51 protein-coding genes and 1 tRNA gene (2 of these 52 cut by a window edge) are annotated in these 57482 nt (G+C 71.5%); 28 read left to right on the top strand and 24 right to left on the bottom strand.

Going from position 1 to position 57482, the window contains the following annotated elements; all coding sequences use genetic code 11:
- The 5 genes from KBX21_RS14235 to KBX21_RS14215 form a co-directional block, all read right to left on the bottom strand.
- Positions 1 to 146, bottom strand: partial view of a ribonucleotide-diphosphate reductase subunit beta gene (locus tag KBX21_RS14235; protein ID WP_017544419.1) — the 5' end (the start) only. It extends 937 nt beyond the left edge of the window; the window shows 146 of its 1083 coding nt (coding positions 1-146); the start codon lies at positions 144 to 146; its stop codon lies off the left edge, out of view.
- Between the two features lie 112 nt (positions 147 to 258).
- Complete coding sequence (locus KBX21_RS14230) at positions 259 to 2814, bottom strand: ribonucleoside-diphosphate reductase subunit alpha (protein WP_049579724.1); 2556 nt, start codon at positions 2812 to 2814, stop codon at positions 259 to 261.
- Positions 2815 to 3599: 785 nt separating this feature from the next.
- The gene (locus KBX21_RS14225; protein ID WP_210842186.1) at positions 3600 to 4169 is read right to left on the bottom strand and encodes a hypothetical protein; all 570 of its coding nucleotides are present in this window, start codon (positions 4167 to 4169) and stop codon (positions 3600 to 3602) included.
- A gap of 26 nt (positions 4170 to 4195) precedes the next feature.
- The gene (locus KBX21_RS14220; protein WP_049579729.1) at positions 4196 to 5938 is read right to left on the bottom strand and encodes an NYN domain-containing protein; all 1743 of its coding nucleotides are present in this window, start codon (positions 5936 to 5938) and stop codon (positions 4196 to 4198) included.
- Between the two features lie 210 nt (positions 5939 to 6148).
- Entirely contained in the window at positions 6149 to 9037 is a 2889-nt protein-coding gene (locus tag KBX21_RS14215) for a sigma-70 family RNA polymerase sigma factor (RefSeq protein ID WP_210842185.1), read from the bottom strand.
- A 231-nt stretch (positions 9038 to 9268) separates the two neighbouring features.
- On the opposite strand from KBX21_RS14215, the gene KBX21_RS14210 reads away from it, so the two are divergent.
- Positions 9269 to 10024, top strand: coding sequence for a hypothetical protein (locus tag KBX21_RS14210; RefSeq protein ID WP_049572111.1), 756 nt, complete (start codon positions 9269 to 9271; stop codon positions 10022 to 10024).
- Positions 10025 to 10267: 243 nt separating this feature from the next.
- Here KBX21_RS14210 and KBX21_RS14205 read toward each other — a convergent pair whose 3' ends face one another.
- The 6 genes from KBX21_RS14205 to KBX21_RS14180 all read right to left on the bottom strand — a co-directional run bounded on the left by KBX21_RS14205 (position 10268) and on the right by KBX21_RS14180 (position 16398).
- Positions 10268 to 10456, bottom strand: coding sequence for a hypothetical protein (locus KBX21_RS14205; protein WP_210842184.1), 189 nt, complete (start codon positions 10454 to 10456; stop codon positions 10268 to 10270).
- Positions 10457 to 12378: 1922 nt separating this feature from the next.
- Positions 12379 to 13266, bottom strand: coding sequence for an ATPase (locus KBX21_RS14200; protein ID WP_210842183.1), 888 nt, complete (start codon positions 13264 to 13266; stop codon positions 12379 to 12381).
- Between the two features lie 13 nt (positions 13267 to 13279).
- Positions 13280 to 14605: a type VII secretion integral membrane protein EccD gene (gene eccD / locus KBX21_RS14195; protein ID WP_210842182.1), complete on the bottom strand. Its 1326-nt coding sequence runs from the start codon at positions 14603 to 14605 to the stop codon at positions 13280 to 13282.
- Between the two features lie 40 nt (positions 14606 to 14645).
- Positions 14646 to 15623: a TNT domain-containing protein gene (locus KBX21_RS14190; protein ID WP_210842181.1), complete on the bottom strand. Its 978-nt coding sequence runs from the start codon at positions 15621 to 15623 to the stop codon at positions 14646 to 14648.
- Positions 15624 to 15666: 43 nt separating this feature from the next.
- Positions 15667 to 15966, bottom strand: coding sequence for a hypothetical protein (locus KBX21_RS14185; protein WP_110050641.1), 300 nt, complete (start codon positions 15964 to 15966; stop codon positions 15667 to 15669).
- Positions 15967 to 16062: 96 nt separating this feature from the next.
- Complete coding sequence (locus KBX21_RS14180; protein WP_110050639.1) at positions 16063 to 16398, bottom strand: hypothetical protein; 336 nt, start codon at positions 16396 to 16398, stop codon at positions 16063 to 16065.
- A gap of 480 nt (positions 16399 to 16878) precedes the next feature.
- Here KBX21_RS14180 and eccCa point away from each other — a divergent pair, with 480 nt between their 5' ends.
- The 4 genes from eccCa to KBX21_RS14165 all read left to right on the top strand — a co-directional run bounded on the left by eccCa (position 16879) and on the right by KBX21_RS14165 (position 22458).
- The gene (gene eccCa, locus KBX21_RS14175; RefSeq protein ID WP_210842180.1) at positions 16879 to 20859 is read left to right on the top strand and encodes a type VII secretion protein EccCa; all 3981 of its coding nucleotides are present in this window, start codon (positions 16879 to 16881) and stop codon (positions 20857 to 20859) included.
- Between the two features lie 255 nt (positions 20860 to 21114).
- Entirely contained in the window at positions 21115 to 21462 is a 348-nt protein-coding gene (locus KBX21_RS27220; RefSeq protein WP_374225725.1) for a DUF6177 family protein, read from the top strand.
- A 26-nt stretch (positions 21463 to 21488) separates the two neighbouring features.
- Positions 21489 to 21740, top strand: a complete 252-nt coding sequence (locus KBX21_RS14170) for a DUF6177 family protein (RefSeq protein ID WP_210842179.1) — start codon at positions 21489 to 21491, stop codon at positions 21738 to 21740.
- 175 nt (positions 21741 to 21915) lie between these two features.
- Positions 21916 to 22458 carry a hypothetical protein gene (locus KBX21_RS14165; RefSeq protein ID WP_210842178.1) on the top strand — a complete coding sequence of 181 codons (543 nt, stop codon included), beginning with the start codon at positions 21916 to 21918 and terminating at the stop codon, positions 22456 to 22458.
- Position 22459: 1 nt separating this feature from the next.
- Here the strand turns inward: KBX21_RS14165 and KBX21_RS14160 are convergent, their stop codons facing one another.
- The 3 genes from KBX21_RS14160 to cutA are packed head-to-tail and all read right to left on the bottom strand — an operon-like array spanning position 22460 to position 24063.
- The gene (locus KBX21_RS14160; RefSeq protein ID WP_210842177.1) at positions 22460 to 23116 is read right to left on the bottom strand and encodes a GNAT family N-acetyltransferase; all 657 of its coding nucleotides are present in this window, start codon (positions 23114 to 23116) and stop codon (positions 22460 to 22462) included.
- Between the two features lie 42 nt (positions 23117 to 23158).
- A complete protein-coding gene (locus KBX21_RS14155; RefSeq protein ID WP_210842176.1) occupies positions 23159 to 23725 on the bottom strand; it encodes a hypothetical protein in 567 nt (188 codons plus the stop codon).
- Entirely contained in the window at positions 23722 to 24063 is a 342-nt protein-coding gene (cutA, locus tag KBX21_RS14150) for a divalent-cation tolerance protein CutA (RefSeq protein WP_210842175.1), read from the bottom strand. The genes KBX21_RS14155 and cutA overlap by 4 nt, the downstream gene beginning before the upstream one ends.
- 69 nt (positions 24064 to 24132) lie before the next feature.
- Between cutA and pyrE the strand changes: the two genes are divergently transcribed.
- Positions 24133 to 24666, top strand: coding sequence for an orotate phosphoribosyltransferase (gene pyrE, locus KBX21_RS14145; protein WP_049572096.1), 534 nt, complete (start codon positions 24133 to 24135; stop codon positions 24664 to 24666).
- 48 nt (positions 24667 to 24714) lie between these two features.
- On the opposite strand, the gene KBX21_RS14140 is transcribed toward pyrE, so the two are convergent.
- Positions 24715 to 25098, bottom strand: coding sequence for a RodZ domain-containing protein (locus KBX21_RS14140; protein ID WP_017544405.1), 384 nt, complete (start codon positions 25096 to 25098; stop codon positions 24715 to 24717).
- Positions 25099 to 25519: 421 nt separating this feature from the next.
- Here KBX21_RS14140 and fbaA point away from each other — a divergent pair, with 421 nt between their 5' ends.
- The 7 genes from fbaA to KBX21_RS14105 all read left to right on the top strand — a co-directional run bounded on the left by fbaA (position 25520) and on the right by KBX21_RS14105 (position 34915).
- The gene (gene fbaA / locus KBX21_RS14135) at positions 25520 to 26542 is read left to right on the top strand and encodes a class II fructose-bisphosphate aldolase (RefSeq protein WP_017544404.1); all 1023 of its coding nucleotides are present in this window, start codon (positions 25520 to 25522) and stop codon (positions 26540 to 26542) included.
- A 414-nt stretch (positions 26543 to 26956) separates the two neighbouring features.
- Positions 26957 to 27373, top strand: a complete 417-nt coding sequence (locus KBX21_RS14130; protein ID WP_049572139.1) for a DUF3151 domain-containing protein — start codon at positions 26957 to 26959, stop codon at positions 27371 to 27373.
- A gap of 346 nt (positions 27374 to 27719) precedes the next feature.
- Entirely contained in the window at positions 27720 to 29003 is a 1284-nt protein-coding gene (locus tag KBX21_RS14125; RefSeq protein WP_049572093.1) for an adenylosuccinate synthase, read from the top strand.
- A 47-nt stretch (positions 29004 to 29050) separates the two neighbouring features.
- Complete coding sequence (gene purD, locus KBX21_RS14120; protein ID WP_017544401.1) at positions 29051 to 30301, top strand: phosphoribosylamine--glycine ligase; 1251 nt, start codon at positions 29051 to 29053, stop codon at positions 30299 to 30301.
- Between the two features lie 524 nt (positions 30302 to 30825).
- Positions 30826 to 31731: a phosphoribosylaminoimidazolesuccinocarboxamide synthase gene (locus tag KBX21_RS14115; RefSeq protein ID WP_210842174.1), complete on the top strand. Its 906-nt coding sequence runs from the start codon at positions 30826 to 30828 to the stop codon at positions 31729 to 31731.
- 372 nt (positions 31732 to 32103) lie between these two features.
- A complete protein-coding gene (gene murA, locus KBX21_RS14110) occupies positions 32104 to 33399 on the top strand; it encodes a UDP-N-acetylglucosamine 1-carboxyvinyltransferase (protein WP_017544399.1) in 1296 nt (431 codons plus the stop codon).
- A gap of 250 nt (positions 33400 to 33649) precedes the next feature.
- On the top strand, positions 33650 to 34915 hold the full coding sequence (locus tag KBX21_RS14105; RefSeq protein WP_017544398.1) for a hypothetical protein: 1266 nt from the start codon (positions 33650 to 33652) through the stop codon (positions 34913 to 34915).
- A 114-nt stretch (positions 34916 to 35029) separates the two neighbouring features.
- Here the strand turns inward: KBX21_RS14105 and hisC are convergent, their stop codons facing one another.
- Positions 35030 to 36112, bottom strand: coding sequence for a histidinol-phosphate transaminase (gene hisC / locus KBX21_RS14100; RefSeq protein WP_049572087.1), 1083 nt, complete (start codon positions 36110 to 36112; stop codon positions 35030 to 35032).
- A 108-nt stretch (positions 36113 to 36220) separates the two neighbouring features.
- Between hisC and KBX21_RS14095 the strand changes: the two genes are divergently transcribed.
- Complete coding sequence (locus KBX21_RS14095; RefSeq protein WP_374225724.1) at positions 36221 to 36940, top strand: hypothetical protein; 720 nt, start codon at positions 36221 to 36223, stop codon at positions 36938 to 36940.
- Here the strand turns inward: KBX21_RS14095 and KBX21_RS14090 are convergent.
- The gene (locus KBX21_RS14090; RefSeq protein ID WP_210842173.1) at positions 36915 to 37904 is read right to left on the bottom strand and encodes a MauE/DoxX family redox-associated membrane protein; all 990 of its coding nucleotides are present in this window, start codon (positions 37902 to 37904) and stop codon (positions 36915 to 36917) included. The two genes, KBX21_RS14095 and KBX21_RS14090, sit on opposite strands and share 26 nt — an antisense overlap.
- A 3-nt stretch (positions 37905 to 37907) precedes the next feature.
- Complete coding sequence (locus KBX21_RS14085; RefSeq protein WP_210842172.1) at positions 37908 to 38870, bottom strand: hypothetical protein; 963 nt, start codon at positions 38868 to 38870, stop codon at positions 37908 to 37910.
- A 457-nt stretch (positions 38871 to 39327) separates the two neighbouring features.
- On the opposite strand from KBX21_RS14085, the gene KBX21_RS14080 reads away from it, so the two are divergent.
- From KBX21_RS14080 to KBX21_RS14040, 9 genes are all read left to right on the top strand, one after another.
- Complete coding sequence (locus KBX21_RS14080; protein WP_156208063.1) at positions 39328 to 39855, top strand: SigE family RNA polymerase sigma factor; 528 nt, start codon at positions 39328 to 39330, stop codon at positions 39853 to 39855.
- 264 nt (positions 39856 to 40119) lie between these two features.
- A complete protein-coding gene (locus KBX21_RS14075) occupies positions 40120 to 40275 on the top strand; it encodes a hypothetical protein (RefSeq protein ID WP_374225723.1) in 156 nt (51 codons plus the stop codon).
- A gap of 95 nt (positions 40276 to 40370) precedes the next feature.
- A tRNA-Ser gene (locus KBX21_RS14070) sits at positions 40371 to 40457 on the top strand.
- 291 nt (positions 40458 to 40748) lie between these two features.
- Positions 40749 to 42635: a S9 family peptidase gene (locus tag KBX21_RS14065; protein ID WP_210842171.1), complete on the top strand. Its 1887-nt coding sequence runs from the start codon at positions 40749 to 40751 to the stop codon at positions 42633 to 42635.
- Positions 42636 to 42692: 57 nt separating this feature from the next.
- Complete coding sequence (locus KBX21_RS14060) at positions 42693 to 43397, top strand: GPP34 family phosphoprotein (RefSeq protein ID WP_210842170.1); 705 nt, start codon at positions 42693 to 42695, stop codon at positions 43395 to 43397.
- A gap of 138 nt (positions 43398 to 43535) precedes the next feature.
- Positions 43536 to 44609, top strand: coding sequence for an NAD(P)-dependent oxidoreductase (locus tag KBX21_RS14055; protein ID WP_210842169.1), 1074 nt, complete (start codon positions 43536 to 43538; stop codon positions 44607 to 44609).
- Between the two features lie 70 nt (positions 44610 to 44679).
- Positions 44680 to 45447: a glycosyltransferase family 2 protein gene (locus KBX21_RS14050; RefSeq protein ID WP_049572063.1), complete on the top strand. Its 768-nt coding sequence runs from the start codon at positions 44680 to 44682 to the stop codon at positions 45445 to 45447.
- Positions 45444 to 46115 (top strand): DUF2064 domain-containing protein, encoded by a 672-nt coding sequence (locus KBX21_RS14045; protein WP_210842168.1) that lies wholly within the window; start codon positions 45444 to 45446, stop codon positions 46113 to 46115. The genes KBX21_RS14050 and KBX21_RS14045 overlap by 4 nt, the downstream gene beginning before the upstream one ends.
- Positions 46112 to 46783, top strand: a complete 672-nt coding sequence (locus tag KBX21_RS14040) for a bifunctional 2-polyprenyl-6-hydroxyphenol methylase/3-demethylubiquinol 3-O-methyltransferase UbiG (protein ID WP_210842167.1) — start codon at positions 46112 to 46114, stop codon at positions 46781 to 46783. The genes KBX21_RS14045 and KBX21_RS14040 overlap by 4 nt, the downstream gene beginning before the upstream one ends.
- A 51-nt stretch (positions 46784 to 46834) precedes the next feature.
- On the opposite strand, the gene KBX21_RS14035 is transcribed toward KBX21_RS14040, so the two are convergent.
- Together KBX21_RS14035 and KBX21_RS27125 are read right to left on the bottom strand one after the other, a co-directional pair.
- Entirely contained in the window at positions 46835 to 47335 is a 501-nt protein-coding gene (locus KBX21_RS14035; protein ID WP_199776557.1) for a hypothetical protein, read from the bottom strand.
- Positions 47332 to 48717, bottom strand: a complete 1386-nt coding sequence (locus KBX21_RS27125; RefSeq protein ID WP_210842166.1) for a molybdopterin-dependent oxidoreductase — start codon at positions 48715 to 48717, stop codon at positions 47332 to 47334. Before KBX21_RS27125 ends, KBX21_RS14035 begins: the two co-directional genes overlap by 4 nt.
- A 189-nt stretch (positions 48718 to 48906) precedes the next feature.
- Between KBX21_RS27125 and KBX21_RS14025 the strand changes: the two genes are divergently transcribed.
- The 4 genes from KBX21_RS14025 to KBX21_RS14010 all read left to right on the top strand — a co-directional run bounded on the left by KBX21_RS14025 (position 48907) and on the right by KBX21_RS14010 (position 53666).
- On the top strand, positions 48907 to 50301 hold the full coding sequence (locus KBX21_RS14025) for a hypothetical protein (RefSeq protein ID WP_049572050.1): 1395 nt from the start codon (positions 48907 to 48909) through the stop codon (positions 50299 to 50301).
- A 108-nt stretch (positions 50302 to 50409) separates the two neighbouring features.
- A complete protein-coding gene (locus KBX21_RS14020; protein ID WP_017544378.1) occupies positions 50410 to 50799 on the top strand; it encodes a DUF2267 domain-containing protein in 390 nt (129 codons plus the stop codon).
- A 172-nt stretch (positions 50800 to 50971) separates the two neighbouring features.
- On the top strand, positions 50972 to 52354 hold the full coding sequence (locus KBX21_RS14015) for an NAD-dependent succinate-semialdehyde dehydrogenase (RefSeq protein WP_210842165.1): 1383 nt from the start codon (positions 50972 to 50974) through the stop codon (positions 52352 to 52354).
- A 253-nt stretch (positions 52355 to 52607) separates the two neighbouring features.
- Positions 52608 to 53666 (top strand): methyltransferase, encoded by a 1059-nt coding sequence (locus KBX21_RS14010; protein WP_374225727.1) that lies wholly within the window; start codon positions 52608 to 52610, stop codon positions 53664 to 53666.
- A gap of 34 nt (positions 53667 to 53700) precedes the next feature.
- Here KBX21_RS14010 and KBX21_RS14005 read toward each other — a convergent pair whose 3' ends face one another.
- The 3 genes from KBX21_RS14005 to KBX21_RS13995 are packed head-to-tail and all read right to left on the bottom strand — an operon-like array spanning position 53701 to position 55268.
- Entirely contained in the window at positions 53701 to 54429 is a 729-nt protein-coding gene (locus KBX21_RS14005; RefSeq protein WP_307869212.1) for a tRNA-dependent cyclodipeptide synthase, read from the bottom strand.
- Complete coding sequence (locus tag KBX21_RS14000) at positions 54413 to 54730, bottom strand: DUF6092 family protein (RefSeq protein WP_049572043.1); 318 nt, start codon at positions 54728 to 54730, stop codon at positions 54413 to 54415. The genes KBX21_RS14005 and KBX21_RS14000 overlap by 17 nt, the downstream gene beginning before the upstream one ends.
- A complete protein-coding gene (locus KBX21_RS13995; RefSeq protein WP_210842164.1) occupies positions 54711 to 55268 on the bottom strand; it encodes a nitroreductase family protein in 558 nt (185 codons plus the stop codon). The genes KBX21_RS14000 and KBX21_RS13995 overlap by 20 nt, the downstream gene beginning before the upstream one ends.
- A gap of 124 nt (positions 55269 to 55392) precedes the next feature.
- Between KBX21_RS13995 and KBX21_RS13990 the strand changes: the two genes are divergently transcribed.
- Positions 55393 to 56442 (top strand): methyltransferase, encoded by a 1050-nt coding sequence (locus tag KBX21_RS13990; protein ID WP_307869211.1) that lies wholly within the window; start codon positions 55393 to 55395, stop codon positions 56440 to 56442.
- A 356-nt stretch (positions 56443 to 56798) separates the two neighbouring features.
- Here KBX21_RS13990 and KBX21_RS13985 read toward each other — a convergent pair whose 3' ends face one another.
- Positions 56799 to 57482, bottom strand: the 3' portion of a protein-coding gene (locus KBX21_RS13985; protein WP_049572035.1) for a right-handed parallel beta-helix repeat-containing protein. The gene runs 2601 nt beyond the window's last position; the window shows 684 of its 3285 coding nt (coding positions 2602-3285); its start codon lies off the right edge, out of view — the gene reads right to left on this strand; its stop codon occupies positions 56799 to 56801.

Genomic DNA, 57482 nt, shown 5'->3' with positions numbered 1-57482 from the left:
CACGTGTACTTGAGGGGCAGCAGCTGGTTCACGTCGGCGCGGGCGTTGATCATCGACTTGTCGTCGACGTTGACGCGCTCGGCGTCGCGCTCGATCTCGCCGAGGCCGCTGGTGGCCGCTGCGCTGTTCTCGGAAACCGCGGTCATGCTCGAACTTGTCCGTTCTCCGGTCGGGCCGGGGTCGTCTTCGGGGAGTGGAGGGGTGCCACGAGGGGGGCGGGGGCGCCCGCGGGTGTCGCGGGCGCCCCGGGGTCCCTCGCTACTGGCAGGCCTCGCACTCGGGGTCCTCGATGCCGCACGCCTGGCCGTCGACGATCTCGAACTCGTCCTCGGGCTCGGGCGCCACCGGCTCGGCCACCGGGGCCGGGCTGGGAGCCGGGCTCTCGACGGGGCTGGGAGCCGGGGCCGCCACGGGGGCGGCCGGGGTGGAGGCGACCGCGTTGAGACGGCCGTCCGTGCCCTTGAGCGTGCTCTTCTCCACGTGGGTGGCGCTCTGCGAACGCAGGTAGTAGGTGGTCTTGAGACCGGAGCGCCAGGCGCGGCGGTACAGGGCGTCCAGCTTCCTGCCGCTGGGGGCGCCCATGTACAGGTTGAGCGACTGGGCCTGGTCGATCCACTTCTGGCGGCGCGAACCGGCGTCCACCAGCCAGTTGGGGTCGACCTCGAACGCCGTGGCGTACAGGGCCTTGAGGTCGTCCGGCACGCGGTCGATGTCGCCGAGGCTGCCGTCGTGCATCTTGAGCGCCGACACCATGTCCTCGTCCCAGAGACCGCGCTCCTTGAGGTCGCGGACCAGGTAGTCGTTGACGACGGTGAAGTCGCCGGACATGTTCGACTTGACGAACAGGTTCCGGTAGACCGGCTCGATCGACTGGCTGACGCCGGTGATGTTGGCGATGGTCGCGGTGGGCGCGATCGCCATGACGTTGGAGTTGCGCATCCCGGTGGTCTTCACGCGCTCACGCAGGGAGTCCCAGTCCAGGGTCTCGCCACGGTCCATGTCGAGGTCGCCGCCGCGGGAGTCGGCGAGCAGGCGCAGGGAGTCGATGGGCAGGACGCCCTTGCTCCACAGCGAGCCGTCGAAGCTCTCGTACGCGCCGCGCTCCTTGGCCAGCTCCATGGACGCCTCGATGGCGTAGTAGCTGATCAGCTCCATGCTCTCGTCCGCGAAGGTCACCGCGCCCTCGGAGGCGAACGGCGTGCGGATCTTGAACAGCGCGTCCTGGAAGCCCATGAGGCCCAGGCCGACCGGGCGGTGGCGCATGTTCGCGCGGCGCGCCTCGGGGATCGTGTAGAAGTTCACGTCGATGACGTTGTCGAGCATGCGCACGGCGGTGCGGACGGTGCGGCGCAGACGCTCGACGTCCATGCCGTTCGGGCCCACGTGCTGCGGCAGGTTCACCGAGCCGAGGTTGCAGACCGCGACCTCGTCCTTGCTGGTGTTCAGCGTGATCTCGGTGCACAGGTTGGAGGAGTGCACCACGCCGTTGTGCTGCTGCGGCGAACGCAGGTTCGACGGGTCCTTGAAGGTGATCCACGGGTGGCCGGTCTCGAACAGCATGGTGAGCATGCGGCGCCACAGGTCCACGGCGGGCATCTTCTTGGAGACCTTGATGCGGCCGGCCTCGGCCTCGGCCTCGTACTTCTCGTAGGCCTCGACGAAGTCCTGGCCGTACTTGTCGTGCAGGTCGGGGACCTCGTCCGGGGAGAACAGGGTCCAGGTGCCCTGCTCCTCCACGCGCTTCATGAACAGGTCCGGAACCCAGTTCGCGGTGTTCATGTCGTGGGTGCGGCGGCGCTCGTCACCGGTGTTCTTCCGGAGGTCGAGGAACTCCTCGATGTCGATGTGCCAGGTCTCCAGGTAGGCGCAGACCGCGCCCTTGCGCTTGCCGCCCTGGTTGACCGCGACCGCGGTGTCGTTGGCGATCTTCAGGAACGGGACGACGCCCTGGCTCTTGCCGTTGGTGCCCTTGATGTGGGAGCCGAGGCCGCGGACCGGGGTCCAGTCGTTGCCCAGACCGCCCGAGTACTTGGACAGCATCGCGTTGTTGCTGATGCCGTGGAAGATGTCGTGCAGGTCGTCGCCGACCGTGGTGAGGAAGCAGGACGACAGCTGCGCGCGGACCGTGCCCGAGTTGAACAGGGTGGGCGTGGAGGCCATGAAGTCGAACGAGCTCAGCAGCTCGTAGAACTCGATGGCGCGGGCCTCGCGGTCGTCCTCGTTGAGCGCCAGACCCATCGCGACGCGCATGAAGAACGCCTGCGGGAGCTCGTAGCGGACGTCGTCGCTGTGCAGGAAGTAGCGGTCGTACAGGGTCTGAAGGCCGAGGAAGGTGAACTGCTCGTCGCGGTCGGCGTGCAGGGCCTTGCCCAGGCGCTCCAGGTCGAACTGGGCCAGCGCCGGGTCCAGCTGACCGAGGTCGATGCCGCGCCCGACGTAGGCGGCCAGGTAGCTGGCGTAGCGGTCGTCCATGTCGGACTGGGTGGCGGTCTCGGCGGCGCCGCTGACGAAGCTGAGGGCCTCGGTGCGGAGCTTGTCGAGCAGCAGGCGGGCGGCCACGTACGAGTAGTTCGGGTCGACCTCGACGTAGCTGCGGGCGGCCATGACCAGGGCCAGCTCGACCTCGGAGTCCGCGATCCCGGGGAAGAAGCCCCGACGCGCCTCGGTGAGGACCTTCGCCGCCGAAACACCGGTGAGCCGCGCACAGGCCTCGGTTACGACGTGCTCGATCCGGTCGATGGCGGCGGGGGCGCCACCTCCGTTGGTCGGCGCGGGCCGAACGGATGCGGGCACGGCCTCGACGTCAAGGGTCATACAGCGGCTCCAACCTCGGTAAAGAAGAGTCCCGGCGGGGAACGGGGTTCACGAGTAGCAGACGCGCGGCTCGCACCGGCGGCCCACCGCACCGGATGCGGATGGACCCGCGACCGGCGGGTCGCGGCGACTCCCCTCGAAGCCCCCTCGTCTGCGTTGCTGATGGCGGGCCCTGGGACCCGCGGGTGACCTACTCAACCTCCGCTTCCCGGGGCCCCGTGGGGCCTCGTCGCGCGTGGCGGTCGTCGTTCCCGTCTGCTCACCAGGGAGGGAACCCCGGTGAACCACCAACGGGTCCCGATACTACATCTAGGGGGTGCCACCTTGGAACACCGCAAGATGATGGCGTGTCGCGGATTTCTCGGATTCTTCGACGGATGTCGAACACACGCCTGGAGCGTGGTATGAGTGCCCCACGGGCGCCCTGTGACAGGGCGTCTCCGGCCGGGTTCGAGGGCCTTCGTGGGGGGGTGGGACCCAGCCTAGAACGTCGGCGGGGCGCACGTGTCCGCCCGACTCCCGGAGATCGGCCACAGGGCCGCGCGGATACGCCGGAGAAGGGTTCGCGCGACCCGGGATCGACGACCGAACCTGGCGTACCCGGTCGGTGTGGCTGCGGGAAACGGACCCTGGGAGTCCGGAGACGGCCGATCACGCCCCCGGCAGGGGCCGGGTCGGGGGCGCGTCAGAAAGCTCACTTCCCGGGGGTGTCGTCGGCGGCCGCACGGCTCGCCGTACCCCGGGTCGGGCACGCACGGGCGCCCGGCCGCGACCGCGTGTGCCGGTCAGAAGTCCAGGAGCATGTCCAGGTCGTCCTCTGCCAGGCCGAGGTCGGTCCGGATCCGGAAGCGAATGCGCAGGAGCTCGTCGAACAGGTCCCGGGCGTAGGGGGACAGGTTGCGGTTGCCGAACCAGCGCGCGCCCGAGGTGGCCCAGCGCTCCGCGCCCTCCAGGTCGTCGTGGGCGTAGAGGACCTCGGCCACGTGGATGTGGGTCTGGAGTCCGGGCTGGACCCCCTTCTCGAGCCGCTTCAGGTGCTTGTAGGCGAGGTCGCGCTCGTCCAGTTGGAGCAGCGCCCCCGCGCTCAGCGCGTGCGCGTCGACCACGGTCGGGCCGCCGTCGTCCATGGCCCGCTGGTAGGCGGCGCAGGCGCGCTCGAACTCCTGGGCGATCTCCCACTGCTCGCCGGCGCGTACGAACAGCTCCGCCCGGGTCACCTCGCTCCCCGCGTCGACCTGGTTGGCCAGGTCCAGCAGCTGGGCGGCGATCCGGCTGTGTTCACCCGACCGGACGGCGTGGAATTCCAACCGGTCGAGTTCTGCCGTCGTCACTTGGGTCAACCGCGTCGCCCCCATCCCCTACTCGCACTCGCGCGCGCCGGTCAGGGCCTGGCACGCTCCAGTGCCTGCCAGAACCCCTGGCGCAGTCCGTCACGGACCTCGTCGCGCAACAGGTGGTCGATCGGGAGCGAGGAACCCTGGAGCAGCCTCGCCTCCAGGTCGGAGGGCATCCTCGGCCTACGAGCCAGGACAGCCTCCACCCACAGGGCGGGCGCCTCACGAGCGATCGACTCCGCGAAGTCGTTCCCTTCCTTGTGCGCGACATGCACCGCGTCATCAACGGTATGCGCGCCGGAGCCCGTCTGTTGGGTATATCCAGGACTAGGGTTGGATTCCTGGTATCCAGCCGTACCGAACCGGCTGTCGTACTCGGGACCAGTAGGTCGCCGTTCCCCGAAACCGGGGGCGGCGCCACCGCGGCGAGCGGTGTCAGTTGCCGTACTGGTCCCATAGGTAGGGTTTGTGTCCGCCCCACCTCCGAAGCCTGCTTCGTCACCGGGACCGAACCTCAGGTCCGGGCCGGGCGGAGGTGAGTTTCTCTGCGGTGGCCCCTGCTGGAAGTCGGCGAACGAGGCCTGCGGACCGGTCCCCGTGTCGAAGGACCGCTGGGGTCCCGTCCCGTTGAAGGACGGCTGCGGCCCGGTCCCGTTGGTGTATCCGGGCTGGGCGCCGGGCATCGGCTGCCCCGGCTGCTGCCCCTGTACCGGTCTGCCCTGGAGGCCGTAACCGCCCTGTTCCATCCCGCGCATGGACGGGTGCCCGCCGGTGCCGGAGGGCGGATATCCGCCCTGGCCGTTGGGGCCGTGCCCGTTCTGGGCCGCGTGGACGTTGGGCGCGGGATGCGACCCGGAGGCACCGGGGTAGGAACCGTTGCCGTTCACCCCGGGCGGGGCCTGTCCGCCTGAGGGGAAGCCGTTCGCGTCGATGCCACCGGAGGAGGGGCTCTCCGAGCCGGGCCCGGCCAGGTGGTCGACGCCGCGCTGCTGCGCTATCGAGCGGCGCATCGCACGCAGCTGCTCCATGGCGCTGCCCTGGGGCACGGGCTGTCCGCCGGTGCCCGCGAACATCGCCTCGAGTCCGCCGGTGGAGGTGTTGACCGGCTCTCCCCGGTTGGAGCTGGTCGGCGACGACGCAGGCTGGCGCGGCTGCGGGGTCTCGGGCTGGCGCGGCGACTCGGGGGCGGACCGGCCGCGGCCGTTGGCGAAGGGGGTGGTCGTCTTGGCGGCGGTCTCCTGTGTGGAGCCGCCACCGGACAGGAGGTTCACGTGGGGGCGCAGGTGCCCGGCGCCGATCTCGATGAGGTCGTCGCTCTCCCGGCGCAGGGCTCGGGAGATGGTCCAGTTGCCCTCCACCGAGATGTGCACGACGGTGACGCGCACACCCATGTCCTGGACGTCGGCGACCACGGGCGCCATGTCCTCGTCGCCGCTGACCAGGACCGCGTCGGAAAGGACACCGGTGCGGGCCAGGGTGGTGAGGTCCCGTTGGACGTAGCTCTCCACGCCTTCACGACGTCCCGGCCGTATCCGTGCGGCCCGGAACTTGACGCCGGGGATGTCGGCGATGCTGTCCTGTTCCTGGGCCCGCCGGTCGTCGGCGACCGCCTCGTACCAGTAGCAGCGCAGGAGCGGCAGCCCCGTCCGGTCCCGAGCCACCTCGTTGAGGAACTGGACGAGACCGGAGTAGTCCCAGGCGACGGAGTCCCGGTTACGGGTTCCGTGCACGGCCATCGCACCGTCGGCGAGAAGGTATCCCGCGTCGACGAACAACGCGCAGCGGTCCACGTGACACCGCCCCCTTCCCTGTCGATCTCTGGGGCCATATCCATGACCGGGGCACAGCCTAGCCAAGTCTGTCTCGTTTTGCGTGCCATCGACGAATACTTACAGTTACTAACCTGCTACGCAAAGGAGGCCCTTCGGCGTCGTGCCCGCTCCCGCGGATGCCCCACCAGGCCCGGAAGGGCCACGCAAGGGGCATCCCGGCCACCGGCCTCAGGTGCGCATCGGCGCGGTGAGGGCGACGACGCCCACCAACACGGCGTCCTGACCGGACGGGATTCGGATATCCGATTCGCGCCCGAGTACCGCGTCGAATCGGACCACGTCGGTCCCGAACGTCATCGGATCGCCCACCGCCCCGCGCGCGGAGCTCACGAAGGCGTTGTCGACGCTCCCGTGTCCGCTGGTCGGTGCGACCGGGGTCCCGCCCACCGTCACCCGGTCACCGGCGAGGTCCGCGTCGCCCTCCCAGGCCACCACGTCGAACCGGGCCGGGACCGACTCCGGCAGAAGACCGGACACCGGGAAGCGCGCCCCCTCGCCGTCCTGGAAGACCGCGGTGGTCTCGTCCAGCACCATCGCCTGGTGGTAGCCCTCCACCGACGGGTCCTCCATGACCACCACGAGACTCCATCCGGCGTGGACGCCCCTGCCCTCGCGTGCGGGGACGTCGCCGACCCACCACTCGCCGCCCCCGCCCGACCGGACCAGCTCGGTGACGTCGGCGAAGGCCTGGTAGGCGCGGTAGCCCGGCAGGTCGGCGGTACGGGTGTCGGTCGCGGTGACGGTGGTGTACGCGGCCATGCCGGGGCCCCTGACCCGCGCGGTGGGGGCGCCCGGCTCCCCCGCGGCCGAGAAGTACAGTCCGGCCCAGCGCACCGTTCCGCCCTCGGGGAGGTCCCAGGTGGCGGAGCTGGAGGAGGTGGTGGTGGGGTCCTGGTCGCGGTCGAGCGGGGCCATCACCCAGTTGTCGTTGTCGAGCCGGTCGCCGATCCGTTGGCGGGCGTCGGCGCAGACCCCGGGGGCCTCCTCCTCTTCCCCCTCATCGGCGTACCCCTCCTCAGGGGGTTCGACGGGGTCCGGGGACTCGGGAGTCTCCTCCGGGGAGCCGTCACCGGACTCTTCCTCGGGCTCGTCCCGTCCCTCGGGTGCGCCCTCCGTGTCGTCGTCGGCCCCCTCCGGGGTGTCGCTCGGGTCACCGCCCTCTTCGAGAAGGTCACCGATTCCCCCGCCGAGTCCGGGAGAGACGGGGGTGACATCGGCGGGCGCGCGGCTGAGGTCCGCGTCGTCGGGTGGGGTGACCACACCTTCCTCCGGCGGGACCACACCTTCCTCCGGCGGGACCACCGCGCCCTCGTCCGGGAGTTCCAACGAGCCGCCTCCCGGCCAACCCCACCAGGGCCAGGGCCATCCGCCCTTCGGGGGGTCCGGCTCGGTGCAGGTCAGGAGGGCGTTCCCGACCGTTTCGGTGCGTACCTGCCCGGCGGTGGCGTAGCGGGCGGCGATCCCGTCCGGGGTCACCCCTCGTTCGCCGACCGCCTCGAATCTGACCTCACCCGAGGAGATCACCACGCTGGCGGGGACGTCCACGTCGGCGTCGGCGGCCACCCGGACGTCGAGGAACTGGGTGCTGTTCTCCCCTTCCGCCATTCCGGTGCGCACGCACTCCCCACCGCCACTGCCGGTCGAGCAGCCCCAGTCCCCGTTCCCGACGGCCATCGGGACCGCGTTCCCGGCGCCACCGGAGGAGATCATCTCCACCCCGGGCGGCAGCGTGATGGCGGCGACCACGTCACCGGCGGTTGCCGCGCCCACGTTGAGCACGTCCAGGACCATGATCCCGTCGCTGCCCGGCACCAGAGCGCCGACGGGGTCGATGCCCGCCGCGAACTCCGGTCCGGGCTCCTCCGGTTCCTCGGGCTCCACCACGGGCGGGGTGTCCTCCGGGGCCTCCGGCTGCGGCGGGGTCCCGGGCGAAGGCTCCGGCGCGGCCGGGACGTCGGCGGGCACCGAGGGCACGGGCAGCGGTGCCGGTTCGGGTTCCGGGTCGGCCGGGTCCGCGGGGTCATCGGGGGCGGCCGGGTCCTGGGCGGGGGGATCGTCGGGGGTCGCGGGCGCCCCGGCCGCCGGGGGGTCCTCCTGGGGCGCGGCCACCGGAGGGGGATCGGTGGGCGGTGCTCCCTCGCCTCCCACCAGGGCCAGCGCGACCGCGACGGCCACACCCGCGGCGGCCGCGGCCCCCGCCGAGACCTGCTGCTGGCGCCGGGACATCCGGTTCCACCAGGCTCCGGTCGCGACACCGCCCGGGGTCGCGGCGAGGTACCCCGTGGCGCCGAAGCCGACGACCAGCGGTAGCACGATCCCGCGCAGGCCGACGTTGACGTCCATGAGCTCCGCGTACACCTCGCGGCAGTCCCCGCAGTCGTCCATGTGCCGGTCGACCTTGGTGGTGTCGCGCTTGGACAGCCCGCCGCGCACGTAGGCGCCGAGCAGCGCCAACGTGGGTCGGCACGCCTCGGCCGCGCCGCCGCCCGCCAGGTGCATCTGCAGGTAGGCCTGGCGCAGGCCCTCGCGCGCCCGGTAGGCCAGGGCGGCCACACCGTTGGCGTTCATCCCGAGGATGGTGGCCGCCTCGGCGGGCTTGACCCCCTCGATCTCCGTGTGCCAGAGCACGGACTGCCAGCGTTCGGGCAGGGAGAGGAAGGCCCGGGCGATCAGCGAACGTTCGAGACCCTCCAGGGCGGGGTCGACGAAGGGTTCGCCGGAGTCGTAGCTCTCCATGTCGTCGGTGACGACCTGGCGTCTGTCCCCTCGCCCCCGGTCGTAGGCGGCGTTGCGGACCGCCGTGAGCAGGTAGGGGCGGAACGCGTCGCTGGGCCCGCCGCCGCGCTGGATGACGCTGAGCACCTTGGTGAACGCCTCGGCGACGGCGTCCTCGACCTCGGCCTCACCGCGCAACAGCTGGCGGGCGAGGCCCCGGGCGGCCCCCGCGTGGCGCTCGTAGAGAGTGCCGTAGGCGGCGTTGTCACCGGCCTTCACCCGCTCGATGATCTCCGCGTCACCGATGAGTGTCTCTGTGTGCTCTCCGTCGGCGTCGGTCACCCAGCGCCCTTTCCCTCGTGGTCCCTTGGCCCCCCGCCGCGAGCCAGATCCGCGGTACGGGAAGCAGGGGTTCGGCGTCGGAGAATCACGTGCACGAAAAAAATATCCCGTATCCGCGTCATAGCCGCTACCGATCTCCGTGATTGGGGTGAGGGCGAACGAGGGGGACCCACCGCGGGGGCGCGGGCCCACCTCCGTTCACCTGGCCAAACAACGACCGGGAGCGATGCCGTGGGCGAGACCGAAGTGGGAGCCGGAACGCGGGGCCGTGTGGTTCAGCGTGCCCGGGAGCTGCGGGCGCCGTGGGGGCGCCGGAGCCGGGAGCGGGGGTGGAACCCGGCCGAGGACTGGTGGACGCCCTCCGTGGACGCCGTCTGCGAGGCGCACACCACCGGAAGCGACCTCACCGAACCCTGCTCGCGGCTCGGGGAGGCCCGGGCCCGTTCGGGGGTGGGGATCGGTCGGGCGCTGGCCGACCTCGACGCCTTCGGCGAGGTCGTGGGCTGGGACCGTCTCCCGCTCGACCTGGTCCGCGCGTTGGCCGACGGCTGGGTCGAGGGGGGCCGGGGCCGGGACACCTGCCAGGACCCGCTCACCGGCCTGGCCAACGAGGCGTACCTGCGCACACGCATCCGCGAGCTGTACCGGAGCGCGGAGGAGACGGTCCCGGCCGCGTTCGACCACCGGCTCGTGGTGCTGGCGCTGGACCCGACCCTCGACCCGTGGCGGCGCGCGGCTCGGCTGATCGTGCTCGGGCACGAGCTGAACCGCTTCTTCACCCGGGGCGAGTCGGTGTGCCTGGTCAGCCGGGCCCGGATCGCGGTGGTGGCCCGGGAGGTGCCCGTTCTGGGGACCGAGATCGAGGAGCTGCGCTCGGGGATCGGCTGGGAGCACGGCGCGGCCGTGTGGTCGGTTCCGTTGCCCGCGACCCACCGTGAGGCGGCCGCCCTGATCGACGGTCTGGGCAGGCCCGTCCGCGACGAATGACCCTCCGACGCCGCTTCGGGCCGCACGCCCTTCCAGAGGGGAGAGGGCCGGGTCCGGAGCGGCCGCCGACCGCCGCGCACGTCTGAGGGGGCGTTCGCGGGGCGGTCGGCCCCGTCCGACGGGCCAGGGTCCTCTGGCCCCCACGAGAGGGCGGCCCGCGAGGCCGTCGGACGGGAGAAGGCGCCGCTCGGCGGCGCCCGGGGGCGCGCTCACACAGGGGAGGTGGGCGCGCCCTCCGTCATGTCAGCGGTCTCTCCCGCCCCCGATCAGTCCGAAGCTGACGCGGAACAGCAGCCTGCCCACCAACGAGGCGGGGACCGGCCTCACCTCGGAGATACGCGCCTCGAACCCTCCCGGCATCGGCCCCGTCCGGTCCACCGCCGTGGTCCATGCCTGGATGCCCGTTCCGGAGAAGGACGAGGGGGCGAACACCGGCAGACCCCCGTCAGCGTGGTTCCGTCCTGACTCGACCGCCGACTCCGGAAGCGGCCTGGCCTGCGGTTGACGAGCGGGAGCCGAGTGGGCGAACGGAGAAGGAGGCATCGTTTCGGGGGCGGGGCCCTGCGGCGGCGCCCAGGTCGTTGATGCGGTCTGCGGCCCCGATTCGGGCCCCCGGACGGGCTGTCGCGCGGGCTCCTCAGGTGTTGTCCTCGGTCCGCGCGGCGGCTGGGGCGCGGGTGGAGCTTGGGGACCAGGCGTGGCGTGGGCCCCCGGCACGGGCCGATTCACGGGTGGTGCGGGCCGTGGTCCGGACGCGAACTCCGATGCGGGTGGAGCGTAGCCTTGGGGGATTTGCGGCCCTGACTCGAACTCGCGCGCGCGTGACGCGTACGGAGGAGGGGGAAACTGGGGCCCGAACGACCCTTGAGCCCCCGAGGGGTGGTGAGTCACGGGCGAAGTCGGGGATCCGGTGTCGACCTGAGACGAGGGCGGGGTCTGCTGCCCTGACGCGGAAGGTGCCTGAGCAGCGCGCCCAGTGGGTGGCGCGGGCGCGGGCTGAGGTCCGGTCCCGGGGCCGGGTGAAAAGTGCGGAGGCACCTGCGGCCCGAGGGCCTCCCAAGGCCCGGAATCAGCCTGAGACACCTGAGGGGCGGGCGGCCCCTGGGACTGGGGTGAGGCCTGAGACGAGGGAGCAGGCGAAGCATACGGAACAGGCGGGAACTGCGGCCCCGACCCTGCTGCGGGTGAGGCGTACGGAAGCACCTGAGGCGCCACGGCTGAGTCCGCCTGAGCCGACGGGGGCGCGGGAGGCGCGGGCGGACCCTGGGACTCGGCTGAGGCAGGCGGTGCGGGCGCTGCGTAGGGAGCAGGCGGGAATTGCGGCCCCGGCCCAGGGCCGGGTGCAACCGGCTCTGATGCCCCACGAGGTTCGGAGTGAGCCTGGGGCGCGGAGGGCTCAGGCACGGCCTGAGGCGCGGCCGTGGGTGCGGGTGTGGGTGTGAGTGAGGCGTACGGAGCAGGCGGGAACTGCGGTCCGGTCCCGGGGCCAGGTGAAAAGTGCGGAGGCACCTGGGGGGCGGGCGGCCCCTCGGACTCCGGCGATACCCGAGACTCGGAAGCGCGCGAAGCATACGGAACAGGCGGGAACTGCGGTCCGGTCCCGGGACCAGGTGAAAAGTGCGGAGGCACCTGAGGCCCGAGGGCCTCCGGAGGCGCGGAGTCGGCCTGAGGCACCTGGGGGGCGGGCGGCCCCTGGGACTGGGGTGAGGCCTGAGACGCGGGAGCGGGCGAAGCGTACGGAGCAGGCGGAAACTGAGGTCCGGACCCGGGACCAGGTGAAAAGTGCGGAGGCACCTGAGGCCCGAGGGCCTCCCAAGGCCCGGAATCAGCCTGAGACACGGGGGACTCGGGCGAGCCCGGCGGGGCGGGAGCGGGCGAAGCATACGGAACAGGCGGAAACTGCGGCCCCGACCCTGCTGCGGGTGAGGCGTACGGAGGCACCTGAGGCGCCCGTGCGGTGTACGGAGCAGGCGGAAACTGGGGTCCGCTCATGGGCGGCCGGGGGTGGTGTGTGGGTGGGGTGGCCTGGTGTGGAGGTGCGCTCCGAGGAGCTGACGGTCCCTGAGGGAAGGGGTTCTGCGGTCCGGACGCGCTTGGCGAGGGCGGACGTGTGGGAGGTGGCTGGGGCCCGGAGGCAGCCGGAGGGTGCTGGGGCCCGGAGGCAGCCGGAGGGTGAGGAGGGGGAGGCAGCGGAACGGGGGAGGCCTCCGGTGCCGGTGAACCGGAGAGGAAGGCCTCGACCACCGAGTCTCCCGCGGGGTCGCTCGATGGGGCGGGTGGCATGCCGAACCACTCCCCCTGCGGACCGGAGGGAGAGTCCTCCCCGGGGTCGGTCGGCCGCCCGTGGTGTCGGTTCATGACTGTTCACCTCTCACTGCCGTTACCGCGTGTAGGGGCCGAGCTTCCACCGCCCTGTTCACCGCCTCGGCCGCGATCCGGAGCACCACCCGGTGGGTGGCGTTGGCGATGCGGCGCGTGTCCACGGCCGTCCCCTGGGCGAGATGGCGGTCGTGCCGCAGCAGGACGGTCTCGGCCCCGCTCTCGGCGATGATCCGCGTGACGCGCGCGGCGTCGAAGCCCGGATCCTCTCGGCGGTCCTGGTCGTAGACAACGATGACACTGCGGTCGACCTCGTCTCGGCGACCGTCCCGTAGGAGTTCGTCGATGCTGCGGCCCACGGTGCGGGCGGCCTCGCGGGTCGCCCTGACCACGCGGATGCGAGCATGCGCGGCCCGATCGACGGCGTCGACGAAGGCACCGCCCGACCCACCCGCCACAAGTGTGACCCCGAAGAACCGGGAGATCGGCAGCAGCCCTGAGGCGTACACTCCCTCGTCGCCCCGCGCGGCCTGGACGGTCCACAGACCGGCGGCCGCCTCGCCGAGGCCCTCCTTGACCAGATCGAAGCTGCCCGACTCGACTCCAGCCCCCAGGGAGTGAGCGACGTGGGTGTTCAGCCGGGTGTCCAGGGACGGGAGCCTGCCAGTGGCGTCCACGGCCAGGACACGGTCGTGACGGTGGTGGGCCAGGACCCGAGCGACCAGGGCGGCCACAACCGCGGTGTCCGCGTCGGTCCCGAGGTCGTCCACGACGATCCGCCTGCCTGTGGCACTGGAGCGTTGGAGACGTTGGCGCACCTCGATGGCGTCGGCGATCTCCGACACCGAACGGAAGGGCGTCAGGGCCGACCGGACGAACCGGCGCGGCCAGGGGTCTCCGTGGACCGTCTTCCTGGGACTCATGGTCCGTCTCCCGTCAGAAGGTCGTGAGCAGTCGTTGGAAGGTCCCGAAGGCACCGACCGCCAGCGGCACCATCACGATCACGGCGATCACCTCGAACCTGCTCGTCACTCCGCGCAGGCGGGCGCGTACGTGCTCGGGCTGCCTGATGGAGAGCACCACCATGGGAATCGCCGCGACACCGGCGGCGATACCCAGCGCGGGCCACACACCCCAGGGCTCGGCCTCCGCCCAGGAGACGAGGAAGGCCAGCAGCGTCACCAGGCTGGCGGCGACGAGCGCCGCCTTCTGCGCGATCAGCGGGAACAGGCGCGAGCGGCTGGCCACCACGATCGCGAGCGCCGCGGACAGTCCGGCCGTCCAGGGTGTGAAGTTCGTGGCCAGTCCCAGGCCCGCGACGGCGGTGACCGCGGCGACGGCCAGGGTGGCGATGACCAGGCTGCGGTGCGCCCGGGCCACCGAGGTCAGCACGTCGGCGCGGGTGACCGACTCACCCGAGGTCCGCCGATCGTCCAGGACCGCGAGGCCGGAGATCATCAGCGCCACTCTCAGGAGGAGGCTCAGGGAGATCACACACACCACGGCCATCACGACGGCCACGAGGTCCGTGGACAGCCCCAGGACGCGGCAGAAGGTCCACACCGCCGTCATCGCCATGCCGACGCCGCCTCCCGCGAGGCCGCCGAGCCCCAGTCCGGAAGTGAGGCCGAGTAGCAGCACCAGCCCCGAGACCAGGGCCGCGCCCCCGCCCCACAGCACCCACTCCGGCCATCCGTAGTGGTCACTGCCGAGCCACAGGGCCAGGGCCCCGGCCGCCGCACCGCTGATCGCCAGCGCGGTCCCCAGGGGTTCCCTCCAGGCAGGACCGACCGCGGCGCCGACAGCCAGGAGCAGGACGGCGATCGCCGTGACCGCGGCCGTCCCCCCGCCACCGGGAGCGTGCCCGTGGACCAGCCAGGCCACACCCAGGGTGAGGGCGACCAGCGCGAACGTCGCGCTCCAGCGGGCGGCCTCCGGTGTCCACCGCCCACCGTGGTCGTCCAGCGCCTTGGAGACCGCCTCGGGCACCTCATGCACCACGGGCGCGGGCACCGGGGCCTCGTCCCGGACCAGACGCAGCACGGCGCCGTCCTGGATCTGCCGTTCCTCCAGGGTGTTCTCACCGGACAGGACCGCTCCGGAGGCCGTCACCAGGTGGCGCAGCCGGGCCGGGTTCTCGGGTTCGTCGCCAAGCAGGTCGAGGACCTCCGGCATGAGCGCGCCGACGGGCTCGTCCGCCGGAAGCACCGCGTCGACCCTGCGCTCCTCGCCGACGAGCGTGACGCGGCTCCAAGCGGTCATGAACTTCCAATCTGTGGTGTTTCCGGGCGTTCCGGAGGCATCAGTCGGGGATGGTGTCGACCGAGACGCGCTCAACGTAGCCCTGACCGATCAGCCAGCGCAGGGTGGGCGCGGGAGGCACCTCGAAGAACCCCGCGGTGTCGAGTGTGAAGCGGACACCGCCACCGGGGTTCGCGCCCTGTGCGGGGGCGGTGGTGGCGGTCACCCGGAACGGGTGCACGACCCGGTAACGGTGGTAGAGGTCCTCGCCCGCGGCGTCGGTCCGAACGTAGTCCGCCAGCCCGCGTTCGGCGAAGGGCATCCCGTCCGGGTAGAGGTGGCGTCCACTCTCGGGGCCGAAGGAGTCGAGCAGATCCCCGGGTTCGAAGGTGTGCAGGTAGGACTCGGCGTTGCGCTCGTCCAGCCCTGCCCGGACCTCCTCGCTCATCTCCCCGGAGGCCTCCTCGGCAGCCGCCTCGTCGGCGCTGCTCAGCGTGCGCGGGTCGCCCTCGGTGGTGGCGAGTTCCTGGTACAGCCAGCGCGAGACCTCGTCCTCGCTGCTGAAGTTCAGGCCGGGGCGGCCCTGATCGAAGTCCATGACGGACACGGACTGGAAGCCCTCCTCGTCCTGGGTGACGAGGTAGTAGCTGCTGACGGTGCCCGGCTCCGGACGCGGTTCGCCGGGCAGGACGTACAGGTCGTCGCGCACGTCGGCACGGTCCAGCTCGTCGACCAACATGGTGAACCCGACCTGCTCACCGACCCAGTCACCGGGGATCGGCGGGATGGCGTTCTCCACTGGGCCGGACTCGGACTGTTCGCGTTCCAGACGCTGTGTGCTGAGGGTGTTGGTGACGAAGGACCAGCCGACCGTCCCGGCGCACGCGACGGCGGCCAGACAGGCGCTGATGGTGATCTTGCCGAAGTTCTCGTCCAGGCGGCGCTTGGTCCGTTGACCACCGAACAGCACCGCCTCGCGCAGGCGCTGCCGACGGACCGCGACGGATTCGAGCAACTGGTTGTCGTAGTCGCGGCCCACCGGTGCTCCTCGTCAGATGTCTCCGTCTCCCTGGGGGGAGGGGTCAGATGCCCTCGACGACGTTCTTCGCGTTGGACATCGTCTCCTGCGCGATCTCGTCGTACTTGGCGAGCGTCTTCTCGACGGACTTGATGATGCCCTGGACCTCAGTGGCGGCCGTGGCCCACTTCTGTTCCTTCTCGGAGTACAGAGCTGTGGCGTCACCGGCGCTGATCGAGGTCATGGCCTTGGCGACGTCGACGCCGCGCTGTTCGATGAGGCCCTCGACGTCTCTGGTGACCTCCGCGAGGGTGCTCTGCACCTGCGCGGAGATCGCGGGGTCGTAGGCTACGCGTCCACTCATCGCCTTACTCCTTCGGGGGTGCCGGGGGATGTCCGGGGGTGTTGGGGGATCTCACGGTCGGGGCGGGGACGGAGGGTCTTCGCGGCGGTCGGGTCCCTAGCGGAACTTGGCGGCGTCGAAGTTGGCCGCGCTCATCTGGGACTGCGCCTCGTCGGCCATGGCCTGGTCACCGGCGAGGATGACCTTGCTGAACTCGTTCTGGCCCTCGTTCATCCGGCCGAGCCCGCTGTTGAGGTCGGCCGCGACCTCGTTGGCCCGCACGTTGAGCGCGTCGAAGTCGGCCTTGGCCTGGCCGGAGAACGACTGCCCCATCGGCTCCGCCGCGGTCATGAGTTTGGTGAGCTGTGCACCGAGCACCTGTAGGGCCTGCTCGGTGGACATCACCAAATCGCTGGCTGAGTCGCCGTCGACGTCAATCGCGTCCTGGGACATCACTTCACCCTTTCTCGTGGGCACTGCCCGGGCTCCCTCGAGCCCTGGCACGGGTTGATCACGGGGCTGCGCCCCGGAAGGGGGCATGCTCCGGGTGGCGCCGCCCTCCATAATCCATCACAGGGGACCGATAGCGACACATTTCTCCGTCCCTGTGGACGGAAGGCGCACACGTGGGACAAAGGACACCCGAATCCCGCGCTGACCTGCCCGAACACGGAGCGGGTCCGAGATGACACGTATTCGCGTACATCTCGGAACCCAGTTCCATGTGACCCGATTCACATCAGCGGACCGGTGGAGTCGGTGTCTCGCCTGGACGGCGGCACCCGCACTCATGACCGTCCGTGCGACGGGGAACCGATTCCACACCCCGCCCATCACACAGAACACCGCACCTGCCCCCGAACGGCACTTCGGTAGGGTTTCTGTCGCTCCCGACCGAATCCCGTGTTTCCCCTTGAGTCGAGAGGAACGCCGATGGCCCTCCGGGTCGTACACCGGCCGACACGCACCACCCACCCGGCCCCCGAACAGGAGCACCGGGAGGTGGAGGCCCCGCCCACCCTCCCTGACGGGAAGTCGCAGGGGAACCCGCTGATGACCGTCCTGCCGATGGTGGGCATGATGGCGTCGCTGACGATCATGATGGTCATGCGCAACCCGGCCTTCATGGCCCTGGGAGCGGTCATGCTCTGCGTGGCCCTGCTGGGCGCCCTGCTCATGCTGTTCTCCCGGCGCGGCCAGGTGGGTCGGCAGCGGCGCAACCAGCGCGAGCTCTACCTCCAGTACCTGGAGGAGCTGCGCGAGACCCTCAACGACTGGGAGGACGGGACCCGGTCGCACGCGCGGCTGATCGACCCCCCTCCGGAAGCCCTCTACGACGTCCTGCGCGACCCCCGGCGGCTCTGGGAGCGGCGCCGCAGGCACACCGACTTCCTCCGGGTCCGCGTCGGCACCGGCATGGCCCCCGGCCACCCCCTCAACCTGGCCGAGCAGGGCACCGCCCTCACGCCCACCGACCCGTTCATGCAGTCCGAGGCGCAGGCGGTGATCAGGCGCTTCGAGACCATCCCGGACATGCCGTTCACCCTGCCGCTCGACATGACCGGCAACATCAGCGTGGTCGGCGAGCGCGAGGACGTCATGCGCCTGGTCCGGGCGCTGGTCTCCCAGTTCGGAGTGTTCCACGCGCCCGAGGACGCCGGGCTCGCGGTGGCCTACCCGGAGGAACACGCCGACGAGTGGTCCTGGCTGCTCTGGTTCCCGCAGGTGCTGGACCCTCAGCGCCGTGAAGCGGGAGTCGCCGCCCGCCTCATCGCCCCCACCCCCCGCGACCTCGGGATGCTCCTCACCGACGAACTGCGCTCCCGCAGCGACTTCGCGTCCGAGGTCCGCCGGGGCATGGGACGCCGCGAGGCCTACCAGACGCTGCGCCGCCTGCTCGTCATCCACGACACCCATGGGGAGGTCGCCACGGAGTTGGTCCGCCCGGACCACACTGTCGACCCCTCCGACCTGGGCGTCACCGTCCTGCACCTGGTGTCCCGCCAGATCGACGAGCCCAGCGACGTGAACGTGCGCGTCACCGTCAAGGGCGACGAGGTCATCGTCGAGGACCTCCGGCCCACCACGCCCGAGGTCACCTCCGGGTCCCTGGACCTCGTCTCCCCGGCCACCCTCACCGGGCTGGCGCGCATGCTCGCCCCGCTCCGGCTGTCCCCCGAGTCCGTCGAGGAGACCGCGCAGGAGGGCGGGCGCGTCGACTTCCCCGCGATGATGGGCGTCCGGGACCCCGGCAACATGGACGTCCAGCGCCTGTGGGCGCCACGCAGCGAACGCGCCTTCCTGCGGGTACCGATCGGCGTGGACGAGATGGGTCAGCCCCTCGTACTGGACCTCAAGGAGTCCGCGCAGCTCGGCATGGGTCCGCACGGCCTGTGCGTCGGCGCCACGGGGTCCGGCAAGAGCGAGATGCTGCGCACCCTGGTACTGGCCCTGGCCGCCTCCCACCCGCCCGAACGGGTGAGCATGGTCCTGGTCGACTACAAGGGCGGCGCCACCTTCGCTCCGTTCGAGGACATGCCGCACGTGGCCGGGATGATCACCAACCTGGAGGACGACTCAGCGCTGATCGAGCGGGTTCACGCCAGCCTGTCCGGTGAGGTGCAGCGCCGCCAGCAGATGCTGCGCGACGCGGGCAACGTCCCCAACATCGGCGACTACGCCCACAAACGCCAGAACGAGCCCGGGCTGCCTCCGATGCCGCACCTGCTCGTGATCATCGACGAGTTCGGCGAACTCCTCACCGCCCGCCCGGACTTCATCGAACTGTTCCTGTCCATCGGCCGGATCGGGCGCAGCATCGGTGTGCACCTGCTGTTGTCCAGCCAGCGGATCGAGGGCGGCAAGCTCCGCGGTCTGGACACCTACCTGTCCTACCGGCTGGGCCTACGGACCTTCTCCGAGGAGGAGAGCCGGACCGTCCTCAACACGCCTGACGCCTTCCACCTGCCCTCGCTGCCCGGTTTCGGGTACCTGAAGGTGGACACCACCGTCTACCAGCGGTTCAAGGCCGGATACGTGTCCGGCGCCTACCGGGGGCCCGTGGTCGAGGATGACGAGGACGAGGACAGGGCCCCCTCCCCCCGCCTGTACACCGCCTACAACCCGCCACCCGAGGACGACGACGTGGCCGCGCCCGAAGAGGGCTCCTCCATGCCGTCCCGGACCAACGGACCCACCCTTCTGGACGTCCTGGTCAACCAGCTCGGCCGCCACGGCGACCCCACACGGGCGATCTGGCTGCCTCCGTTGCCCGCGGCCACCACCCTCGACGCGATCGCGGGCGCCCCTGAGGAGACCGAGCACGGCCTTCGCCTGCCCGGCGAACGCCCCGCGCTGCACGTACCGATCGGCCTGCTGGACGACGCCACCCGGCAGTGGCAGGGCGAGTGGCTGCTGGACCTCACCGCCTCCGGCGGACACGTGGCCGTCATCGGCGGCCCGCAGAGCGGCAAGACCACCCTCCTGCGCACCCTGGTGCTCTCCCTCGCCCTCACCCACACCCCCGAGCAGGTGTCCGTGTACTGCCTGGACCTGCTCGGCGGCGGGCTCCAGTCACTCTCGGGACTCCCGCATGTGGGCGGGGTGGCGGTGCGCACCGACCTCGAACGCGTGCGGCGCACCATCGAGGAGGTCCGAGGGATGCTGGGACACCGCGAGGAGGTGTTCCGTGAGCGCGGCATCGACTCGATGGAGCAGCTCAGGCGCATGCACGCGCGTGGCGAGGTCCCAGAGCTGGCCAGCGCCGACATCGTGCTCTGCGTGGACGGCTACGGGTCCCTTCGCAAGGACTTCGAGGAGATCGAGCCGATCGTCAGCGACCTGCTGCAACGCGGCGGCGGGTACGGCATCCACGTCGTGGGGGCGATGCTCCGCTGGAACGACGTACGGATGGCGGCACAGTCGAACTTCGGCCAACGCGTGGAGCTGCGCCTCAACACCCCCTCGGACTCCTCCATCGCCCGCAAGCTCGCCGAGACCATCGGCGAGGATTCCTTCGGCCGAGCCCTGACCAGCGCGAAGCTGTTCGCGCAGACCTCCCTGCCCCGGTTCGACGGGACACCCTCCACCGAGGACATCAGTGAGGTCGTCGAGCACGCCGTGCGCGCCGTCGACAGGGCCTGGAAGGGAGCCCGGGCCCCCCAGGTCCGGGTGCTGCCGCACCTTCTCTCGGTGCGTGCCCTGCCGAGCAGGGAGGAGGCAGCCAAGACCGTGCCGATCGGCCTGGACGAGCGGGCCCTGCGCCCGGTCGAGCTGGACCTGTTCGGGAAGGACCACAACCTCCTGGTCATCGGCGACAGCGAGTGCGGCAAGTCCAACCTGCTGCGGGTGATCGCGGAGGGGTTGGTGGAGCGCTACTCGTCCAAGGAGCTCGTGTTCGCGATCATGGACCCGAGGCGCAGCCTGCGCGACCTCGTACCGAAGGACTACGTGGGCGGCTACGCCACCAACCCGCGCGTGTGCGGCGGACTGTCCAAGGGTGTGGCCCAGGAGCTGGAGAACCGCATCCCACAGGACGGCGACGCCGAGTCCCTCGAACCCGGTGCGTTCTCGGGTCCGCGCGTCGTCGTCATCGCCGACGACTACGACGTCCTGACCACCGCCGGCCAGAAGCCGCTGGCCCCGTTCGTGCCCTACGTGTCGAACGGGAGCGACATCGGTCTGCACTTCGTGATCGCCCGACGCGCCGCCGGTGCCAGCAGGGGCATGTACGACCCCCTGCTCCAGTCCATGCGCGAGGTGGGCAGCAGCACCCTGCTGATGTCCGGGGACCGTGGAGAGGGCCAGATCCTCCCGCGCGTGTACGCCTCGCCCCTGCCGCCCGGCCGGGGTCGGTGGATGCCCCGCGGCGGCGCCGTCCACCTCGTCCAGACCGCCCTGCGGGACCAACCCTGACCCAGGGAATTCGAACCAACAACTCCTCGCGGCAGATGGTGAACCCCTGGGAGCCACTCATGCGCGGTCCGCAGATAGTCAACCTGGACCGGATCAACCAGCAGCAGATCTCGGAGACGCACCGGAATCCGGGGCCGCCTCATCTACGAATACAAGACGGTTGAGACCCCCTACTGGTGGAGGCAACCGTCGACGTGACCAGGATTCTCGGCCCCGAAGCAGTCGAGAGGACCACCCACAACACCTGGTGGGTGGATGTTCGGGCACCGGCGGACAACCCCCGTGCGGCCGAGGCGGCACACCGGCTCGCGGAGACCCTGGTCGAGCACCACGCTGGAAGCGTCTGGCCCTCAGGTCCTCGACCGCAACTGGGCGCTGGACCTCCCGAGCGGTGGAGCCGAACATCCGTCCGCGTTGGTCGAGACACCGAAGGCCCGGGGCATCGCCGTCGACGCCCCTGTGGTCACGTTGTCGGCGGCGGTCACGGACGCACTCGCGGCCAGCGGACGTGACTCGCGGGCACTCCAGGTCCTCACGCCCGCCACGTCCCGGATCACGCACGCACTACGCGGTGTCCTTTCCCCCCTGAGTCCCGTTGGGTGACGGAGGGCCCGGACGGGGACCACCGTGTGCCAGGTGCGGGTGACACCCACTACCGGCCCGTGCTCGGCGGCGCCGCCACCCCCGTCGGCCTGGCCCTCGGGCCCGGCCCCGTCTCGGAGATCGGTCTCGCACACGCCCGGAGCGGCCCGGTCACACCGGAGGTGATCGGACCCCGTTGGTCACCGACGCTCTGGTACCCGCTGGGCGAGGACACTCCCCCACGGCTCTGGCAGCGGTTCCGAGCCCTCATGTCCCATCTCGGACGCATGCGGAACTGAGTCGACGAAAAACGATCACTCCCGAGAAAGGGGAGCTCATTTCTTTGTGACTCTGGCGGTCAGAGTGCTCACGAAACGTGGCGGAGGGAAAACGCGAAGCGACGCCGTGGTCACCAGGTGTCATAGGCGACTGGGAATATCCATGGAACGCACAGACCCCTGGTATTTTCCGTGAATGCTCCCACGGTTTTCCGGGTTTTTCGTCGGTGCCTTCTTCGGCCTGGTCTTTGTACTGGTCAACAGCGGTCCGCCGCTTCCCGCGCCGATCGCCCTCACTGTGCGCGCCCTGGCTGTGGGAGTGGCCGTCGCGATCGTCGTCCTGGCCGTGCTCGCCATGCGGAAGGCCTCCCCGGGTGAGGGCGAACCCTCCTCCCGCCCGCGTTTCGGGGCCTTCTTCGGTGTGGTCACCATGGTCGAGGTCGCGCTGATCATCGGCGGCGCGATGACCATCAGCCGACTCGACGGGGTTCCGGACCAGGCCGGTGTGGCCTGGGTGGCCCTGATCGTCGGCCTGCACTTCCTCCCGTTGGCCTGGCACTGGAGACAGCGGGAGATCCTCGTCGTGGCCGGGTACACCACCGCCCTGGGGGTGGTCGGCCTGGTCATGGCCCTGACCGGGCACCCGGAGTGGGTGCCGCTGGTCAGCGGCGTCGTCACCGGTGCGGGCATGCTGCTCGGCAGTCTCGCCGGCGTGGTGTGGGTGGCGCGCGGCCGGTGACTCAGTCGGGCAGTCCGCCCAGGCCGAAGTACGGCAGGCACGGTTCCAGTCCCCCGACCTCGACCGGGACCGTGCGGTGCCTCTCCCAGTCCTCCCGGGTGAGGCGGAACCTGGTCTCCCGGACCTGCTCGCCCCGGACGGCGAGCAGGTTGGTCCCGTCAGGTCGGTAACCGAGCCTGCGTGCCACCCCCCGTGAGGCGGTCGAGGACTCGAAGACCTCCGAGACCGCAGCCTCCGCGCCCAGCTCCGCGAAGGCCAGGTGGAGCACGGCGGCGCGCATCTCCGTGCCGAGACCCCTGCCCTGGTACCGCTGGGTGAGCCACGAACCCGTGCTCACCTGGCGAGCCACGCCGAAGTCCTTCGCCGTCAGGTCCTGGACCCCGATCACGGTGTCCTCGTGCACCACGACCGCGTTGAACGTCCACCGCTCCGGGGTCCACGCCGCCATGGTGGCCCAGTTGTGCTGGATGACCCCGAGCGCCAGGCGGGCGGGCGTCCGGTCCGTCCACGGGGTGAGGAAGGGCATCCGCTCGGGTTCGTGGACACCCGCGACGGCGGCCTCCGCCAGCTGGGAGAGGTCCTGGTCGGAGGGCATCCGCAGTTGGAGGCGCGGTGTGTACAGCCGGAGCCCCGCCGGGGGGAAGTGGTCTGCGATCATGTCCCGATTCTGCGGAAGCCGCCCCGGGTTGTCACCCGGATATCAACGAACCAGGTCCCTGACGAGCGCGGCCAGCTCACCGGCTGCGGACCGGCCCCCGTTGGCCTCGCGGACCGTCCAGCCGCGCATCCCGGCCAGGTGCGCCGGATGCGCGTAGGCGGGGTCGGTGAGCAGGTAGCCGCACGGCGCGTCCGGCCAGTCCGGGACGGTGGGCAGGCGCTCGGTGCGGTAGGCGGCGGGTTCGCCCTCCCGAGCCGGAACCTCGGTGAGCAGCTGGTTCCGTGCGAGGTCGGCGCGGGTCGGGCTGCCCGGCTGCGGCAGGGGGGCGTCGACCAGCACGTAGCCGAGGACCGGGCGGTGCGCGGAGCGCTGGGCCGCCCCGACGGCACCGAGGAGGGGGCCGCCGTCCCCCTCCGCGACCAGTACGACGGGGGTGCGGTCGCCGACCAGTCGGCCGATCTCCAGGCTCGCCCGGGCCACGTAGCGAGCGGCGTGGGGCGCGGTGTCGTCGTCCTGGATCTCGGGGAACACCGGGGAGGGGACGAGGTCGGCGGCGTCGGGAAGGGAGAAGGGGGCGCCGAGGGTGGGGGGAAGGAGGACGGTGATCACTCGGGGTCGTCCGCCCTGGTCTCGTCCCTGACCCAGGCCAGATAGGAAGGGTTTCCGCCGGTCACGGGAGTGGCGATGACCTCGGGGACGTCGTAGGGGTGCGTCTGGACCAGGTGAGCGACGAGGTCGTCCAGGCGGTCCGCCTGGGTCTTGATCACCACCGTCCACTCCTGGTCGGTCTGGACCTCACCCTCCCAGCGGTAGAAGCTGGAGATCGGCCCGCCCACCTGCGCGCAGGCCGCCAGCCGGTGCCCGACGACGGACCGGGCCACCTCCTCCGCGCCCTCGCGACTGTCCACGGTGGTCTCCACCCGGACCGCTCCGGTGTGCTCCTGCATGGTCGTCCCAACTCGGGCGGAGCGGGCCTGGTCCGCGCGGCCCCACCCGGTGTCCTAGGCTCACTGGTCATGAGCGAACGTGATGAACTCCTGCGTCAGATCAACGATAAGGCGGTCGTGCGCGGGAAGGTGACCCTGTCCTCCGGCAAGGAGGCCGACTACTACGTCGACCTGCGCCGGATCACCCTGGACGGGGAGGCGGCGCCGCTGGTCGGTTCGGTCCTGCTGGACACCGTCGAGGACCTGGAGTTCGACGCGGTGGGCGGTCTGACCCTGGGTGCCGACCCGGTGGCCTCCGCGATGCTGCACGCCGCGCACGCGCGCGGCCGCAAGCTGGACGCCTTCGTGGTGCGCAAGGCGGGCAAGGCGCACGGGCTCCAGCGGCGGATCGAGGGTCCGGACGTGAGGGGCCGCCGGGTCCTGGCGCTGGAGGACACCTCCACCACCGGTGGTTCGGTGATGACCGCGGTCGAGGCGCTGCGTGAGGCGGGTGCCGAGGTCGTGGCGGTCGCGCTGATCGTCGACCGTGGCGCGCGCGGGCGGCTGGAGGAGGAGGGCCTGGAGTACCGGCCCGTCTTCGAGGTCTCCGACCTGGACGTGTGACCGCCGGGTCCGTGCGGTGGGGCGTTCGCGTCCCACCACGGGCCGGGTCTACGGCTTGAGGGTGAAGCTGTGTCCCGGGGCGCGGTCGGAGACGTCGCGCTGGACGCCGTTGACGTGCACCTCGACGGCGGTCGGGTCTCCGATGGAGACCTCGAGGCCCTGGTCGTTGTCCGGGTAGGTCACGGAGCTGCCCTGGGCGAGTTCCTGGTCCAGGAGCACGTCCCCGCCGGGGACGCGGACGAACACGTCGCTGGACTGGCCCACCACGCGGATGTGGAGGACACCCATGTCATCGGGGTCCACACTCTCGGCCGCCGCCTCGGACGCGTTGACGCTGACGCTGGAGGCGTTGCTCGGGAGGGACTGGTACAGGAAGTACCCGCCGAGGGCCACCATGGCGACCAAGAGCACGACGGCCCCGACGATGGCCATCACCTGGCCAACGCCGCGCGGATCATTCCTATGCCTTCCCACGGCGACGAATGTAGCGCGTATCACGACAAAAAGCGACAGCGGCCACCCGGAGCAACCGCGGTTTCGGAGCCGGGCGTGAGAAATCGGCCGGGAATCCACCGTCTCTTCCGGGCCCCCTCACCGGGCCCTCCCTTCTCGTCACCGTAAGCTGCGGGTACGTCGCCGATCCCGAGCATTTTGGTCTAGACCTTTCCAACGGCTCCGGGTATTCGGGATACTTGGACGACACCTGGCGGACGCTTCCGGGCGCGAGGCCCACGGGCCGACCCCCGACGGCCCGGAATCCTCCGCCGGGGAAACGCACGTGGGGTGCCGTCGGTACGCGAGGGTTTCGCGTCGGCGGCCGCTCGCTCCAGGCCGAACCAGGGAGAGTCAAGCCATGCCCATCGCCAGTCCCGAGGTCTACACCGAGATGTTGAGCCGCGCGAAGTCCGAGGGCTTCGCCTACCCGGCGATCAACGTGACCTCCAGCCAGACGCTGCACGCCGCCCTGCGCGGCTTCGCCGAGGCCGAAAGCGACGGCATCGTCCAGATTTCCACCGGTGGCGCGGAGTTCCTCTCCGGTGCTTCGGTCAAGGACATGGTCACCGGCTCGGTCGCCTTCGCCGAGTTCGCTCGCGTGGTCGCCGCCAAGTACCCGGTGAACATCGCCCTGCACACCGACCACTGCCCGAAGAACAAGCTCGACGGCTTCGTCCGTCCGCTGCTGGAGATCTCCAAGGAGCGCGTGGCCAAGGGCCAGGAGCCGCTGTTCCAGTCCCACATGTGGGACGGCTCCGCGGTCGAACTGGAGGAGAACCTCCAGATCGCGGACGAGCTGCTCGCCGCCTCGAAGGCTGCCCGCACCATCCTGGAGATCGAGGTCGGTGTCGTCGGCGGCGAGGAGGACGGCATCGTCGGCGAGATCAACGAGAAGCTGTACACCACCCCGGAGGACGCCCTGCGCACCGCCGAGGTGCTGGGCCTGGGCGAGAAGGGCTACTACCTGACCGCCCTGACCTTCGGCAACGTGCACGGCTCGTACAAGCCGGGCTTCGTGAAGCTGCGTCCCGAGGTCCTGAAGGCCGCCCAGGAGGCCGTCGCCGCCAAGCACGGCAAGGCCCGGGCGTTCGACTTCGTGTTCCACGGTGGCTCCGGCTCCACCATGGAGGAGATCCACGAGGCGATCGACTACGGCGTCGTGAAGATGAACATCGACACCGACACCCAGTACGCCTACACGCGTCCGGTCGTCGACCACATCCTGAAGAACTACGACGGCGTGCTGAAGGTCGACGGCGAGATCGGCGACAAGAAGGCCTACGACCCGCGCGCCTACGGCAAGGTCGCCGAGGCCGGCATGGCCGCCCGTGTGGTCGAGGGTGCCCAGCACCTGAAGTCCGCCGGGAACAAGATGAAGTAGGGCTCCCCGGCCCCCTTGCGGTGCCCGTCGGCCTCGGCCGGCGGGCACCGTCGTCCTTTCCTGGCTCTTCACCGGGCACCGGTGACGTCTCGGCACGTGCCGCGCAGCGTCCGGGTTCGTTGTGCGCCACGGCGCCCGCGCTGAACCGGCTGAGCCCGTGCGCGTACGCGGGACCGGACGGCTGGGCGTCCCGGACCCGCTGGCCGGGGCGACGGCACCCGCGTCGGCGGCGGACCGGTGGTCACGCGCGTTGGCGCGCACGCGGTCAAGCACGGCTCCACCCGGGGCCCCGAAGGCGCGGGGCGCGAGCGGGCTGAGCCCGCCCCGGAGCGCCCGAACGTCCCGGAGACCACCGTGACCGCGGATACACCCGGTCTCCCCGGAACCGGTGTGGCCCGGTGGCAGGATGGGGGCATGAACCTGCACCAGAACCTGCTGAACGAGCCGCCCGAGACCCGCCTGGCCGACGACCCCGAGGCACGCGAGGCCCTCGCCCACTCCGACGACCCCACCCCGGTGGCCGGTCGGTTCCCGAGCTACTCCGCCGCGTGGGCCCGGCTGGCCGAGCTGGCCCTGGCCAACGGCCAGCCGGTGACCGCCTACGCGTACGCCCGGACCGGGTACCACCGCGGGCTGGACCAGCTGCGCCGCTCGGGCTGGAAGGGCCACGGCCCGGTCCCGTGGGAGCACGAGCCCAACCAGGGCTTCCTGCGCGCCCTGCACGCCCTGAGCCAGGCCTCGGCGCAGATCGGCGACACCGAGGAGGCGGAGCGCTGCGCGACCTTCCTGCGCGAGTCGAGCGCGGAGGCGGACCAGGTCCTGAACGGCTGAGCCCAGCGCACCTCGTGACGGGCCCGGCCGGAGCCCCCTTCGCTCCGGCCGGGCCCGTCGGCGTACTCGGAAGCCGGGGCGCCAGGAGTCCGCGCCGTGCCCGGACGGTGTGGGAACCCGCACGCCCCCGACGGGAACGGGGCCCGGCGCCCGCGGTCCACCTCGCCGTCGACGGACGGCGCCGGGACGCGGCGACCCGAGTGCCGCAAAGCCCCACTTAACCCGGATGCGCAGGTCGTGTACGCTCAATACGCAACGGCCCCTGTCGCTGCCTTGCGCCAGGGGTTCTTCCATGTTCGGGGTCGGAAAAGCCCCGGTCAGGTGTCGAGCGAAGAGGTAGAGACCAATGCCGGCGATCACGCTCGTGGGTGCCCAGTGGGGCGACGAGGGCAAGGGCAAGGCGACCGACCTGGTCGGTGACCGCGTGGACTACGTGGTCCGTTACCAGGGCGGCAACAACGCCGGGCACACGGTGGTCATCGGCGACCAGAAGTACGCCCTCCACCTGCTGCCGTCCGGCATCCTGTCCCCGAACGTCGTTCCGGTCATCGCCAACGGCGTCGTCATCGACCCGGGCGTGCTGTTCGAGGAGCTGCGCGGCCTCCAGGAGCGGGGCGTGGACACCTCCCGCCTGGTCATCTCGGCCAACGCGCACCTGATCATGCCCTACCACCGGGCCCTCGACAAGGTCAGCGAGCGCTTCCTCGGCAAGGGCAAGATCGGCACCACCGGTCGCGGCATCGGCCCGACCTACGCGGACAAGGTCACCCGCCAGGGCGTGCGCGTGCAGGACATGTTCGACCCCAAGATCCTGCGCAAGAAGATCGAGCTCGCCCTCCACGACAAGAACCAGATCCTCACCAAGGTGTACAACCGGCGGGCCCTGGAGGCCGAGCCGATCATCGAGGAGTACCTGGGCTACGCCGAGAAGCTGCGCCCGCACGTCGCGGACACCTCGCTGATCCTCAACAAGGCGCTGGACGAGGGCAAGACGGTCTACCTGGAGGGCTCGCAGGGAACCCTCCTGGACATCGACCACGGCACCTACCCGTTCGTGACGTCGTCCTCCCCCACCTCCGGCGGCGCGGCCGCGGGCGCGGGCATCGGCCCCAACCGCATCACCAAGGTCGTCGGCATCCTCAAGGCCTACACCACGCGTGTCGGCTCCGGCCCCTTCCCGACCGAGCTGCTGGACGAGCAGGGCGCCTGGCTGCGCACCCAGGGCGGCGAGTACGGCGTGACCACCGGCCGCGACCGCCGCTGCGGCTGGTTCGACGCCCCGATCGCCCGTTACGCCACCCGGATCAACGGCATCACCGACTTCTTCCTGACCAAGCTCGACGTGCTCACCGGTCTGGAGCGCATCCCCGTGTGCGTCGCCTACGACGTCGACGGCGTGCGCCACGACGAGATCCCGATGACGCAGACCGACTTCCACCACGCGACGCCGGTCTACGAGTACTTCGAGGGTTGGTCCGAGGACATCACGGGCGCCCGGAAATTCGAGGAACTCCCCAAGAACGCGCAGGCTTACGTGCGTACCCTTGAGGAGATGGCCGGTGCCCCGATCTCCGCCATCGGCGTCGGTCCGGGCCGCGAGGAGACCCTGCAGCTGCGTTCCCTGGTCTGACCCGGCGACACTCCACCTTCCTCCAGTAGAAGAAGAGGCCCCCTGTAGTGAAAGCGCTCGTTCTCGGCGGCGGAGGCCGCGAGCACGCACTCGTCCGAGCTCTGTCCCTTGATCCGGGCGTCACCAGCATCCACAGCGCCCCCGGCAACCCGGGCATCTCCGACCTCTCCGAGAACCACGTCATCAACGTGACGGACGGGCTGGCCGTGACCGAACTGGCCGCGCGCATCCGCGCGGAACTGGTCGTGATCGGCCCGGAGGCGCCGCTGGTGGCCGGGGTGGCCGACGCCCTGCGCGACCGGGGCATCCCGGTGTTCGGCCCCGACAAGGAGGCCGCGCGGCTGGAGGGGTCCAAGGCCTTCGCCAAGGAGGTCATGGAGGCCGCCGGAGTACCCACCGCGAAGGCGCGGGTGTGCCGGAGCGCCAGCCAGGTCTCCGAGGCCCTCGACGAGTTCGGCGCCCCGTACGTGGTGAAGAACGACGGGCTGGCCGCGGGCAAGGGCGTGGTGGTGACCGAGGACCGCGCCCTCGCCGAGCGGCACGCCCGCGAGTGCGGCCGCGTGGTCATCGAGGAGTACCTCGACGGCCCCGAGGTCTCCCTGTTCGTGCTCACCGACGGCGCCCACGCGCTGCCGCTGCTGCCCGCCCAGGACTTCAAGCGCGCCTACGACGGCGACCAGGGGCCGAACACGGGCGGCATGGGCGCGTACGCCCCGGTGCCGTGGGCCCCGGCCGGGCTGGTGGACGAGGTCATGGAGTCGGTCGTGCGGCCGACCGTCTCCGAGATGAACCGCCGTGGCCACCGCTACCAGGGCCTGCTCTACGTGGGTCTGGCGCTGACCTCGAAGGGTCCGCGCGTGGTGGAGTTCAACGCGCGCTTCGGGGACCCGGAGACGCAGGTCGTGCTGGACCGGCTGGCCACCCCGATCGGGGCGGTCCTCCAGGCCACCGACACCGGCGGCCTGGGCGCGATCGGTTCGCTCCAGTGGAAGTCGGGCGCGGCGGTGACCGTCGTGGTCGCTGCCGAGAACTACCCGGGCGACCCGGTCAAGGGTGACCTGATCGGCGGCCTGGAGGCCGCGAACGCCCTGGAGGGGGCCTACGTGCTGCACGCGGGCACCGCCTGGGACGGGGTGCGCGACGTCAAGGCCAACGGCGGCCGCGTGCTGAACGTGGTCGGCACCGGCGCGGACCTGCGCCAGGCCCGTGAGCGCGCCTACGAGGCGGCGAGCAGGATCGAGCTGCGCGGTTCGTTCTACCGTTCCGACATCGCCGAGCGCGCCGCCGCCGAGGTCTGACTCCGCGTCGGCCCCTTCTGGGCGACACACCACGGAGTTCCCACGGGGTCCGCGGCCATGCGGCTGCGGGCCCCGCGCTCGTCCCGCCCCGGGTGCTGACCGGGGGCCGCCCGACCGGGTGGAGCGGCGGGAACGCGATACTGGAGGTGTCCGCCCCGAGCGGGCACCGACGGCTCCCGGGGCCCGGCACCGCCCGGTGGACCCTGAGGCACACAGACGACAGGGGCGTGTTTTCCGGGTGCTTTCGCCGGTGGCGGCGCGGCCACCACCGGCGCGAGCGGCCCTCTCCCCTGCTGTGCACCGCTGGGCAGGCTCCGCGGTCTCGCGCAGCGGGGCCCGGCGATCTCTCGCGCGCCGTGGAGCGAGACCGCCCCTACTGTGCACCGCGTGCGAGCTCAGCAGTCGCACACCGGGGCCCGACCGGGGTTGGCTGTCCGGGCTTCGTCGGCGCGGCGAGAGGCCGTCTGGTGGTCACGAGCGCGGAATGATCCATAGAACACGCCCAAGACCCAGAGAGAAGCATCATGAGTGGCTTCGTCACCGTTCCCGAGCCCGTCGAGGTTCCGGGGCTCACCCACCTGCACACCGGCAAGGTGCGCGACCTGTACTCGACGGACTCCGGCGCGCTGGTGATGGTGGCCAGCGACCGGGTGTCGGCCTTCGACTGGGTGCTGCCCACGGAGATCCCCGGCAAGGGCCGTTTGCTCACCCAGCTGTCCCTGTGGTGGTTCGAGCGCCTCGGCGACCTCGTGGCCAACCACGTCGTCTCCGACACCCCGCCCGAGGGCGCACCCGCCGACTGGGCCGGGCGCACGCTGGTCTGTGAGCGGTTGGACATGGTGCCGGTGGAGTGCGTGGCGCGCGGCTACCTGGCCGGGTCCGGACTGGCCGAGTACCGGGTGGACCGCACCGTGTGCGGCGTCCCCCTCCCCGAGGGCCTGGTCGACGGCTCCGAGCTGCCCGAACCGGTGTTCACCCCGGCCACCAAGGCGGAGGTGGGCGACCACGACGAGAACGTGTCGTTCGAGGTCGTGGCGGAGCGGCACGGGGAGAAGCTCGCCACGGAGCTGCGCGACCTCACCCTGCGCGTGTACGGGCGCGGCCGGGACGTCGCACGGGAGCGCGGCGTGATCCTCGCCGACACCAAGTTCGAATTCGGCCGTTCCGCGTCCGGTGACCTCGTCCTCGCGGACGAGGTGTTCACCCCGGACTCGTCCCGGTACTGGCCCGCCGACGAATGGAACCCGGGGCACGCCCAGCCGTCCTTCGACAAGCAGATCCTGCGCGACTGGCTGACCTCGCCCGCCTCGGGCTGGGACCGCGCGTCGGACACGCCGCCCCCGGAGCTTCCTGAGAACGTGGTGGAGCGCACTCTGTCCCGTTACGCAGAGATCCATGAGCGTTTGACCGGCACCAAACCCGCTCTCTGACCGACGCCCGCCGCGTGATTCCGCGCACGGGGACGACGTTTCGGCTGTGGGAGCGCGTATGGTGGTGAGGTCGTATGCAACACCGAAGTAACGGACAGCCATGCGTACGACCCATGGTCTCTCCTCCGGCGTAATGCCTCTTTGGCCGTTTGGCGGGACTTCAACCGCGATCAGCGGGTATACCACGTTCTGGGCCGTTTGACGTGATCCGATTGCTATAGAGTCATCGCGAACCGACCGGCTCACCGGCCGTGCAGGTCACACACAGACGGTCGCAACGTTTCAGGGCGAACCCGCGTCTCAAACGCATACAGGCGAGACCCGACGAGGGTGACCCTTTTTCACATCTGCCTCACGAAGGAGCACATGAGCATGGGCCAGGAGGTTCGTTACCGCGTCCGCGGCGGACGCCCCCTCAGCGGAACGGCGTTCATCCAAGGCGCGAAGAACGCCGTCCTGCCGATGATCGGGGCCGCCCTGCTGGCGTCCAAGGGACGTACCGTGCTGCGGAACGTCCCCGTCATCGAGGACGTCTACCGCGCGATCGAGCTCGCCGAGCACGTGGGTGCCAAGGTGGAGTTCCACGAGTCCGAGCGCACCGTCGTCATTGACGCGTGCGGCCTCAACGACCCCGAGCGTGCCGTCCTGCCCGCCGATATCGCGGCCCGCTTCCGCGGCTCCGTGCTCTTCGTGCCGGCCCTGATGCACCGCACCGGCCGCGCCCGCATCGAGGGCGTCGGCGGTTGCAACCTCGGCAGCCGCAACCTCGACTTCCACTACCGCGGCTTCGCCCGCCTGGGCGCGGAGGTCACCGAGGACCTGGAGCGCAACCACATCAACGTGGAGGCGAGCAAGCTCCGGGGCGGCCGTCTGTACCTGGACACCCCGTCCCACACCGGTACCGAGAACCTCCTCATGGCGGCCGTGCTGGCTCCTGGCACCACCGTGATCGAGCACGCGGCCCTTGAGCCCGAGGTCATCGACGTCATCAACTTCCTGACCGCCATGGGCGCGAAGATCAGCGGTGGCGGCACCGGCCTGATCACCGTCGAGGGCGTCAAGGAGCTCACCGCCGTCGAGCACAGCATCATGGCCGACCGCATCGACGCCGGTGTGTTCGCGATGACCGTCGCCGCCACCGGTGGCGAGGTCAGCCTGGTGGGTGCCCACCTGGACCACCTGGGTGTGGCCCGTTGGAAACTGGAGCAGATGGGGGTCGGCTTCTCCCAGGAGGGCGCCGTCCTGCACGTCCAGCGGGACCCGTCCGTGCCGCTGCGCCCGATCAACGCGGTGACCTCGCCGTTCCCGGGCTTCGCCACGGACCTCCAGTCGCCGCTGATGGCGCTGGCCACCCTGGCCGAGGGCGAGAGCTACATCCACGAGGCCATCTACGACGGCCGCTTCGCCCTGGCCGACGAGCTCAACAAGATGGGCGCCAAGATCGAGGTCGAGGGCACCCGCGCCATCGTGCACGGTTCCACGAACCTGCGCGGCGCCGAGGTGATCGCCCACGATCTGCGCACCGGCGCGGCCCTGGTTCTCGCCGGACTGGTCGCCGAAGGTGAGACAATCGTGGCGCCTGGTTATCTGGTTGACCGCGGTCACGCTCAGTTCGCGACGCGGCTCGCCGCGCTGGGCGGCGACGTGGAGCGCGTCACCGTCTCGTAGGAGCCGTAGGCGCAGTTCAAGCCGGGGTGGGGGGCTTCCTCCCACCCGGGCTTTCGGCGTTGATATGGAAAACGATCTTCTTTGGCCCCGCACAATGGGTACGATCTCGGCAATCATGCCGTGACAGAGATCGGGTCGGGAAACCAGTGGGCGCACATAGTGAAGAGCGTGGAATGGTAGCGGGGAGCAACCCGAGGTGAGTGCGCAGCGTACTGGCGATTTGACGATCGGCGTCATAGGACCTCATGAGGTGGTCGAACGGGTCATGCTCATGGGTCCGGGGTCCACTGGACCCCTGAACGCCAGACTCATCGCCGCCGCCTACCGAGACGAGCAAGAGGCGACGGACAAGGTCGTCAGGCTGGGGTCGGCCATCGACGCCTACCTGTTCGCCAGTCCCGTCCCCTACGAGTTCGCACGGAAGGCGGGCGTGTTGACCATGCCCGCGACGTTCGTGCCGCTCGGCGGGGCGAGCCTGCATGAGGCCCTGCTCCGAGCGACACTGGACGATCGTTACGACCCGACCAGAGCCAGTCTCGACGTGCTCAGCCGCGCCGACGTGGTGGAGGCCTACTCCGAGGTCGACCTGCCCGTGGACGGCATCCACGTGCACGAGGAGCTGACCAACACCGCCCAGCTGACGTCCTTCCACGAGGGGCTGTGGCGGCGCAAGGCCACCAAGATGGCGATCACCTGCGTGCGCGGCGTCGCCGAGCGCCTGGAGGCCATAGGGGTTCCGGTGATCCGGCTGCGGCCCACCAACGCCGGTGTGCGCAGCGCGCTCCAGACCGCCGGTCTGCTGGGCGCGCACCACCGCCTGGAGGAGGCCCAGCTCGGTGTGGTCGTCGTGGACGTGCCCACGCTGCGCGACTCCTCCCGGCGTTCCACCCCGCGCTACTGGCGTGAGGAGCTGCGGCTGTCACTGCACCGGCTGCTGCTGCAGGAGGCCCACCGGATCAACGCGACGGCGCACCGCCTGGACGACCACTCGTTCATGGTGACCGCCACGCGCGGTTCGCTGGTGACCGCCACCGAGGGGTTCCGGCAGCCCCCGTTCGTGGAGCGCATCAAGGCGGAGCTGGGCATCGCGATCGAGGTGGGCATCGGCATGGGCCGGACCACCCAGGACGCGGAGTCGCACGCCCGCGCGGCGCTGAACCGGGCGCAGGCCTCCCGGCAGAGCTTCGCGGTGGACCGCGAGGGCCGTTCGCTGGTCCCGGCTCAGCGTGCTCCCGCCCGGCAGTCCTCCGAGCCGCTGCGCACCAAGGGCCGCGAGACCCTGGTCCGGCTCTCGGAGAAGATCGCCGAGGAGGACGGGCCGCTGGTGGTCGACGCGGAGAACGCCGGGCGCATGCTCGGGGTCACCTCCCGGACCGCGCGGCGCCTGCTGCGCACCCTGGTGGAGGAGGGCCTGGCCTGGCCCCTGCCGCCCAACCGCACGCTTCAGCCCGGCCGCCCGCGCCAGCTCTACCGCCTCATCGTGGAGAAGCTGGACAAGGACGCGGCGGGCAAGTAGTCCGAACGCACACCCGAACGGGGGCGGCTCCCATACGTGGGGGCCGCCCCCGTCGGCGTCTGCGGGGTCACACGCCTGTGGCCACGGCCGACGGGCGTGTGTCAGCGCCGTGTGTCAGCGCCGCTTGGCGTAGGCGGTCGCGACGGAGAGGAACGCGTCGTTCTCCTCGGGGGTGCCGAGGCTGACCCGGGCGCCCTCACCGTCGAACGGGCGCACGGAGACGCCCGCCTCCGCGCAGGCGGCCGCGAAGTCGAGGGTGTCCTCAGCCAGCCGCAGCCACACGAAGTTGGCCTCGGTGGGGGGCACGGTCCACCCCGAGGCCACGAGGGCGTCACGGACGCGCTCACGCTCCTTCACGGTGGTCTCCACGCGCTCGAGGAGCTCGGCCTCGGCGTCCAGTGAGGCGATCCCGGCCGCCTGGGCGAGGTGGTTGACCGCGAACGGGACGAGGGTCTTGCGCACGGCGTCGGTCACCGAGGGGTGGCCGACGAGGAACCCGAGGCGGACGGCGGCCAGGCCGTAGGCCTTCGAGAAGGTGCGCAGGACCGCGACGTTGGGGCGGTCCCGGTACAGGGCCACGCCGTCGGGGACCTCGGGGTCGCGCACGTACTCGCGGTAGGCCTCGTCGAGGACGACCAGCACGTGGTCGGGGACGCGGTCGAGGAAGTCGACCAGTTCCCGCTCCCGGACGGCGGTGCCGGTCGGGTTGTTGGGGTTGCACACCAGCACCATGCGGGTGTTGTCGGTGATCGCGCCGAGGAGCGCCTCGAGGTCGTGGGTCTCGTCCCTGAGGGGCACCCGGACCGAGGTGACGCCGGACAGCTCGGCCAACAGGGGGTAGGCCTCGAAGGAGCGCCAGGCGTAGACGACTTCGGCGCCCGGTTCCCCGACCGCCTCCAGGAGCTGCTGGAGCATGCCGACGGAGCCCGCGCCGAGCGCGACGTGCTCCTCCGGGACGTCCAGGTGCCCGGCGAGCCTGGTGACGAGCGCGGCGGCGCCCGGGTCCGGGTAGCGGTTGAGGTCGGCGGCGGCCCTGGCGATGGCCTCACGCACGGACGGGAGCGGCCCGAAGGGGCTCTCGTTGGACGACAGCTTGATGGAGCGCCCGTCCGGCCCGACGACCTTGCGGCCGGGCTTGTAGGCGGGGATGGACTCCAGTACCGCCCGCAGATATGGCGATTTCGACTCCGACACCATTGTCCTTCCTCAATACTTTGTGCTAACCCCGCGACACTCTCAGCGATGAGAGGTCCGGGTCGGTCACCGCTCCAAGCGGAAATATCGCACAAACGAGGAGATACCACCATGCGTTTGCGTCATCGTTCTGCCCGTTCCGCAGCGGGCGTGTCCCTGCCCGCCGCAGTCGCGCTGACCTCGGTGATCGTCCTGAGCGCGTGCGGCGGGACGGACGAGGGGCAGAGCGAGGACCCCAACGCCGAGGCCGCCGCCCAGCTGCACGACGCGCAGCCGATCAACGTCGGGGACGTCACCCTGCTACCCGAGAGCAGCGAGGCCGGAACCTACTCCGAGCTTGTCACAGTGCAGTATTCGGAGGAGGTCCGGGCCTCCACCGAACTGGACAAGCCCGAGTGCATGGACGCCGCCAACCGGTGGGGCGACCTGGAGGCGGTGCGCGACGCCCCCACCTCGGTGGCCGCCTACGAGTGGGACAAGGGCAACGTCTCGCACATCCTCGTCCAACTCGACGAGGGCGCGGCCGCCGAGGCGCTCGCCGTCAAGCCCCCGGAGACCTGCGCCGAGTACACGGCCACCTACGAGGACGGCAGCAGCTCCGAGTACGGCGTCACCGACCTCGACGTCCCCCCGGTGGGCGACGAGTCGCGTTCCTTCGCCATCCAGGTCAACGACGACGGGGGCGAGAACCACATGTACACCGTCATGTACCGCAACGGTGACCTGCTGGGCACGACCTCCGTGATGGGCCCCGGTGAGGCCGAGGACTACGAGCAGCTGCTCCTGGACTTCACCGAGGCCGCCATCACACGGCAGGGCCAGATGCTCTGACCTCGTCGGGGAGGCCGCGCCCGGACTCGCCCGGGAACTCCTTGGCGAGGGTCCCGGGCCTGGCTCCGCCCCGGCCCTGGGCCTCGTCGCGCCTGGCCGCCTCGCGCGGCCGGGGCAGCCTGCGCGGCGGCCCCTGGAGGTCGAGCGTGGTCACCGCGCCGAAGGAGGCGATCACGGTGCCGCTCTCCCTGTCCACCAGGACCGCGCGCACGCCGGTCCGGCGCGGGCCGTCGATCCGCACCCCGTACACGACGTCCACGCGACGGCCGTGGCGCAGGCCGTCGTAGCGAAGGAACCGCCAGCAGCCGTGCCGCCAGGTCTCCTCCGGGTCGGTCTTGAGCATCACCTTGGCGTTGGTCCGCCAGACCTCGCTGCCGCGCAGGCGGCGCAGGGTGCGGCGCTCGGAGACCTCGCGCACCGCGCAGGGCTCACGCGTGGTGAACCGGTCCAGGGCCTCGCGCAGCTCGGGGCTGAGCATCGCCAGGACGAGCAGCTGCACGCCGAGGACCACGCCGTGGGTCGCGGTGGGGCCCGAGGCCACCTCCCAGCCGGTGGGCGCCAGCCCGACCGTGGCGGCCGCGCCCACCGCCAGCAGGCCCGCGCGGGTGAGCGTGCGCCAGCCGATCGGCGTCTGGCTCAGGCCGCCGAAGCAGCCGCAACCGGCCTCGGGGTCGCGGCGGCGGGCCACCAGCAGCAGGACGACGGACGCCGCGAACATCAGGGCGGTGAGCACCCGGGCCGCCTCGCCGAGGAGGCCGGTCGCGGTCAGCAGGGCCACCGCCAGGGCCACCTCCAGCAGGCAGGTGGCGAGCGTGACGGGGCGGCGCAGACGTTCGGGCAGAAGGACGGACACGCCCGTCCCCGCCGCGCGCGGGGTGGCCTTGGCCGCGGCGCCGAGCAGGAGCAGGGCCGCGAGGAGCGGTAGCTGGACCTCGCGGACCGCTTCGAGAACCTCCGGGAACATCGGTCAGCCCTCCAGGTTGGCGACGGTCATGGTCGCGTTGAAGCAGCCCGCCTCCAGCCGCCCGCCGAGGGCGACGAAGGAGGTCATGGTGAGCGAGGCGAGGCGGCCCGCGCTCTGGCTCCCGCAGGCCGGGCAGAGGTCGCAGAGCCAGCTGTCGGCGGCGGCGCAGTCCACGACGGGGACGACCGCGGCGTCCTGCGTGCAGTCGTTGCGCAGGTGGAGCGTGGCCCCGGTGGACAGCAGGGGAAGCGGGACGCAGGAGGTGCGCCGGTCGCAGGTCCCCTCGTGGCCGACCGGGTCGAGCGCCGGGTAGGCGGCCCCCGCCGCCACGGCCCTCGGGTCCTGGTGGCTGGCGCGCCCCCAGGCGGGGTCGTACCAGGTGGCGATCCCGCTGAGGGTCGTGGAGTGCTCCCGTGTGGGAGGACGGCGCGGGGTGGAGTTCAACGGGTAGGGCGGCTGGGTGGTGACCGGCCGCGTCGCCTCGATCTCCGCGCCCCGCCAGACGCCGACGGCGTCGAACAGGTAGCCCGCCTCCAGCCTGGGGTGGCGCACCCCGATGCGTCCGGAGGAGCGGTAGGGAAGGATCACGGTCAGACGGGGACGGCCGTGACCGGGGTCGATCCGCAGAGTGTCGCCCTCGCAGTCGGTGATGACCCCGGTGGCCCGGGCGGCCCGCGCCCATACGCGTTCGGCGACCAGGCGGCCGTCGTGTGAGCACAGCACCACGACGTCGTCGCCGGGGCGCAGTTCGGTGGGCAGTACCTCGCCACCGCTCCAGAAGGAGGTGACGCGTTCGTAGAGGAAGCGCTCCTCCCCCTCGGGTGTGGCGACGCAGAGCATGTACGAGGTGGCGTCGACGACCACGCCGCGCACGACGCGGCGGTGGACCGGTGTGGGCTCGGGTACGGCCCCGGCGCCGAGCACGGCGGCGGTGAACCGCCGTCGGTCCCGACCACTGTCCGTCATCACTGACATGTCCTTCGCGCCCCCTTGTAGACCGACTCGTCCGTCTGTGCCCATTGTCTCCCCCGCCTCCCGGATCGGCCGTGCACACGCCGACACGTGTCGGTTCGTGTCGGTGGGGGCGCCGCGCCAGGGAGGAAGTGACCGCTTCGCCTGCGGACAAGGGGAACTCCCCTCCGCCCACCCACGATTCTCCGTCACCGCACGCAAGCATTTGTACACACTTTGTGTCCGCCAGGCGTTCGGCGCGCCCTTGGAAGGTCCGCGCTCCGACACGCCCGGCTCCTGAAAGCGCCGCACCCTCCCCCCTTCCGCACGGGGGTTTGTTCGCTGATCGAGCGATTTGTTGCCACGTGGTGTCCAGATTCCTGGGGATTTGCGCTCGCTGTGTGAGAGTGAGAGTCCAGAGCGGCCCGCGACAGCGGTGCGCACGCTGGCGGCACGCGACGGGGTCGAGGCGGTGACGGACGTGAACGGAACGACACGGACACCCGGGTCCGAGGAGTTCACCGACTACGTGTCCGAGCGCGGAACTGCGCTGCTCCGCATGGCGCGCTCCCTCACCAACAGCCACGCCGACGCCGAGGACCTCCTCCAGGCCGCGCTGGTCAAGACCTTCCTCGCCTGGGGGCGCATCGCCAACCCCCGAGCGCGGGACGGCTACGTGCGCCGGGCCATGGTCAACACCCAGATCTCCGAGTGGCGCCGCAAACGCCTCGACGTGTACCCCACCGACGAGATCCCCGAGCAGCGGCTGGACGACCCCACCTGGCGCAGCGACCTGGCCGACGTCGTGGGGCGCGCCATCGATCGCCTGCCCGCCCGGCAGCGCACCACGGTGGTGCTGCGCTACTACGAGGACCTCACCGAGGCCCAGATCGCCGAGCGCATGGGCGTCACCATCGGCACCGTGAAGAGCACCCTGTCCCGGGCCGTGGAGAAACTGCGCGGCGACGCCGACCTCGTCATCGAGCGCACCACCTCCTGACCTGGCCGCCAGGTTCCGCCGCACCCTCGTGGCGCGCCTCCTTTTGCGGACACCGGTCCGCCAGTCACCGGCGCCCTCCCCGGGAGTCTGAGCGCGGCCGATGCGTGCAGGTACTCGGTTCCCGCCCCACCCCCCGGGAACCGCCGCGCGATACCGCTCCCACTGCCCGCTCGGCCGAACGCCTCCTCCCACCGGCCCGCGATCCGGTCCGACCGCAACCGCCGGGGCCTCCCCTGGACGTCGTGCCGACCGGCCTCGGTGCGGATGGCCGACCAGATCGTGGTGCTCGAACGCGGCCGTGTGATCGCCCAGGGCACACACGCCCAACTGATGGCCGAGGGCGGACTGTACCGAGAGCTGTGGGAACTCCAGGCCAGCGCCTACGGCACCCCGCCGGTGCCGAGGCCCCGCACCCCCTGACCTGAGGCGGGAGGGCCCCGCCGCCCCGGGGCCCTCCCGCGCGGGAGGACTCGTTTTGCGCAGGACCCCCGCGCTCTGTAGGCTGGTCGCAGCCAGGAGGATTCGCCTAGAGGCCTAGGGCGCCGCACTGCTAATGCGGTTGGGGGGCAACCCCCTCATGGGTTCAAATCCCATATCCTCCGCCGGTCAGAAGGGGTCTCACGTCGCGACGTGAGACCCCTTCTTCATGGGCTGGTTGCAGTCTTAGTTGCAGTCGCACGCGGACGCATGGCGTCTCACCCTGTCCACCTGGGGCGGAGTGCCCGGGGGTGACACCACGTCATGCCCTCGCGCACACGGATGTCATACGCGGGTGTTGACGCGGTGCCACTGTCCGGCCCGCGCTCCAGCGGCTTGGATCGAAGAGCAGGACGGGCGACGACCGCTTCTCGCGGCGCCGCCCAGACCGCCTTCCAGACCAGGACGGGAACGACATGGCACTGCCGGAACTCCACACGATCGACGACCTGTACGGATCGCCTCAGCGCACCGGCGCGAGGATCTCGCCCGACGGCACGCGGATCGCCTTCCTCGCGCCGTGGCGGAACCGGCTCAACGTCTGGGTCCAGGACCTCGAACCCGGTTCCGAGCCCCGCCCCGTGACCTCCGACGAGACCCGCAGCGTGCTGAGCTACGAGTGGGCCGAGGACCCGGGTCTGCTGCTCTACCTCCAGGACGACGACGGCGACGAGAACTGGCACCTGTACCGGGTCGACCTGGACTCCCCCGGGTCCGCCGCGGTCGACCTCACCCCCTTCCCCGGGGCCAGAGTCGTGGGCTTCGAGCCCTCCATCGGGCAACCGGGCCGGATGACGCTGCTGCTCAACGCCCGGACCCTCGCGGAGTTCGACACCTACGAACTCGACGTCGCCTCCGGTGAGCTCACGATGGTGGTCAAGAGCCCCGGACCGGGCAAAGCGATGTTCCAGACCGGTGACGGCGGTTGGTACTCCACCGAACTCACCGCCGAGGGCGACCTGGCCTTCGCCCGCCTGGACGAGTCCGGCGAGGAACTGCCCTTGATGGTCATGGACGGCGCCGACTACCCGTTGGGTCCCTTCCCGCTCCAGACGACACCGGAGGGGAAGGGCCTGTGGGTCGGGTCCAACCGGGGCACCGACCGCACCCGTCTGGTCCACGTCGACCTGGCCACCGGCGAGGAGATCGAGGTCGACGGCCACCCGACCCTCGACGTCGACACCCGCGCACTCGTCGACCCGGGTCTTCCGGCGCCGCTCATCCGAGACCGCCGGGGCGCCCTGCTCGGGGTGCGCTACCTCGGTGAACGCCAGGTCGTCCACGCCGTGGACCCGCACTTCGCGGAGGTCCTTTCGGCTCTGGAGAAGCTGGCCGACGGGGATCTCGCGCACGTGTCATCCGACTCGAGCGGTCAGCGGTGGGTCGTCTCCTTCACCCACGACCGCGACCCCGGGGCGACCTGGTTCCACGACCACGCCACAGGTGAGTCACGGCTGCTCTTCCGGCCCTTCCCGCACCTGGACCCGGACGCGCTGGCCCCGATGCGGCCCGTCACGATCACCGCGCGCGACGGGCTGGAGCTGCCCTCCTACCTCACCCTCCCCGTCGGTGTGGAGCCGACCGCCCTGCCGATGGTGCTGATGGTCCACGGCGGTCCCTGGATGCGTGACGCCTGGGGGTTCAACCCCACCGTCCAGCTGTTGGCCAACCGGGGCTACGCGGTGCTCCAGGTCAACTTCCGCGGTTCGACCGGCTACGGCAAGGCGCACACCCAGGCCGCGATCGGTGAGTTCGCGGGCAGGATGCACGACGACCTGATCGACGGCGTGGACTGGGCGGTGGAGCGGGGTTACGCCGATCCGGACCGGGTGGCCGTCCTCGGGGGTTCCTACGGTGGCTACGCGGCTCTGGTGGGGGCGGCCTTCACACCGGATCGTTTCGCGGCGGCCGTCGACATCGTCGGCATCTCGGACCTGGCGAACTTCCTGCGGACCCAGCCCGTGTTCGTCCGTCCCGGACTGGTGAACAACTTCCACCGGTACGTCGGCGACCCGGAGGTCCCCGAGCAGGAGGCCGACATGCTCGCCCGCTCGCCGATCAACCGGATCGACGCCATCCGTGCCCCGCTGTTCGTGGCCCATGGCGCCAACGACCCCCGCGTCGTCCGGGCCGAGTCCGACAACCTCGTCGAGTCGCTGCGTTCCCGTGGTGTCGAGGTCGAGTACCTCGTCTTCGACGACGAGGGGCACGGGGTGGTGAACCCGGAGAACCAGACCGCCCTGTTCGGCGCCGTCGACCGCTTCCTCGCCCAGCACCTGGGAGGACGCGCCGAACACGCCTGACCGCGAGAGCACAGGCGGCGGGGGACGATGGACACCACGAACAGAAGGGCACGGACCGTGTCGGAGACTCCCGGAGTACACAGCTCCGAAGACCAGGGAACGCGTTCGCTCGCGGAGGACGTCCTGCTCATGCTCTTCCAGCCCGCGTCGGGGACGATCGCGGGCGAGAACGTGCTCTTCCACGTGCTGGGTGGCGCGGTCCTCACCGACCTGGTTCTGCGCGGTCACGTCGAGGTGCGCGAGGAGCGCCTGCGCGGGCCCGTGGTCCACGCGGGATCCGTGGCGCCGACGGACGACGTGCTCAGGTCGGCGTGGGACTACGCCGACCGGAAACCGCGGAGCGCGCACGCCGTGCTCGCCGCGATCGGGCCGGGGCTGCGGGCTCCGCTGCTGGACCGGCTCGTGCGGTACGGGGACATCGACCGCGAGGACCGGAAAATGCTGGGCTTCCTTCCCCGGAGCGTCCTGCGGCTCGGTGGCACCGGTCGGCACGAGGAGCTCTTCGAACAGGTGCGCTCGGTACTCGTCGACCGAGCCGAGCCGACGGCGCACATCGCGGCGGTGACCGCTCTGGTGGCGGCGAGTGGGACGCTCCCCCACCTCGACAGGAGGATCCCCTGGAGCTCCGCCGTGATCAGGCGGACCAGGGAGTTGGAGGAGGGCGACTGGGGTGCGGGCGCGGCGGGGGCCGCGGTGCTCCGGACGAACGCGGCCGTGGTCATCAACACCCTGGTCACCTCCACCGTGCTCGCGGCGAGGTGAGGACCTCAACGCACAGGTGGTGTTCGCCGACGGCGGGCGGGCCTGAGGCGGGGCCGCGCGCTCCGGGCCGACCGGCGTCGGCACGACTCACCGAAACACATTCGGTGGCGGCGCGCGCACGCGGCGTAGGTTGACCCCATGCGCGTACTAGTCACGGGTGGTGCCGGGTTCATCGGATCGCGGGTGGCGGAGGAACTCCGCCTGGCCGGGCACGAGGCGGTGACCCTCGATGCCTACCTGCCCCTGGCGCACGGAGGGCGCGGCCCCGACGGGACCGTCGAGGTCGTGGCCGACGTCCGGGACGGCGAGGCCGTCGAACGGGCCCTGCGAGGGGTGGACGCGGTCTGCCACCAGGCGGCGATGGTCGGGTTGGGCTCGTCGGACTTCCTGGACGCGCCCGACTACGTGGACTGCAACGACCTGGGCACCGCGGTCCTGTTGGCGGCCATGGCCCGCACCGGCGTCCGCCACATGGTGATGGCCGGTTCCATGGTCGTCTACGGAGAGGGCCGGTACACGTGCCCCGAGCACGGCGACGTCCGCCCCGGCCCGAGGGCGGAGTCCGACCTCCGGGCCGGACTGTTCGACCCCCCGTGCCCCCGTTGCGGTACGGCGCTCGTCCCCGGCCTGGTGCGGGAGGACGCGCCGAGCGACCCCCGCAACGTGTACGCCACCACGAAACTGGCGCAGGAGCACCTGAGCGCCTCGTGGGCCCGCGCGGTGGGCGGGCGCGCGCTGTCCCTGCGCTACCACAACGTCTACGGCCCGGGTATGCCGCGCGACACTCCCTACGCGGGCGTGGCGTCCTTCTTCCGGTCGGCGCTGGCCCGGGGCGAGGCGCCCCGGGTGTTCGAGGACGGGCGCCAACGACGCGACTTCGTGCACGTGCGGGACGTGGCCCGCGCCAACGTGGCGGCCCTGGAGGCACTGCCGGACCGGGCTCCGGGCGTGCTGTCGGCCTTCAACACCGGCAGCGGAACCCCCCACACCATCGGGGAGATGGCCGAGGCGCTGGCGGACGCGCACGGTGGCCCCGCGCCCGTGGTCACCGGCGAGTACCGGCTCGGGGACGTCCGGCACATCACGGCCTCCTCGGACCGGCTGATGAAGGAGCTGTCCTGGCGCCCCCGGGTGGGCTTCGCCGAGGGCATGGCCGAGTTCGCCCGTTCCGAGCTGCGCGGGTCGGTCGACACCGGCGTTCCGGCGGGCTGACGGCCGACACGCCAGCGTGTCGCGGGTCCATTCACTGACTGTACCTTTATGACTTCGTAACGTAATCAGGGTGATCAACGAACCGCACGGTAACGACCGGAACGAACAGGCGCGGGCACACCCGGAATCCACGGGTGCCGGACCACCGCCGGTCGACCTGGTGCTCCCCTGTCTGAACGAGGCATCCGCGCTCCCCTGGGTCATGGAGCGCGTCCCAGCGGGTTGGCGGGCGATCGTCGTGGACAACGGTTCGACCGACGGATCGGCCGCCATCGCCGAGAAGCTCGGAGCCGTCGTGGTCCCGGAGTCGCGGAGGGGGTTCGGCGCGGCGTGCCACGCGGGCCTGTCGGCCGCCACCGCCGAGTACGTCTGCTTCTGCGACTGCGACGCCTCCCTGGACCCGAGCCTGCTCCCGGGGCTGGTGGACCGGGTCCGGCGGGGTGACGCGGACCTCGTCATGGGCAGGCGGCGCCCCACACGCAGGGGTGCCTGGCCTCCTCACGCGCGGATCGGCAACGCCGCCGTCGCGCGGATGCTGCGCTCCCGGACCGGGGTGCGGGTCCGCGACATCGGCCCGATGCGGGCCGCCCGCAGGTCGGGCCTGCTGGGCCTGGGCATGACCGACCGGCGCTCGGGCTATCCCCTGGAGACGGTCGTGCGCGCCGCGGACGCGGGCTGGCGCATCACGGAGGTGGACGTCCCCTACCTGCCCCGCTCCGGGGCGTCCAAGGTGACCGGAACGTGGCGCGGGACCTGGACCGCCGTGCGCGACATGACCTCGGTGCTGCGCGAGCCGCCGACCGGGGAACGCACACGCGCGGAGGAAGGAAGACGATGAGTCGGCCCGGTCGGGCGGACCGGCGCGCCGGGATCACGACACTGCTGGTGATCGCCAAGGAACCCGTCCCCGGCCTGGTCAAGACGAGGCTGACCCCGGAGTACTCACCCGAGGAGGCGGCCGCCGTCGCCGAGGCGGCCCTGACGGACACCCTGGAGACCGTGCTGCGTCTTCCGGCGCGCCGACGGCTGCTGGTGCTGGAGGGGAGGCCGGGACCCTGGCTGCCCGAGTCGGGCTTCGAGGTGGTGCCGCAGTCGGGCGGCGGGCTGGACGAACGACTCGCGGCCGCGTTCGCCGCGTGTTCGGGTCCCTCGCTCCTGGTCGGTATGGACACCCCCCAGCTCACCGAACGGCACCTGGCTCCCGTCCTGTCCCCGGATGCCTGGGAACACGTCGACGCGTGGTTCGGCCCGAGCGAGGACGGTGGGTTCTGGGCGCTCGGGATGGCCGCGCCCGACCCCGACCTGGTGCGCGGCGTACCGATGTCCACCCCGCGCACCGGGCGTCTCCAGCGGGCGCGGCTCGTGGACGCGGGACTGCGCGTGGGCGACCTGGCCCCGCTCAGGGACGTGGACACCCCACGGGACGCCGCCGCCGTGGCCGCGCTCGCGCCCGACACCCGGTTCGGCGAGGCCGTCAGGGTCTGTGGAACGGGGGCCCGACGATGAGCGCGCCGGAGATGGGGGTCGACACCCGCGCGGCCCCGTGGCTGTGCGACCCGTACTCCCGGGCGCTCGTCAACGGCCACGGTCCCCTGTACCTGCGACGGTCCGACGGTTGGATACTGCCCCTGGACGTGGAGCGCTGGTGCGGGGCCACCGACAGTGCCGACGAGAGCGTCCTGGACCGTTCGGAGGGTGACACCCTCGACGCGGGCTGCGGACCCGGCCGCATGGTCCTCACGCTCACCGCCCGGGGGCACCGGGCGCTGGGCGTGGACATGAACCCGGTGGCGGTGGCACGGGTGGTCGAGGCCGGTGGGCGTGCGGTGCGCGCGTCGGTGTTCGACCCCCTGCCGGAGGAGGGCCGCTGGAACACGGCGCTGCTGGTCGACGGCAACATCGGCATCGGCGGGACCCCGGAGCGTCTGCTCGCGCGGATGCGGGAGCTGGTGCTGCCCCAGGGTCTGCTCATCGTCGAGGCCGCCGACCGGGACGTCAACGAGTGCGTGACCGTGCAGGTCACGGACGGTTGGGGGAAGCCGGGCGCCCCCTTCGTGTGGGCACGGCTCGGGCTCCCCGCCCTGCGGGCCCACGCGGAGGCCACGGGGTGGAGGTGGTCGGACTCCTGGCAGGTGCGGGGGCGCTGGTTCGCGGCGCTGCGCGCACCCCTCTGAACGTCTCGGCTCCGGTGGGGCCTCCGGGGAGGGTACTGCAGGGCGGGGTCATCAGGTCGTCCGGGCCCGGCGAGCCACCCGCCCGGCCCGGACGGCCCCCACCAGCGCCGAGACCGCGAACAGGGCGGCGCTCACCAGGAGCCAGCGGGCGGCGAACGGTTCCCCGGTCAGACCGGTCTTGGTGACGTAGGTGTCGGAGGGGCCGAGGATCAGCGGGAGGTAGACCAACAGCAGGAGCCCGGAGGCGAGCGCGGGGACGCGCACGTGGTCGAGGAGGACCGCCCGCACCCGACCGGGTGTGGGACGGGCGCCGCCCGCACGCCCGCGACGGCCTCCGACGACGGCCCGCAGGACCCGGCCCACCAGCGTGTAGGCGGGGACGAGGACGAGGTCGTGCAGCAGGGCCGCGCCCACGAACCAGAGCGCGATGCCCCACGGATCACCGCCGTGGAGCAGACGCACGCCCGCGTAGGCGATGACCGCCAGCGTCACGGCCATCAGGACCAGGTGCCACGGTGAGGCGCCGTACCAGCGGCGCGGAGAGGCCCTCACACCGCACCGAAGCTCAGCCGGGTGACCCACTTGGTGTTGTGCACGCCCGGGCCAGCGGGCACGATCACCCTGGCCGGGTAGCCGTGGTCGGGTGTCAGGTCCGCGCCGTTCACACGCAGGGCCAGGAGGGAGCGCGGATCAGTGACCTGGTTGTCGCGGAGCGCGGCGCTGGCGAAGGACCCGGACTCCTGCGCGGACTCCACGAATACTCCGGGCGGCCCCTGCGCCCCGACCAGGCCGGCGAGGTCGGCCAGGCGCACACCCTCCCAGTCGAGATCGCGGGTGGACCACCCCTCCACGCAGGCGATGGGCAGCGCGGACCGGTACTGGGGCAGGGCGAGCAGGTCCTGCCTGGAGAGGACGACCTCGCGGCCCGCCCCGCGTACGGTCAGCCTCCAGTCGGGTCCCGTGTCGGCCTCGGTGACGCCCGCGTAGGCGGCGGTCGTGTTCACCGGGAAGTCGGCGGCACCCTCCCCCGGCAGCCGTCCGTGCGGGGCCATGAGCGCCGTCGGCCGCAACGCGCCCCCGAGGCTCTGCCCGATCGTGGTCAGCAGGAGCGCGAGCGAGCCCAGACCCACAGCGCCCAACACGGTGCGGCGCGACGCCGCCCCGGGGTCGGGGTCCGGCGCGACCAACTCGCCCCGCTCCGGGTCCCGGTCCCTCCCCCGGTCGCGGGGGTCGCCCAGCGCCTCGCGGATTCCGCGTGCGCGCAGTTCCCTCACCATGGTCGGCAGCTTCAGGACGACGTGGGAGAACAGGGCCGCGACGAACACCCAGGCGCCGTAGAAGTGCAGGGGGTAGAAGGAGCCGGGGAAGACGTACTCCAGCTGGATGTTGAGGATGCCCGTCGCGAAGACGAACAGCGCGCCGCCCACCAGGAACAGGACCGTCAGGCGTTCCAGGGCCTGCGCCGGGGAGGCCGTCGGCGGCCAGCGGAAGAGGAGCGGAACGACCGACCAGAGCTTGGCCAGGAGGACGGGGACCAGCGTGACGCCCAGCGTGACGTGCACGCCCTGGGTGAGGCGGTAGAGCCACGGTGGGTCCGTGGGCCAGGGGAACAGGTAGAACCCGAGCAGACCCTTGTCGGGGGTCTTGTCGTTGGACACCAGGTCGGGGTTGTAGGCCGCGTAGGAGAGCAGGCCGGTGACGAACAGGATCGGGATCCCGACCAGCAGGATCGACCCCAGCAGCGACGTGAGCCACGGACCGCGCGCGGGGCCCCGCCAGAAGCCCGGCTTGGTGGGTCCGACGGGAGGACCGTTCCGCAGCGCGTCCGGCAGCCGCCCCCGTCGCGTGCGAGGCGTCGGATCGTCGGCCCCCGCGCCCCCGTGGTCGCCCGGCGCCTCTGAAGGCGTCTTCCCGCCCTGGTCGTCCTCGTTCACGCGATCGGTCGCCTCCCGGTCCGACGGGCCAACTCGCGGTCATGCTAGGCCGCGCCCGACCCGCCGGGGCGGACCGCCGACCCCACGGTGTGTCCGCTCGAAGCCGCTCCGAACAGGGGTTTCCCTCGGCCTTGGCGACACGCCCCGGAGCAACCGGTTCAAGGCTCAGGCCTGACCTACGGTGACGACGTGACGCAGCCCGAACTCCACAGGAAGGTCCGGGACGGGGGCGACGCGCGCCGTTCCGAGTTCCGCGCCGACGCGCTGGTGGCCGCCCTGGCCGTGCTCCTCTTCGCGACCGCCTCGGTGGTCGGCACCTGGATCGAGAGCACCCACGGTGTCCTGTACGTGGCCTGGCCACCGCTGTACGCGACGTGGCTCCCCCATGTGGGGCCCGGCACGCTGCCCGCCATAGCCCTGGCCCTCGTGGTGGTCCTCCACGGTCCCTCGACGGCGCGTGCGCTGCCCTGGCGGCCCCTGGTGTGGTCGGTCTGGGGCGTGTCCGTGCTGTGGACCACGGCTCTGGCGCTCGTCGACGGCTGGCGGCGCGGCATAGCCGACCGTCTCCTGTCGCCCTACGAGTACCTGGCGTCGGTGGACCGCTTCCACGACGTGGGCGCCGCACTGAACACGTTCACCCAGCACATCCTCGTGGGGCAGCCGGACAACTGGCCCACGCACGTGGCGGGGCACCCGCCGGGCGCGGTCCTGACGTTCGTCGCCCTGGACCGGATCGGTCTGGGCGGCGGGGCGTGGGCCGGGATCTGGTGCATCGTGGTCGGTGCCTCCGCCGGGGCGGCGGTCCTGGTGGCCATGCGCGCGCTCGGAGCCGAGGCGGCGGCCCGCCGGGCGGCCCCGTTCCTGGTTCTGGTGCCCTCCGCCGTCTGGGTGGGGGTCTCCGCCGACGGCTACTTCGCGGCGGTCACCGCGTGGGGGCTCGCCCTCCTCGCCGTGGCGTCCTCGCCTCGGGCACGGGCTCCGCGCTCCACCGCGCTGGTGTCGGGCGTGCTCCTGGGGTGGTCGGTGTACCTGTCGTACGGGCTCGTGCTCATCGGCGTCCTCGCCGTGACCGTGCTCCTGTGCGCGCGGACCGCGCGCCCCCTCCCCTACGCGCTGGCGGGCGCCCTGGCGGTGACCGCCGCCTTCACCGCGTCGGGGTTCTGGTGGTGGGAGGGGTACCAGCTGCTCGTGGAGCGCTACTACCAGGGGGTGGCGGCGGTCCGGCCCTACGGCTACTGGGTCTGGGCGAATCTGGCCACCGTGTGCCTGACGGCCGGGCTGGCGGCCGTGGTGGGGGCGCGCCGTGCCCTGGCGCGGGTGCCGGGCGCGGTGCGTGGGCTGCGCCGGGCGCCCTCGCGGGAGGACGCGGTGACGGCCCTGCTGGTGGCCGCCGCTCTCTGCGCGGTCGCCGCCGCCACCCTGTCCGGGATGAGCAAGGGCGAGACCGAGCGGATCTGGCTGCCGTTCGTGTTGTGGCTCGTGCCCGCCACCGCCCTCCTTCCGGTGAACCACCACAGGGCCTGGCTCACCGTCCAGGCGGGCACGGCGCTGCTGGTCAACCACCTGCTCCTCACCGGCTGGTGAGCACGGGTTCCGCCGCGCTCGGTTCGCTCCCGGTGTTCGTGATTGGCGCGGGCACACTCGGGCAGGCTCGTCCCCAAGGCACTCGAAGTCGATTGACGAGGAGGAAGGATGCGTTACGACGAGTTCCTGGCCGAGGTCCGTGACGCGGGAGAGTACGAGGACCAGCGCGAGGCCGAGCAGGTGACGCGCGCGGTGTTCTCGGTCCTGGCGCAGCGGTTGCCCGGAACCAGCCTGGACCACCTGGCCGCGCAGATCCCGGAACCGCTGGACGAGGCCCTCCGGCCCGAGGACCAGCTGGAGGCGGAGCCGTTCGGGGTCGAGGAGTTCCACAGCCGCGTGGCCGAGGAGACCGGGGCCCGGCCCCTGACCGCCCAGCAGGACTCCGGCGCGGTTCTCAGCACCGTGGCCAAGGCGGTGTCGGGCGGCGAACTCAACCAGCTGCTGAGCCATCTGCCCTCCGGGTACGCGGTCATGTTCGGCAAACCCGAGCTGGCCTGATCTCGGCGACGGCGAGCCGAACCGCAAAACCACCACAAAGCCACAAAAGGCATGTTTCGGACTCCCCTTCGAACGAGCAGGGTCCCTACGAGACCGAACCCGTGCGGAGCGCGCGGCGCGCTCCTCGAAGGCCCGGCCCCCGCTGGCTGGCGCCCCGGACGGAGGGAACACCATGGCCTACGCGACCACGAACCCCTACACGAACGAGACCCTGGCGACCTTCGCCGAGATCGGGGACGAGGAGCTGGACCGTGCCATCGGCACCGCCCATGCCACCTTCGAGTCGTGGCGCACGAAGTCCTTCGACGAACGCGGCAGGGTGGTGAGGCGCGCGGCCCAGATCCTTCGCGATCGACCCGACGACTTCGCCCGGCTCCTCACCCTGGAGATGGGCAAGCTCTTCGAGGAGAGCCGCGGCGAGGTCGAGCTTGCCGCCTCGATCCTGGACTACTACGCCGACAACGCCGAGGAGTTCCTCGCCCCCGAGAGGGTGGCGACCGAGGACCCGCAGGCGGGTGAGGCCGTGGTGGTCAGCGATCCGATCGGGGTGCTGTTCGGTGTGCAGCCCTGGAACTTCCCCTACTACCAGCTGGCGCGGTTCGCCGCTCCCAACCTCATGGCCGGGAACGTCGTGATGGTCAAGCACGCCTCGATCGTCCCGCAGTCGGCGGCGGCCTTCGGGTCCCTGTTCAGGGAGGCCGGAGCGCCCGAGGGCGCCTACACCAACGTCTACGCCAACAAGGACCAGGTCACCCGGGCGATCCGGGACCCGCGTGTGCGCGGCGTCGCCCTCACCGGCAGCGAGGGGGCAGGCGCCAGCGTCGCGGCCCAGGCGGGCGAGGAGCTGAAGAAGAGCACCCTGGAACTCGGGGGGAGCGACGCCCTCATCGTGCTGGGCGACGCCGACCTCGACGTCAGCGTCGAGCGCGCGCTCTCGGGTCGGCTCAACAACGCCGGGCAGAGCTGCGTGGCCGCGAAGCGGATCATCGTCGTCAAGGAGGTGGCGGACGATTTCCTGCGTCGTTTCGCCGAGGGTTTCGCGCGGTTGAGGGCGGGTGACCCGTTCGACTCCGCGACGACCCTGCCACCGCTCTCGTCGCAGAGCGCCGCGGACGACCTCCAGGAACTCGTGGACGAGGCCGAGGAGCACGGAGCGACGGTGGTCACCCCGGGCGATCCCGTGCCCGAGGAGGGCGCGTTCGCGCAGCCGAGGATCATCACCGGCCTCACCAGGGACAACCCGGTCTACGACAAGGAGTTCTTCGGCCCGGTCGCCCTCTTCTTCCGAGCGGAGGACGAGGAGGACGCGGTGCGGATCGCCAACGACTCCACGTTCGGACTGGGCGGCTCGGTGTTCACCGAGGACATCGCCCGCGGGGCGGAGGTCGCCCGGCGCATCGACACCGGCATGGTCTTCGTGAACCACCCGACCCTGACCCGCCCGTCCCTGCCCTTCGGCGGCACCAAGAGGTCCGGCTACGGGGAGGAGCTCTCCGCCGCGGGCATCCAGGAGTTCGTCAACAAGAAGCTCATCAACGTGATGCCGACCGGCTAGGCGGTCGGACGTACCGGTCGGGGCGGGGTGACCCCGCCCCGACCCGTCGAACTCCCGGCTGAGCCGCGCGATCACGTCGATCCGCACGGCGGCGTCGTGGAGGTCGGTGACGCGGCGACCGAATGCCGCGGGCGACGATCGTGCGCACAAGGGAGCGGCCCCGGAGCCGCTCCCCGAAAACCCCACGGGACACCCCCGCCACCTGGCATCGTCACTTCCTGTGACTGACATTCGGACGAGGGGCGGGGCCGCGGTGCGCGAGGGAGACGGTGTGCTGGTCGACGTGGGACGGGTGGACGGGGCCGCCACCCCGCCGGAGCGGACGGAGGCGCCGCTGTCGGGGCTCGTGTCCTCGGCCATGCTGATCCACGCGGTCTCGGCGATGGTCGAACTGGGCGTCGTGGAGGCGCTGGCGGACGGGCCCCGCACTGTCGCCGACCTGGCACGGGAGGTCGGCGTGCCCGAGGAACGCCTGCTCGTGGTCATGCGGGCGGTGACGGCGACGGAACTCGTGGCACAGACCGCGCCCGGAGTGTTCGCGCTCAGCCCCTCCGGGAACCACCTGCGCGCCGACGACCCCCTGGGCCTGCGCGACCTCTTTCGCATGTGCACCTACGGGGACCTCTTCCGGGCGTGGACCCGGCTGGGCGATTCGGTGGGCTCGGGCCGCACCGCGTTCGAGATCCACACCGGCAGCCACCTCTTCGACTACCTGGGTGAGAACCGGGACGCGGCGGAGGTCTTCAACCGGGCGATGAACGCCTCCACCCCCGCCGGGACCCTGCTGGACGCGGCCGACCTCGCCGGGGCCGGGACCGTGGTGGACCTCGGCGGCGGGGAGGGCGCCACGCTCGCCGCCGTCCTGCGGGCCCGCCCCGAGGCGACGGGAGTCCTCTTCGACCTCCCGGAGGTGGTGGCCGGCGCCCCCCGGCTGTTGCGTGAGGAGGGGGTCGCCGACCGGTGTTCCGTGGTGGGCGGCAGCTTCTTCGAGGGGGTTCCCAAGGGAGCCGACGTCTACGTCATGGCCCGCGTGATGCAGAACTGGTCCGACCGGGACGCGGTCCGTATCCTGGCCAACGTCCGCGCGGCGATGACGGCGGGGTCGCGGCTGCTGATCGTCGGGCACCTCCCCGAGCGTGCCCGGCCGAGCGCGTTCGTGGAGGCCATCGGCCTGAGTATGTTCGTGCTCTACGGGGCGGCCCCGCGTTCGTCGGAGGAGTACGAGCGGCTCTTCGCGGAGGTCGGCTTGGCCCTGCACTCGGTGCACCGGGTGCCGGACGGGGAGTCAGTGATGGACGTGCGCCCCGCCTGAATCCGTGGGGCGGGGTCTCCCCCGCCCCGTTGGTCTACCTCGGCCTCAGGACGAGATGCCCCTGGCCGGGTTGGAGACAGGACGTGTCCCCCTCCAGCTCGACCAGGAGCGGCAGCAGTTCGTGGTAGCAGCACACCGACGAGGGCACTCCCAGTACCTCGGGGGTGCTGAGCAGGAAGGGCAGTTCGGCGCGCAGGTAGGACAACCCCGCCGCGAAGCGGGCCTCCGGCGCCCCGGGTCCACCGCCGACGATCCGCCGCACGTGCTCCTCGCACGCGCGCCGCACCCTCGGGTTCTCGGTGAGCTCACGGTCGATCCGTCCCAGGGCCGACCGGTACCCCGGCAGGTCGACCGTCTCCGACAGGGCCAGGGCACGGACCCTGGCGGGTACGCGGGGGGCCACCTCCATCGCACGCCGCACGCGACGCCGCACGTCCCGCAGTGCGCGGGTGGTCCTCCTGGCGGCCTGTGCCTGGTCGTCGCCCGACGCCAGGTACATGGTGTCGAGGTGCAGGTCCGTGTAGAGCAGGTCCACGGCGGCGAACCGCCAGCCCGTCCAGGTCAGGAGCTGGGTGAGCCGCTGCTGGCTGAAGTAGCTGTTCCCGGCGCTGACCCCGATGAGGGCGTGGTCGCCGCGCTCCAGCAGGAGTTCGCAGGCCGGGGTGAACCAGCTCGCGTCGAACACCTCGCCCGTCCGCGGTCGGACCTCCCGGCCCGCGCCGGGTTCCTCGGCGGGCAGCGTTGTCTCAGGCTGAAACGGCACCGGGCTCCTCCAGGGCTGCGGCGAGCCGGTCACACAACTCGTCGAGCAGGACGTCCAGCTCCCGGTCGGCCATCGCCCCGCACATGACGTCGTCCATGCGCGCACGCAGGTCGGTGAGTTCCGGGCTGTCGGCAACCCCGATCCGGGACCGCAGGGAGAGGACGCGGCGGGCGGCGTCCAGGCAGCGGAGGGGCCCGTAGGCGGCCGGCTCCTCCAGCAGCCCTCTCCCGCTGCTGAGCAGGTAGGCCGCGAGCAGGACCAGTTCCTCACCGACGCGGTCGTCATTGACCCCAGCACTCATGGCTGATCACCTCGTTCCGGCCGCGCCTCGGCGCGGTCTCGGGGGTTCGGTCCGGGTGCCCGATCGACACCAGGAGCAATGGCAGGAGATGGTCCGGAAGCCCGAGGAACCTGCTCACCGGGCCCTTGCGGAAACTGGCGGAGGGGCAGGCCCCGAGCCCGAGGGCGTGCGCCGCGAGCAGCAGGTTCTGCACGGCCATCGCCACGCAGAGCATGCCCTCGTCCCAGGCGCCGCCGCCCACCGCGCGGGAGCGGTCGAAGCAGGCCGCCACGACCAGGGGAGGGCGCTCGATGATGCCGGGCGAGAAGGCGTGGACCAGCTTCAGGGTGCGCGTGCGGCGAACGGCGACGAAGGCCCACGCCTGCTTGTTCGAGGCGGAGGGGGCCGCGAGCATGGCGTCCAGGAGGGGGTTCAGGAGGTCGTCCTCCACGGGTCTGTCGCTGAAGGAGCGGACCACCGTCCTCGTGTTCAGGACGTGGAGCGCCTGTGAGGCCCGGCTCTCGGCGGAGGACCCCGGTTCTTCGACCGCCACAGCCATACCCACTCTCTGTATTGGTTAAAATCCAGGGAGTAATATAGCGTGTCGCCTGGCCTTCCGGAGGCCGTTGCGCCCCCCGGCCGACCACAGGTCGAGGGCAGTCGTCGAAAGGTCCCAGACACCTGTGTCCACTCCTCCCCTCTCCCCGGTGCACGGCGGTCCGACGCCGCTCAGCGGCCCAGCCGTGCACCTCTTCGAGCTGATCACCTCCAGTTGGGTGGCGGCCGCCGTGAGCGCCGCCGCCGAACTGGGTGTAGCCGACGCGATGTCCGGGGAACCGACACACGTCGACGAGATCGCGAAGCTGGTCGAAGCCGACACCGACGCCCTCCACCGGTTGCTGCGCGCCTGCGCCGACCTGGGCGTCGTCGAGGAGCATCCGGGGCGCAACTACGCGCTCACCGAACTCGGCCGAGCCCTGCGCTCGGACGCGCCCGACTCCATGCGGGGGTTCGCGCGTTGGCTGGGCAGCCCGGCGGAGCGCTCCACCATGGCCCACCTCGCCGACGCGGTGCGCGTGGGCGGTCCGGTGTTCGAGGCCGTCCACGGCGTCCCGGTCTGGGACTACATGCGCGCCAACCCGAACTCCGCCTCGGTCTTCGACCAGGGCATGACCGACATCTCCTCGCAGCTCACCCGTTCCCTGGTGGACGAGTACGACTTCGCCGACAGCGAGTGCCTGGTCGACGTCGGAGGCGGCCGGGGGCGCCTGCTGTCCCTGATCCTCACCGCCAACCCGCACCTGCGGGGGGTGCTCTACGACCGGCCCGAGGTGGTTTCCCAGCTCGATCCCGCGCTGGGGCGCGAGGGGGTGGCCGAGCGCTGCCGTGTCGAGTCCGGGAGCTTCCTCGACTCCGTGCCCGCCGGAGGCGACACCTACCTGCTCGCCAGCGTCATCCACAACTGGAACGACGCCGACACCGTCCGGATCCTCACCCACTGCCGCACGGCCATGACCGCCGAGGGCCGGGTCCTGCTCGCGGAGGTGCTGGTCCCGGAGCGGCCCGAACCCGCGCGGACGGCCAAGTTCATGGACCTCAGCATGCTGGTCCACTGCGACGGCAAGCAGCGGACCCGGTCCGAGTTCGCCGAGGTGGCCGAGCGCTCCGGTCTGCGGCTGAACCGCGTCGTCCCGGGCCTCGGGGTCAGCGTCGTGGAGCTGGTGCGCGCCTAGGGCGTGGCTTCCTGGTGCCTTCGCCGGGCGGTGGAGCCGTCATCGATGCGCGCCGCCGCCCGGCGATCGCTCGCGGGTCGTGGAGCGAGGCTGCCCCTCCTGCGCGCTGCCATGCGGGCGCGGTGTCGCACAACGGGACCCGCGCCCCGGGGTTGGCTGTCCGGGCTTCATCGGCGCGGAGAGAGGCAGCCTGGCGGTATCGCGAGGCCGTCGCGCGACAGGCGTCCGTTGAGGGCGGTGACGGGCGCCGCGAGGACCGATCCGAGCACACGCCCCAGGACTCCGGTGCGGACCACCGGAGGACGGTGGCGCCCACCCGTGCCGGTCGTGCACCGGCCGGTGGGCGCCACCGCGCGTCACGGCACGTCGGCCGGGGTGAGCAGGGTCAGGTCGTCGCGGGTGGGGTCGGTCAGGGCGATGGTGCGTCCCGCCTGGCGGGTGATCATGCGCTCCAGGACCTGCCGCGCGTAGCGGGCGTTACCGAAGGACTCCGTGCGCGGCACCCCGGAGAAGTGCTGCCCGAGCGCGGCCACGGTCTCCTCCGGGACGGTGAACCCGCTGTCGGTGGCCATACGCCCCACGATGGTGACCAGTTCGTCGTCGGAGTAGTCCTCGAACCGCACGTTGTGGGAGAAACGCGAGGCCAGACCCGGGTTGGAGTCGAGGAAGCGCTGCATCTCCGCGTTGTACCCGGCGACGATCACGACCACCTCGTCCCGGTGGTCCTCCATCAGCTTGACCAGGGTGTCCACGGCCTCCTGGCCGAAGTCACCGTTGGCGGCCCCGGACGGGGTGAGGGTGTAGGCCTCGTCGATGAACAGCACGCCGCCGCGCGCCTTCTCGAAGGTCTCCAGTGTGAGCTGCGCGGTGTGACCGATGTAGCGCCCGACCAGGTCCGCGCGGGCCGCCTCCACCGTGTGACCGGTGGGGAGCACGCCCAGGGCGCGCAGCAGCTGGCCGTAGAGCCGGGCCACCGTGGTCTTACCGGTACCGGGCGGTCCCGCGAAGACCAGGTGATGGCTGAGGCTGGGCGCCGGCAT

It is taken from the genome of Nocardiopsis sp. B62 (genome assembly GCF_018070675.1).
In the GTDB taxonomy this organism is placed as follows: Bacteria; Actinomycetota; Actinomycetes; order Streptosporangiales; family Streptosporangiaceae; genus Nocardiopsis; species Nocardiopsis prasina.
Note: the sequence above shows the minus strand (reverse complement) of the source record. Positions and strands in the feature narration are given on the sequence as shown.

Excerpts from the sequence above, each read along its gene's own strand:
- KBX21_RS14230 (WP_049579724.1), bottom strand. The coding sequence starts at position 2,814 with ATGACCCTTGACGTCGAGGCCGTGCCCGCATCCGTTCGGCCCGCGCCG.
- KBX21_RS14225 (WP_210842186.1), bottom strand. The coding sequence starts at position 4,169 with ATGGGGGCGACGCGGTTGACCCAAGTGACGACGGCAGAACTCGACCGG.
- KBX21_RS14200 (WP_210842183.1), bottom strand. The coding sequence starts at position 13,266 with ATGAGTCCCAGGAAGACGGTCCACGGAGACCCCTGGCCGCGCCGGTTC.
- eccD (WP_210842182.1), bottom strand. The coding sequence starts at position 14,605 with ATGACCGCTTGGAGCCGCGTCACGCTCGTCGGCGAGGAGCGCAGGGTC.
- KBX21_RS14185 (WP_110050641.1), bottom strand. The coding sequence starts at position 15,966 with ATGAGTGGACGCGTAGCCTACGACCCCGCGATCTCCGCGCAGGTGCAG.
- KBX21_RS14180 (WP_110050639.1), bottom strand. The coding sequence starts at position 16,398 with ATGTCCCAGGACGCGATTGACGTCGACGGCGACTCAGCCAGCGATTTG.
- eccCa (WP_210842180.1), top strand. The coding sequence starts at position 16,879 with ATGGCCCTCCGGGTCGTACACCGGCCGACACGCACCACCCACCCGGCC.
- KBX21_RS27220 (WP_374225725.1), top strand. The coding sequence starts at position 21,115 with ATGTTCGGGCACCGGCGGACAACCCCCGTGCGGCCGAGGCGGCACACC.
- KBX21_RS14165 (WP_210842178.1), top strand. The coding sequence starts at position 21,916 with ATGCTCCCACGGTTTTCCGGGTTTTTCGTCGGTGCCTTCTTCGGCCTG.
- KBX21_RS14160 (WP_210842177.1), bottom strand. The coding sequence starts at position 23,116 with ATGATCGCAGACCACTTCCCCCCGGCGGGGCTCCGGCTGTACACACCG.
- cutA (WP_210842175.1), bottom strand. The coding sequence starts at position 24,063 with ATGCAGGAGCACACCGGAGCGGTCCGGGTGGAGACCACCGTGGACAGT.
- pyrE (WP_049572096.1), top strand. The coding sequence starts at position 24,133 with ATGAGCGAACGTGATGAACTCCTGCGTCAGATCAACGATAAGGCGGTC.
- KBX21_RS14140 (WP_017544405.1), bottom strand. The coding sequence starts at position 25,098 with ATGGCCATCGTCGGGGCCGTCGTGCTCTTGGTCGCCATGGTGGCCCTC.
- fbaA (WP_017544404.1), top strand. The coding sequence starts at position 25,520 with ATGCCCATCGCCAGTCCCGAGGTCTACACCGAGATGTTGAGCCGCGCG.
- KBX21_RS14130 (WP_049572139.1), top strand. The coding sequence starts at position 26,957 with ATGAACCTGCACCAGAACCTGCTGAACGAGCCGCCCGAGACCCGCCTG.
- KBX21_RS14125 (WP_049572093.1), top strand. The coding sequence starts at position 27,720 with ATGCCGGCGATCACGCTCGTGGGTGCCCAGTGGGGCGACGAGGGCAAG.
- KBX21_RS14115 (WP_210842174.1), top strand. The coding sequence starts at position 30,826 with ATGAGTGGCTTCGTCACCGTTCCCGAGCCCGTCGAGGTTCCGGGGCTC.
- murA (WP_017544399.1), top strand. The coding sequence starts at position 32,104 with ATGGGCCAGGAGGTTCGTTACCGCGTCCGCGGCGGACGCCCCCTCAGC.
- hisC (WP_049572087.1), bottom strand. The coding sequence starts at position 36,112 with ATGGTGTCGGAGTCGAAATCGCCATATCTGCGGGCGGTACTGGAGTCC.
- KBX21_RS14095 (WP_374225724.1), top strand. The coding sequence starts at position 36,221 with ATGCGTTTGCGTCATCGTTCTGCCCGTTCCGCAGCGGGCGTGTCCCTG.
- KBX21_RS14090 (WP_210842173.1), bottom strand. The coding sequence starts at position 37,904 with ATGTTCCCGGAGGTTCTCGAAGCGGTCCGCGAGGTCCAGCTACCGCTC.
- KBX21_RS14085 (WP_210842172.1), bottom strand. The coding sequence starts at position 38,870 with ATGACGGACAGTGGTCGGGACCGACGGCGGTTCACCGCCGCCGTGCTC.
- KBX21_RS14075 (WP_374225723.1), top strand. The coding sequence starts at position 40,120 with ATGGCCGACCAGATCGTGGTGCTCGAACGCGGCCGTGTGATCGCCCAG.
- KBX21_RS14065 (WP_210842171.1), top strand. The coding sequence starts at position 40,749 with ATGGCACTGCCGGAACTCCACACGATCGACGACCTGTACGGATCGCCT.
- KBX21_RS14055 (WP_210842169.1), top strand. The coding sequence starts at position 43,536 with ATGCGCGTACTAGTCACGGGTGGTGCCGGGTTCATCGGATCGCGGGTG.
- KBX21_RS14045 (WP_210842168.1), top strand. The coding sequence starts at position 45,444 with ATGAGTCGGCCCGGTCGGGCGGACCGGCGCGCCGGGATCACGACACTG.
- KBX21_RS14040 (WP_210842167.1), top strand. The coding sequence starts at position 46,112 with ATGAGCGCGCCGGAGATGGGGGTCGACACCCGCGCGGCCCCGTGGCTG.
- KBX21_RS14020 (WP_017544378.1), top strand. The coding sequence starts at position 50,410 with ATGCGTTACGACGAGTTCCTGGCCGAGGTCCGTGACGCGGGAGAGTAC.
- KBX21_RS14015 (WP_210842165.1), top strand. The coding sequence starts at position 50,972 with ATGGCCTACGCGACCACGAACCCCTACACGAACGAGACCCTGGCGACC.
- KBX21_RS14000 (WP_049572043.1), bottom strand. The coding sequence starts at position 54,730 with ATGAGTGCTGGGGTCAATGACGACCGCGTCGGTGAGGAACTGGTCCTG.
- KBX21_RS13995 (WP_210842164.1), bottom strand. The coding sequence starts at position 55,268 with ATGGCTGTGGCGGTCGAAGAACCGGGGTCCTCCGCCGAGAGCCGGGCC.